Origin of the sequence: Streptomyces sp. NPDC006879 (assembly GCF_042869595.1) — a bacterium.
In the GTDB taxonomy this organism is placed as follows: domain Bacteria; phylum Actinomycetota; class Actinomycetes; order Streptomycetales; family Streptomycetaceae; genus Streptomyces.
Genome location: NZ_JBIAGC010000010.1, coordinates 1 through 54,599, shown reverse-complemented (window position 1 = coordinate 54,599; position 54,599 = coordinate 1). Strand labels below are relative to the sequence as shown.

The following is a 54,599-nucleotide window of genomic DNA, read 5'->3' as shown; positions in this document are numbered from 1 at the left end:
CCTGGCGCTGCTGGGCAAACAACTGGGTGTGCGCCCCCGGGGTTGGCGGGTGGCGGCCGGGGCGTACGGCGAGGAGGGCTCGTACCGTTCAGCGGCGGACATCACCGGCCCCGAATCACTGGCGAAGGTCCGCGCGTACAAACAGCAGGCGAAAGCGGCGAAGAAGGCGGAGCGGAAGTGAACCGGGCCCCGGAGCTCCGCGCGATTCCCGGGGACTTCGGCCGGATCGGCCGCGCACTGGGAGACTCGCACCCATGAAGACCGAACTCACCGACACCACCTCCAGCCGGGTCAACTCCGCTCTGGTCGCCGCCCGAAGGGCGATCGGCAGCCCCACCACGGGCATGGTCCTCACCCTCCTGGTCGTCACCGACGAGGAGAACGCCTATGACGCGGTACGGGCGGCTTCCGAGGCTTCCCGACAGCATCCGTGCCGCATCATCGCCGTCATCAAACGCTCCGCGCACCGGCCCCGCCGGCTGCGTGAGACCCGGCTGGACGCCGAACTGAGGGTGGGTTCGGACGCCGGAGCCGGAGAGATCGTGCTGCTGCGCCTGCACGGTGACCTGGCCGGGGAGGCGGGGCCCGTGGTACTGCCCCTCCTGCTTCCCGATGCGCCGGTGGTCGCCTGGTGGCCGGCCGACGCACCCGTGGACACGGCCCGCGACGAGCTGGGTGCGCTGGCGCAGCGCCGCATCACCGATGCGTACGCGGTCGCCGATCCACTGGGTGCGCTGGCCACCCGGGCGGCGGCTTACGCACCGGGTGACACCGACCTCGCCTGGACCCGGTTGACGCCCTGGCGCTCGCTGTTGGCCGCGGCGCTCGACCAGCGGCCTGTGCCGGTGACCGGGGCGGTGGTGGAGTCGGAGGTGGAGAACCCCAGCGCCGAGCTCCTCGCCCGCTGGCTGGAGCACCGCCTGGACACCCCGGTGCGCAGGGTGGTCACCGAGGGTCCGGTCATCACGCGCGTCCGGTTGGTGACGGCGGAGGGCGAGATACGGGTGGACCGCCCCGAGGGCGCTCTGGCCACGCTCGCGGTGCCCGGGCGGCCGGACCGCCGGGTCGCTTTGAAGATCCGCACCACCGCTGAGCTGATCGCGGAGGAGCTGCGTCGCCTGGATGCGGACGAGACGTACGCGCACGCCCTGCGCCAGCCGGTGTCACAGCACTGAGGGCTCCCGTGGACCGCGGCTCCGGTGGCGGATCGTCACCGCCGGTGGCTGCCTCCGCGAGCCGGGGTCCACGCAGGCGCGTCAACCGGATGGAACCTCACGACGGGTCTCCGAGGGGCCTCTTCATGGCCCGCGTGGGTGAGTTCACCCCTACCCCTATCCCGTATTGAAGCTATTTGTCGCGCTTACGCCCTCTGGTCATGGCTGCGCCCGCAGCCCCTTGCCCGGTAGGCTTTCCGTGTGATCTTCAAGCGCATCGGAAACGGGCGGCCGTACCCCGACCACGGCCGGGAAAGCACCCGGCAGTGGGCGGACGTCGCGCCACGCCCGGTCCGCCTCGACCAGCTCGTGACCACCAAGGGACAGCTGGACCTAGAGACGCTGCTCGCCGAGGACTCCACCTTCTACGGCGACCTCTTCGCCCACGTCGTGAAGTGGCAGGGCGATCTCTACCTGGAGGACGGGCTGCACCGTGCGGTCCGTGCCGCGCTCCAACAGCGCCAGGTGCTGCACGCGCGCGTGCTCGAACTCGGCTGATCGGCCGCACGGACGCGTATTTGCCCCCTTTCGGGTCGCACCCCCGCCCGCAATAGATCATTTAGTAGGCATCTTGACCGGGCCGGACTACGCTGCCTTCCATGAGCATGCTCACTCCCCCCGGCATGGGCGGAAAGTACCGCGTCACGGGGAACACCTATCCCCGGATGCGCCGGCGTGGGCGCCGCAGGATCGTCCTTGCCGCGCTCACCGGCGCCCTCGTCCTCGGTCTGCTGGGCTGGGGGACCCTGCAGCTCATCGACGTCTTCCTCGGTGATTCCGGGAAAGCCAAGGCAGCTGCCGCAAAGCGCGAGTGCGCCCCCGACAAGACCTCGGGCGTCGCGAGCGCCGTACCGGCCGTCGCGCTGCCCAAGCCGGGTCAGATCACCGTCAACGTCTACAACGCCACACCACGCAGCGGACTGGCCAAGTCCGTGAGCGAGGAACTCAAGAAGCGTGGCTTCACGGTCGGCAAGGTGGGCAACGCGCCGCCGGCCCTGGACAAGAAAGTCCCCGGCACCGGCATACTGCTCGGCTCCCCCAAGACCGACAAGGCCGTCTACTCCGTGCTCGGCGCCCAGCTGGCCGGCGAGAAGCTCCAGACCGACACCCGGGCCACCGCGGACGTGGACCTGATCCTCGGCACCGCCTTCAAGGAGCTCTCGCCCAAGGTCGAGGTCGACACCGCCCTGGCCGCGCTGGCCCAGCCGGTGGCCGCCCCGGCCCCCAAGTGCTGACCTCACGGATCAGCGCGGACGACGGGACGGTTCCCAGGCCACAACAGGGGCGCCGGTCCCGAGGCTACTCGGCGGCGCCGTACATGCGGTCGCCCGCGTCGCCCAGGCCGGGCACGATGTAGCCCTGCTCGTTGAGACGCTCGTCGACCGCGGCCGTCACGACGGTCACCGGGGTGCCCGCCAGTTCGCGCTCCATGACCTCCACGCCCTCCGGCGCCGCCAGCAGGACCACGGCGGTGACGTCGTCCGCACCGCGCCTGATCAGTTCCTGGATCGCCGCGACCAAAGTGCCGCCGGTGGCGAGCATCGGGTCCACCACGTACACCTGACGGCCGGAGAGGTCCTCCGGCATCCGGGTGGCGTACGTGGAGGCCTCCAGGGTCTCCTCGTTGCGGACCATGCCCAAGAAGCCCACCTCGGCCGTCGGCAGCAGCCGGACCATGCCGTCGAGCATGCCCAGGCCGGCCCGCAGGATCGGGACCACCAGCGGGCGCGGGTGGGAGAGCTTGACCCCGGTGGTCGGACCCACCGGGGTCTCGATGTCGGCCTGCTCGGTGCGCACGTCCCGGGTGGCCTCGTAGGCGAGCAGCGTGACCAGCTCGTCCGCAAGTCGACGGAAGGTGGGGGAATCGGTGCGCCTGTCGCGCAGAGTGGTGAGTTTGTGCGCCACCAGCGGGTGGTCGACGACCTGCAAACGCACAACATCCTCCAGGGGGCTTCATCAGGGTTACGGCCTGCGGAAACGGCCGCAAGACGCGACCTGCACCCAAGAGGCTACGCGCTGATCTCACCCGTCAGCATCCATAGGGGCCAGGCCGCGCCCGGCGGCGGCCGGGCGGCCAGCCGGCGGGCGTACGCCCGCGCAACCCGGGACTAGCATCAGAAGCCCCCCACGGGGGAAGGTGGTCGTGGGAGGGCTCCCCGCGACGCGCGGGGGGACACGGAAGAGCCCGGGGTGATGGTGGCCCATGCCCGACACGCACGAGGAACCAGCCGAGCGGAGCGAAGCGGAGGATCAGCAGCCGCAGGAGACCGACGCCCAGCGCCGACAGCGCCGCGCCCGGTTCCTGCGGGAACTGCACGAGGCCCGCGAACTGCGCGCCAGGGTGCAGCCGCGCCGGGCCCGGGCCGCTCGCATGCGACAGCAAATGCGGATGCGCACCTTCCGCTGGTGAGCCGCTCCGCACGCCTCCCCCGGCACTGACCCCGCCTCCAACACCCCCTCCGCCCGCCGACGGGGCGCCTGCGGTGACCGCCCGACCGCCCCTCGTCAGCCGCGGGACGCGACTGCCCACCTTTGGCCTTCTCCTGTGCCCACCACCGGCTCTACCGTGGGAGCGCACCGCGGCACGGCACGACGCAAGCGCGGAAGACCTCTCGCAACGTCGTCGTTTCTGCCACGATGCCGACTGGGCGGGGCTAGGTGCGGCGACGACCGTTCCTCCCTCCCCAACCTCCGGCCGGGGGGACCCCCAACCGGCACGCCTATGACCAGTGGGAGAGTCACGGTGTACATCGCCGCACTGCTCGCGCGCACCGAAGACGGGTGGGAAGCGAGCGACACGGAGCTCGACGACGTCGAGACGCTGTCAGATCTGACCGAACTGGCCCGTGAGGCCTCGACCGACGAGGACACGGTCCTCGTCTACATCGAGCAGGAGGACGCCTGGTTCGGCGTCGTCCGGGTGGACGGCGAGGAGGATCCTCGTATCTACCTCTCCGACGCCCAGGCCGCTGCCCGCAGCTCGTACGGCGAGATCCTGCTCACCGACGAACTGCTCGGCCGCGATCCCGAAGACGAGGACGAACTGGACGACCTGGACCTGGACGGCACCGAGGACGGTGAGCCGACCGGGTACGACACGGAGGAAGAGGAGGCGGATACGGACGCCGAGACCATCCCCGCGGGCCCGATCGGCGACCGCCAGATCCTCGCGGATCTGGGCATGCCCGAAGGAGAACTCAGCTCCCTCGACACGGACGCCTTGAGCTCCATCGCAGACGCCTTGGGCGTCTCCGACATGCTGGAGGCCGTCCGCTAGTGGCGAGCGAGCACCACCCCACACCACCGTTGCCCGCCACGGCGGACCAACCGGACCCGGTGCGGGACCCCTGGCAGGCGCCCATGCGCCTCGCCCTGGAGGAAGCCGCACGGGCGGCGGCGGCCGGCGACGTGCCGGTCGGCGCCGTCGTGCTGGCCGAGGACGGCACGTTGCTGGCCACCGGCCACAACGAGCGCGAACAGAAGGGTGATCCGACCGCCCACGCGGAGGTCCTCGCGCTGCGCCGGGCGGCGCAGGTCCACGGAGAGTGGCGGCTCTCCGGCTGCACGCTGGTCGTCACCCTGGAGCCCTGCGTGATGTGCGCGGGCGCCCTGGTGCAGTCCCGGGTGGCGCGCCTGGTCTACGGCGCCCGGGACGAGAAGGCCGGGGCCGTGGGCTCACTGTGGGACCTGGTGCGCGACCGCAGGCTCAACCACCGGCCCGAGGTGATCCAGGGCGTCCTTCAGCAGGAGTGCGCCGCCCAGCTCACCGCGTTCTTCCGGAACCGCTGAGGTGGCCCCCCGGCGCCCCTCGCAGCGGTGGCCGGGGGCGGATTTCGAAGCAGGGCCCCCCTTGGGCTAAGCTCTCTCTCGGTAGCGTGTCCGAGCGGCCTAAGGAGCACGCCTCGAAAGCGTGTGAGGGGGCAACTCCTCCGTGGGTTCAAATCCCACCGCTACCGCTGGTAGACGGAAGGGCGATCCCATCACGGGGTCGCCCTTCCGCGTTCCGTGCTGCGGGACGGGCGGACGGTGCCGTCCGCGCCACGACCGGGACCCGGTTCGGACGAATCGACCCCCCGCCGCGTTTCCGAGTGAAGCACTCGGACGTTGTCACGGCATGACCAAGACCAAGCGCTTCCTCACCGCCGTCGCACTGGCCGCCGGCGCCGCCGGGATCGGTGCCGGCTCCGCCGCCGCCCTCCCCGCGCTGCCGTTGCCCGAGCTTCCCGCAGCCGCACCCGATATGCCGGCCGCCGCCCAGCCCGAGCTGAACGAGCTGGCTCCGACCATCCTGCGCGGGGCCAGCGAGGCCAATCAGCTGATGGACGCGATCCCGCAGCTGACGGCACCCGTGCAGCCGGTGATCGACATCGCCAGCGGACTGGAGTAGGACCTTCGCGCAGATGGCGAGGGGTCGGTATGCACCGAAGGCCCCGACCGGGGGTCGGGGCCTTCGGTGCACGCGGGACAGGGGAAACGGGATCGGGGGAGACACTCCGTTTCCCCGCTCCGGACGGAATCCTCCGGTCCGGGCCACGGTCAGGGGGGAAGCCCGTAGCCAGGACCCCGCACTGAGGCCCAGTCCCAGCGCCCACCGGATTCCTGCCAGATCCGGCGGGCTCGTGCCTCCATCCTGGCCCCTCATGACGCGCTCCCGGCCCGGCAAAGGGCCCGGTTCCGCAGGTCCTTGGTCCATAAAGGCCTGGTGAGTGCGGAAAGTCGACCGGATAGACTCACCCGACTTTGCTGGAGACCGGTTGGGGAGGCCGATCGATGGTGGAAACCAAGAAGATCGCACTGTGGATCGTCACCATCTTCGTGCTGTACACGATCATCACCCAGCCGGCGAAGGCGGCCGATTTCGTGCAGATCGGCTTCCAGGGGATATCCGACGCAGCCCGCGGCATCGGACAGTTCATGACCGAACTGGTGCGCTGATCGCACATGGACGCCGGCCTCCCACCCCGCGGTGGGAGGCCTTTCGCATACCCCGTTTGCTGGGGCATTTTCTCCCAACTTGCCCACAACACGGCGATATATGGTGCTTGCGCCAAGTGCACATGTCTTGTGATGCTATGACCGCTTTTGACGGAAGAGTGGACAGAGTTGACCAGCGAAGGGGTGGCGTAAACCGTGCCGGCCAGTACTGCGCCTCAGGTGCCGCCCCAACCGGACGAGCCCCAGGCCCCGCCCGCCCGACCAGCGGGCCGTGGCGCCGACACCCGGGCGCTCACCCAGATGCTCTTCGGAGAGCTCAAGCAGCTTCCCCCGGGCAGCCCGGAGCGCCACCGGGTGCGCGGCGCGCTCATCGAGGCGAACCTCCCCCTGGTCCGGTACGCGGCGGCCCGGTTCCGCAGCCGCAACGAACCCATGGAGGACGTGGTCCAGGTCGGCACCATCGGCCTGATCAACGCCATCGACCGTTTCGACCCCGACCGCGGGGTGCAGTTCCCGACCTTCGCGATGCCCACCGTCGTGGGCGAGATCAAGCGCTACTTCCGCGACAACGTCCGCACCGTGCACGTACCCCGGCGCCTCCACGAGCTCTGGGTGCAGGTCAACGGAGCCACGGAGGACCTCACCACCCTCCACGGCCGTACGCCCAGCACCGCCGAGATCGCCGAGCGGTTGCGCATCAGCGAGGAGGAGGTGCTGGCCTGCATCGAGGCCGGCCGCTCCTACCACGCCACCTCCCTGGAAGCCGCCCAGGAGGGCGACGGCATGCCGGGCCTGGTCGACCGGCTGGGGTACGAGGACCCCGAGCTCGCCGGAGTGGAGCACCGCGACCTGGTGCGCCACCTCCTGGTCCAGCTACCCGAACGCGAACAGCGGATCCTCCTGCTGCGCTACTACAACAATCTGACGCAGTCCCAGATCAGTGCCGAGCTGGGGGTGTCCCAGATGCACGTGTCCCGGCTGCTGGCCCGGAGCTTCGCGCGACTGCGTTCCGCAAACCGGATCGATGCATAGCTGGAACGAGTGGTAGTCGCTTTTCAGTTTTCCCGACAGAAGCGGCCGATACCCCCTCACTCCTGCGCAGATATGTCGACTTGGCGCTACAGCGCGTTGACGACTTGTGACATTCTGCTGGAACCGCGTTTGCCGCAGCCCTGCCTCCGGTATTCAGGTGGAGGCTGCGTTCCTCCGACGGGAGCGCCCGACGCGACCGTCCGCGACCTCAAGGGGGTGGCATGTCCGCAGAACAGGGCAGCGCAAAGGTGCTTGCACCGCCGCCGACCGTGCCCGACGCACCAGCGTCGGCTACACCGACGACCGTGCTCGAACGCCCGGAAGCCATCGACACCCGGACCCTCTCCCGCTCCCTGTTCCTGAGGCTCGCCGCTCTGGACCGCGAGGAACCGGACAGCGTGGAGCGCGCCTACGTGCGTGACACCCTGATCGAGTTGAACCTGCCTTTGGTGCGCTACGCGGCGGCCCGGTTCCGCAGTCGTAACGAGCCCATGGAAGACATCGTGCAGGTCGGCACCATCGGCCTGATCAAGGCGATCGACCGGTTCGACTGTGAACGCGGGGTGGAATTCCCGACCTTCGCGATGCCCACCGTCGTGGGCGAGATCAAACGGTTCTTCCGGGACACCTCCTGGTCGGTGCGGGTACCCCGGCGCCTTCAGGAGCTACGTCTGGCACTCACCAAGGCCAGCGACGAGCTGGCCCAGAAGCTGGACCGCTCGCCCACGGTCCCCGAACTGGCTGCCGCGCTCGGGGTCTCCGAGGAGGACGTGGTCGACGGCCTCGCCGTGGGCAACGCCTACACGGCCTCCTCGCTGGACTCGCCCTCCTTGGAGGACGACGGTGGGGAGGGCTCGCTCGCCGACCGACTCGGCTACGAGGACGCCGCGCTGGAGGGCGTCGAATACCGGGAGTCGCTCAAGCCGCTGCTCGCCAAACTCCCGCCCCGGGAGCGGCAGATCATCATGCTGCGGTTCTTCGCCAACATGACCCAGTCGCAGATCGGCGAAGAGGTCGGCATCTCACAGATGCACGTCTCGCGACTGCTGACGCGCACGCTGGCGCAACTGCGCGAGGGGTTGATCGGCGACTGATCGTCCGCCGGTTCCCGATCCGAACGGCGGCAGGGGTGCACCGGCCACGAGGTGGTGAAACCGGCGCGGCCCGCTCCGGGCTGCGGTGACCCGAGGTCAGCGCAGCCCGGCGCGGGCACGAGCGGTCACCACGGGCACGCGGCCCGGATCCCGCACCGGTCGGCCCGGACTCGCGGCGAGCACGGCGGCACTTCGCACACCGATCCGCGACCGGCGAAGAGGGCGGGTGCCCGCGCGGTTCCGGTACCGCGGGGTTCAGCCGAGCGCGAGCCAGGCCACGCCGCCAAGGACGACCAGTACGGCCACGACGCCGAGGATCAGGCCGACCCGCGGGCCCGAGGAGGCCGGCGCGGCGGCCTGCGGCCTACGGGTTTCGCCCTCGTCCACGAAGGCACGGAACATCTGGGTGCTGCCCGCCGGGTCGTAGTTGCCCTCGGGGCCCTGAGAGTTGTGTGCAGCCATGGCCGGACCCTAGCGAACTGTGCCTACCCGGCCCAAGCCCGGGAGGCGCCCGGGTTCACATCAGGCCGGGTCGAGGGCGGCTGGGACGATATGAGCCTTTCCCAAGGTTTTACCGCACCAACGGACGGTTTCGTTGCTTGTGTAAACCATTCACTTCTATGGTGGTTGCCTTAAGCAATCAAGGTGAGAGGAGTGCGCCATGGGGGCGACCACGTCCACGGCCACCGGTGTGCCAGAAAGCCGGGCCGAGACCGGCGCGCCCATGACCCACCCACAGATCATGAAGGCCCTGTCCGGTCTGATGCTCGGCATGTTCGTGGCGATCCTGTCGTCCACGATCGTCTCCAACGCCCTGCCGCAGATCATCACCGACCTCGGCGGCACCCAGTCCTCGTACACCTGGGTGGTCACCTCCGCCCTGCTGTCGATGACCGCCGCCACCCCCCTGTGGGGCAAGCTGGCCGACCTCTTCAGCAAGAAGCTGCTGGTCCAGATATCCCTGGTGATCTACGTCCTGGGCTCCGTGGTCGCGGGCCTCTCCCAGAACACCGGCACCCTGATCGCCTGCCGCGTGGTCCAGGGCATCGGAGTGGGCGGCCTCTCGGCCCTCGCCCAGATCGTCATGGCCGCGATGATCTCCCCGCGCGAGCGCGGACGCTACAGCGGCTACCTCGGCGCCGTCTTCGCGGTGGCCACCGTCGGCGGCCCGCTGCTCGGCGGGGTCATCACCGACACCGAGTGGCTGGGATGGCGCTGGTGCTTCTACGTGGGAGTGCCCTTCGCCGTGATCGCCCTGATCGTGCTCCAGAAGACACTGCGCCTACCCGTGGTCAAACGGGACGTCAAGGTGGACTGGACCGGCGCCTTCCTGATCAGCGCGGCGGTCTCGCTGCTCCTCATCTGGGTCACCCAGGCCGGCCACTCCTACGACTGGCTGTCCTGGCAGACGTACACCATGACGGCCGGCGCGGTCCTGCTCGGCGTGCTCTTCGTGGTCGCGGAGTCCAAGGCCAGCGACCCGATCATCCCGCTGCGGATGTTCCGGAACAGGACCATCACGCTGGCCTCCGGCGCCTCGCTCTTCGTCGGCGTGGCCATGTTCTCCAGCACCGTGTTCTTCAGCCAGTACTTCCAACTGGCCCGCGGCGAGACCCCGACCATGTCCGGCCTGCTCACCATCCCGATGATCGGCGGCCTGTTCGTCTCCTCCACACTGTCCGGCCAGATCATCACCAAGACCGGCCGCTGGAAGGCCTGGCTGGTCATCGGCGGCGTCCTGCTGACAGCGGGTCTCGGACTGCTCGGCACCATGCGCCACGACACCGAGTACGGGCGGATCGCGATCTTCATGGCGCTCACCGGACTCGGCCTCGGCATGATGATGCAGAACCTGGTCCTCGCCACGCAGAACCAGGTCGCCCCGCAGGACCTGGGCGTCGCCAGCTCCGTCGTGACCTTCTTCCGCTCTCTCGGCGGCGCCGTCGGCGTCTCCGCCCTCGGCGCGCTGATGGCCAACCAGGTCACCGGATACGTGGAGGACGGCCTCGTAGAACTCGGTCCCAAGGCCGCCGCGCTCGGCCACGGCGGCACGGGAGGCGGGGGCATCCCCGATCTGGACAAGCTCCCCGCCCCCTTGCGAACCGTCATCGAAAGCGCCTACGGGCACGGTGTGGCCGACGTGTTCAGCGTCGTGGCGCCCACCGCCCTGCTCGCCCTGCTGCTCATCCTGTTCATCAAGGAAGTCCCCTTGAGGTCCAGGGCAATGGCCGCGCAGCCGGAGCAGGAAGTGGTCGCCGCGGACCGCTGAGGCCCGGTCTTCCCTTTCACGTGGCAGGACCGGGGCGGGGACGCTTCGCCTCGATGCCTGCGACGAGGACGTCCACCGCGAAGGCGAACTCCGCCTCCGGAGCGCCTTCCCGGGCGCCACAAGGGTGCGCACACCCCTGGAGGAACTGGGTCACCGCCAGCCGGGCCCCGGCGCGCCCTTCGGGGGCCAGCCCCGTGGCGGCCAACAGTCTGCACAGGCTCTGGTCGAAGGCCGTGGCGTGCGGGCCGATGTTGGGGTACTCACGGGCCAGCACGGCCAGCCATGGATGCCGGACCAGCAGGCGTCGGTACCCGAGGGCGAGGGCCCGCAGCGCGTTCGACCACTCTCGCCGCCCCTCGGTCGTGAACTCCTTCGAGGATGGTGGGAGTTCACCGATCGCCGCGTCCAGGGCGAGCTCCAGGAGGTCGTGCTTGGTGTCCACGTACCAGTACAACGACATCGCCGTGACGCCGAGTTCACCGGCGAGACGGCGCATCGAGAAGCGGGACAGCCCGTCGGAGTCCAACAGCCGGACCGCGGCGGCGGTGATGCTGCCCCGGCACAGAGCGGGCTCGCGGCCCGACCGGCGTCTGGAGACACCGGGGTGAACGGTCCGCCACACGCTGGTACGAGCCGGCCCATCGGCCTTCGCGGGATCGGCCGCAGTCGCCATCAGGCACCCTCCATCGTCCGGCGGGCGGACCGGTTTGCCCGGTCCGCCCGTCTTCCTGACACCAGAGTGCCCCATCCGCGGTGCCGTCCGCGGGGCGGATCAGCTCTTCGGTGCGGTCAGGTCGTAGAGGGTGGTTCCACCCACCGTGACCTGGGTGAAGTTCTCCGTCACCCAGGTGGTGATGGAGGTACTGGTGTTGCCCTCGGGGCTCCCTCCGGGCCGCCCTCCTCGGTCTCCGCCCGCGACGAAGTAGTGGATCTTGCCCTGCTGCACGTACTCCTGGAACTGCGCCAGCGTCGGCGAGGGATCGCTCCCGTTGAATCCACCGATGGCCATCACCGGCTGTTGGGTGGCGAGTTGGTAGCTCGCGGCATTCTGCGCCCCGATCGCGGCAGCCACCCAGGTGTACGAGTCCGCGTCCTTCTCCAGCGCCGCTTCGGTTGCCGCGTCGACGGAGGCGCCCCGGATCAGTCCGCCCATGCCGGCGCCGCCGCGCCCGGCACCGGCGCCCTCGCCGTCTTGCCCTCCAGGCCCCTTCAGCGCACCCTGACCGAGCGCCTGGCCCTTGCCCCGGCCCTGACCCGCGCCCTGGCCGCCCTGGCCGCCCTGGCCAGGCGGCATGCCCAACCCCTGACCCGCGCCCTGGCCTTGCCCCGCGCCCTGACCAGGCGGCATGCCCAACCCCTGACCCGCGCCCTGGCCTTGCCCCGCGCCCTGACCAGGCGGCATGCCCAACCCCTGACCCGCGCCCTGGCTCTGACCCTGGCCGGGGAAGCCGCCGGGCGGCAGCGTGCCGTTGCCACCCGGACCTCGTCCCGGGCCGCCGCCCGGGCCGCCCCGGGCACCCTCGACCGCCGGCCCGGCAGTCACGATCGACCCGGTGTGACCGGTGTTGAGGGTCGTCAACGTGTACGCCAGCGGACCCACCAGACCCGCTGCCAGCGCCAGCCCCGCCGCCCCCAGGGCCAGCCGACGGCCACCCAGCCGGCTGCCCGCCAACAGGCCGACAGCCGCGCCCAGTCCGGCCGCGAGCACCACCCAACGCAGCGCGGGCAGGTAGTCGGGGGACCTGGAGAGCAGCACGTACGACCACAGACCGCTCACCGCTGCCGTGCCTGCGAGGGCGGCAGCCGCCACCGGCGTGTGCCGCTCCTCCCACAACACGCTCACGCCCATGCCGACCAGCGCCGCGATGTAGGGGGCGAGGGCGACCGTGTAGTACTCGTGGAAGATCCCCTGCATCAGGCTGAACACCAGGCCGGTGGTCAGTAGCGCGCCGCCCCAGGCCAGGAACGCGGCCCGGGCGGTGTCGGTCCGCGGCGCCCGCCAAGTGATCACGAGGCCGGCCAGCAGGAGCAGCAGGGCCGCGGGCAGCAGCCAGGAGATCTGACCGCCGATGTTCCCGGAGAAGAGCCGGTCCAGGCCGGTCTCACCCCAGCCCCCGCCACGGCCCCCACCACCTCCGCCGACGCTGCCGGTCTCCTCACCGTTGATCCGGCCCAGGCCGTTGTAGCCCAGGGTCAGTTCCAGGAAGGAGTTGTTCTGCGAGCCACCGATGTACGGCCGGGAGTCAGCCGGCCACCACTCCACGACGGCCACCCACCAGCCACCCGTGACGACCAACGCAAATGCGGCGCCCAGCAGTTGCCACAACCTTCGCAGTGGCCGGGTGGGGGCGCACACCGCGTAGACCAGGGCCAGCGGCGGCAGGATCACGAAGGCTTGCAGGGTCTTGGTGAGGAAGGCCAGGCCGACGGCCGCCCCAGCCGCGAGCAACCAGCCGGTGCGGGCCCGCTCCAGGGAACGCAGCAGGCAGTACACGGCGACGGTCATCAACAGAGCGAGCAACGCGTCGGGGTTGTTGAAGCGGAACATCAGCGCGGCCACCGGGGTGAGCGCGAACACCACTCCGGCGATCAACGCGGCGGCAGCGCTGAACCTGCGTCGAACAGCCGCGTAGAGCACCGCGGCGGTGGCAACGCCCATCAGCACCTGTGGCAGCAGGATCTGCCAGGAACCGAGTCCGAACAGGCGCACGGACAGTGCCATCGGCCACAGGGAGGCCGGAGGCTTGTCGACCGTGATGGCGTTCGCGGCGTCCAGCGAGCCGAAGAAGAAGGCCTTCCAGCTCTCGCTGCCGGCTTGGACGGCTGCGGAGTAGAAGGAGTTGGCGTACCCGGAGGCGCCGAGGTTCCAGCAGTAGAGCAGCGCGGTGGTGAGCAGCAGGGCGACGAAGGCGGGGCGCTCCCAGCGCGGCCGGCCGCCGGTGGGCTCGGCGGGTGCCCGACCGTGCCGGAAAGTGCCCGAGGGCGGTTCGGCCGGTGCCGCGGGGTTGGCTGGTGTGGCCGTGGTCATCGGGCCTCCTTGAAAGTGACGGTGGTCCGGCGCTCGGGGAAGACCCAGGCCCGGTAGAGCAGGAACCGCAGGACGGTGGCGGCGAGGTTGGCGACGATCAGCACGGCGAGCTCGGTGCCGTGTCCGGGGTCGTCGGTGGCGGCGTCGAGAGCGACCAGCGAGCCGCTGGTCAACACAAGGCCGATGGCGAAGACCACAAGCCCCTGCGCCTGGTGGCGCAGGGCCCGGTCCCGACCGCGGACGCCGAAGGTGAGCCTGCGGTTGGCGGCCGTGTTGGCGATCGCGGACAGCAGGAGGGCGGCGCCGTTGGCCGTCTGGGCGCCCAGACCGGTACGGAAGAGGGAGTACAGCGCGAGGTAGACGAGGGTGCTGAGGGCGCCGATCGCGCAGAAGCCCAGGAGTTGGCGGGCCAGGCCACCGGGGACGCCGTGCAGCGACCGGTCGCGGGGGTCGTCGCCGAAGGGCCGGGCGAGCCGGTCCAGCGGCAGCGCACCACCGGCCAGGGCCCGGCCCACCCGCCACATGCCCTTGAGGTCCTCGGTGGCGGTCCGGACCACATGGACGGAGGAGTTCGGGTCGTCGACCCAGTCCACCGGCACCTCGTGGATGCGTAGCCCGGCGCGTTCGGCCAGGACCAGCAGTTCCGTGTCGAAGAACCAGCCCGAGTCCTCGACCAGCGGCAGCAACGACACCGCCACCTCGCGCCGGATCGCCTTGAATCCGCACTGCGCATCACTGAAACGGGTGGCCAGGGAGCCGCGCAGCAGGAGGTTGTAGGCGCGGGAGATGAACTCCCGCTTGGGGCCGCGCACCACCCGCGAGGAGCGGGCCAGCCGGGTTCCGATGGCGAGGTCGGAGTGTCCGGAGATCAGTGGGGCGACGAGCGGCAGCAGGGCGTTGAGGTCGGTGGACAGGTCCACGTCCATGTAGGCGAGGACGGGCGCCTCAGAACGGGACCACACGGTGCGCAGGGCGCGCCCGCGGCCCTTCTCCGCAAGGCGGACCACCCGCACCGTCGGGTTCTCGGCGACGAGTTCCGCCGCCACCTCGGGGGTGCGGTCGGTGCTCGCGTTGTCGGCGACGGTGATCCGGAACGGGTACGGGAAGGTGCGGGTGAGGTGCTCGTGCAGGCGGTGCACACAGGGTCCGAGGTCGCGTTCCTCGTTGTAGACGGGAACGACCACGTCCAGGACCGGGGTGGTGGGTGGCGGTGCGGGCCACTGTTGGAGCTGCGGCCCGGGCCCCTCCCGGACCGGGAAGACCGGGAGGTGCTCACGGGGCGGAAGTGCGCCGGGGAGAGCACCGGCGGGAGTGTCGGTTCGCATGCCCCGACACTCCCGGGCCGTGCTGTCATACCCGTGTGCTGAAGCTGTGCTGCACCTGTGAGTTGGGGGCCCTCGGGTCGGCGGACGCCGCGCTCTCGATCGCTGCGCCGACGGCCGGCGCCTTCGATTCCGGTTTCACCAGCGGCCCGTGTGCGGGCAGCCGGACCCGGAACACCGTGCGCCCGGGATCGCTCTGTACGGCCACCTCACCGCCATGGGCGGTGACCACGGCCTGCACGATGGCCAGCCCCAGGCCGGTGGAACCGGCGTGCCGCGACCGGGAGGCGTCACCGCGGGCGAAGCGTTCGAAGACGTGGGGCAGCAGCCCGGGTGGGATGCCAGGGCCGTTGTCCTCGATCTCCAGGAGGGTGCTGGGCCGGTTGCTGGTGGTCTGCGGCCCGCCCGGTTCGGTGGCGCGGACGCGTGCGGTGACGGTGGTCCCCGGTGGGGTGTGGGTGCGCGCGTTCGCCAGGAGGTTGACGAGGATCTGTTGGATCCGGGGCGCATCGGCCCAGATCACCGCCTCGGCGGCTTCCTCCGAGGGAAGCTCCAGGCGCCAGCGGTGATCGGGGCCGGCGGCCCGGGCATCGCTGAGGGCGTCGACGACCAAAGGCAACAGATCAGTGCTCTGGTACGAGAGCGGGCGCCCCGAATCCAGCCGGGCCAGCAACAGGAGGTCTTCCACCAGACCCGTCATCCGCGCAGCCTCGGACTCGATGCGGCCCAGGGCGTGCTGCGTATCGGGGCCGATCTCCTCGCGCCCCCGCCGGGTCAGCTCCGCGTACCCGCGGATCGAGGCCAACGGGGTACGCAGTTCGTGACTGGCATCGGCCACGAACTGTCGGACCCGCGTCTCGCTCTCCTGGCGTGCCGACAGCGCCGAACCGACGTGTCCCAGCATCCTGTTGAGCGCGGCGCCGACCTGACCGACCTCCGTGCGCGGGTCCGCCTCGGCCTCCGGAACCCGCTCGTGCAGAGCCACCACGCCGCGGTGCAGGGGCAGTTCCGAAACCCGGGTGGCGGTGGCCGCGACCCTCCGCAACGGCCTCAGGGCCACCCCGACCAGCGCCTGCCCGGCCAGACCAGCCGCGATCACACCGGCGGCGGTCACACACACCTCGACCACGATCAGGGTGCCGACCGTTCCCTGAACCCCCGACAGCGGAAAGCCCACCACCAGCGAGCCGTTGGGAGCCTCCAGCACCCGGAAGTCACCGAGCCCGGGCACCTCCACGGAAACCGGCCGCGGCGCGGCAGCGTCCCGCTGCCCCCCGGAGTCCACCGCGTCCGCCAGGGCGGCTGCCTGCTCGGTGGTCAGTGCCACCCGGTCCCGGTCCACGCTGCGCGCCCCCGCGACCGCCTGCCCGTCCGAGGACAGCCGCACCCCGACGGTCCCCAGCGGGTTGCCGGGCCCGTTGACGAAGTGCAGCGGATCGGGATCGCGGGCCGGGCCACGCCGGGTGAGCTCCACCGCGGTGACCAACTGCTCGTCCAACTGCCCCACCAGGTGGGAACGGAGGGCGAGGGTGGTGACCGTACCGATGGCCGCCCCCACGACCGCGATCAGCAGCACCGCGGACACCACCAGCCGGGTGCGCAGTGACCACGGGCGACGGCCAAACGCCCGCCGCGCCCGACCACCGGGCGCGGGCCGGGCGGCGGAACGCCGTCGGAGACCCCACGGGAGCACTCGCGACCACCGCGGGCTCCGCGGCGGGGAGGAACGCACTACTCGCCCGGTTTGATCAGATAGCCGGCCCCACGTCTGGTGTGGATCATCGCGGAACGTCCGCGGTCCACCTTGCGGCGAAGATAGGAGATGTAGAGCTCCACCACGTTGGCCTGTCCGCCGAAGTCGTAGGACCACACCCGGTCGAGGATCTGTGCCTTGCTCAGCACCCGGCGCGGGTTGCGCATCAGATAGCGCAGCAGCTCGAACTCCGTGGCGGTCAGGTGGATCTCCTCACCACCCCGGGTCACCTCATGGCTGTCCTCGTCGAGCGTGAGGTCACCGACCACCAGGGTGGATCCGCCCCGAGCGGCGGCAGCCGCCCCGGAACGACGGATGAGGCCCCGCAGCCTGGCCACGACCTCCTCCAGGCTGAACGGCTTCGTCACGTAGTCGTCGCCACCCGCCGTCAGTCCGGCGATCCGGTCCTCCACCGCGTCCTTCGCGGTCAGGAACAGCACCGGAACATGCGGGTGTGTGCGCCGCAGCCGCCCCAGGACGCTCAGCCCGTCCATGTCGGGAAGCATCACGTCCAAGATCACTGCATCCGGCTCGAAGTCCCGGGCCGTGCGGATCGCGCTTTCGCCGTCCGCGGCACTGCGCACCTCCCAGCCCTCATAGCGCAGTGCCATGGAAAGCAGCTCGGACAGCGAGGCCTCGTCATCCACGACGAGGACCCTGACCGGTCCGCCGTCGGGCCGTAGGAGCTCGCCGCGGGCCCGCGTGCCGGTGGTGGTGATGAGGGTCGTCATGGCGTCGAGCCTGGCGCCGCTCGCTGAGAGCCCCCTTGCCCGTTCCTGTGAATTCGCTGAGAAACCACAGTGGCGCCCGGCGGCAGACCCCCTCCAAGCCCCGGTCAGACCTCCGGCAGTGCGAACAGCCGGGCACCGTTGTCGTGGAGGACCGCCCGGAGCCAGTCGTCCCCGAGCCCCAGTCCTTCGAGCGCGGCGACCTGGTGCTCGTAGGGGTACGGGATGTTCGGGAAGTCACTCCCCAGCAGAACGCGGTCCCCCAGCGCCGCCAGCCGCGACCGTTGCGCCACCGGGAACGCGCTCAAGCGCTCCGCGAACTCCGTGAACACCATGGTGGTGTCCAACCTGACCTGCGGATACCGCTCCGCGAGGTCCATGAAATCGGCGTACTCCGGCATCCCCATGTGCGCCACCACCAGCGCCAACCGCGGATGCCGGGCGAGCAGCCGCCCTACGGGCTCTGGGCCCGTGTACTTGCCGGGCACCGGACCCGAACCGCAGTGGATCACCACCGGAACACCGGCTTCGGCCAGCAGCCCCCACACGGCCTCCAGCCGCTCGTCGTTCGGGTCGTACCCACCGACCTGCAGGTGTGCCTTGAAGACCCGCGCACCTGCCTCCACCGCCTCACGCACGTACCGCGTCACGCCCCGCTCCGGATAGAACGTCGCCGTACGCAGGCAGCCAGGGGTCCGGGCCGCGAAATCCGCCGCCCAGGCGTTCAGCCACGCCGCCATCTCCGGCTTGTGCGGATAGATCATCGAAGTGAAGGCACGGACCCCGAAGCCCCGCAACAGCTCCACCCGGTGCCGCTCCTCGTGGCGGTAGGTGATGGGCCACTCCACGCCGGTCAGCGGGCCGACCGCGTCGAAGTAGTCCCACACCTTCGCCATCACCCGCTCGGGCATGAAGTGAGTGTGCACGTCAACCAGCCCGGGCAGCCCGAGGCGCTGCCACCGCGACCGCACGCCGTCCACGGCGCCGCCACCGGACGGGATCATGACCGCCACCGGCCGCGCCCCGATCCGGTCCGGGCTGTCTGCGAGGACGGGCACGCGACGCCGTACCGCCCCCATGCCCCGCTGCTGCTGCCGGAGGCCCCGGAGACCTGCACGGCCCCGCCCGGCGTCGTCGTGTTCATGACCCCACCCTCAACCGGCCGCGGGTCCGATGTCCACACCCCCCGGACCCGAACCCGCCCACCACTGCTCCCAGACAGCCGGGCCACGGCTCAGAACAAACCCCCCTGCCGCCCCTGCGACTGCTCGATCCCCTTCACAGGCACGGCCCCGCCGGGCTCCCCGGCACCCGCGGCCACCAACACCCAGCCCGCCAACAGCCGGACGTCCACCACCAGACCGTCCGCAAGATGCAGATCCGGCCCGGCCGCAGCCGCCAGGCTGCCCACCACCACCGTCCCCGGCAACAGGTGGGTCACCACGCGGGCCGGCCGGGGCACCCGCCGGAGCCCGAACACCACTGACTGGTCGAGCACTTCACACGGCAGCGGCTCCAAAGACTCCGGCCAGGAACCCAACTCCCTCGCCGAACGGTACAACCGCGCCACCTCCGCGGCCCTTTCAGCCAGCGGCGGCAAACTCCCGCGCAGGGCGCGCTTGCGCGCGTACGAGATGCGATCCGGCACCGACAGCGCGGCGCGCACCACCTCCTCAGTGCGCCGGGCAGCCATCAACGGACCACGCCCCAACCAGGTGAAGGCGACCGCACCTTGCTCCAACAGCCGAGCCACCCCGCGCTCCTCAGCGGTGATCCCCACCTTGACCACACCCGGACCGAACCAGGCGAGGTAGACCCGGTAAGGCCGCGGATCATCCAGGCGGGTATCCGCGGCCACCGAGAAGGACCGGTCGAGCCGGTTGCACTCGGGGCACTGTGCGTTCCCGGAACGCGGCTCCACCAACTCGGCCCGCGGGCAAGGGGTACGCCGTCCGGCGCGGCGCACCCCGAGGCAGCGCCGGTCACCTCTGGCCGCGAAGCCGAGCTCCTGCCCGTAGCGCAGCGAACTCCACCGCTCCCCCACCTCTTCGCTGAACCACCCGAGCCGGGCGCCGCCCGTCGACCAGCGCAGTCCGGTACACCGCCACATCCGCTTCCCCACTCCTGCGCCACCCACCGCCCGCGCTGCCGTCCCGCTCCAAAGGGACACGCCCCGCCAGGCCGACGAGGAAGGCGCGTACAGCACCACCCGACCACCTCGGAGACCACGACGAACACCAGGAGCAAAACCCGGGGCTCAAGCGGTTCACCGGACCGCCCTGGCCCGAACTGACCTGCGTCGACTCCTCCTGGCCGAACTCCTCGCCCGCACCACGGCACTCAAGGAGAACGATCCCAGACCACCAGGGGGTGGGAGGCCGTCTTGTGGCGGAGCGCTCCGGCTGTTGCCATGTCTGGCGGAACGACGGACATATGCCGGAAGGACGTGGCGTGGAGGAAGTGCGGGTGACCGCCTGGCGGAAGTACGGCCATCACCGGCTGTACCTGAACCTGGCCAACGGCGACCTGGTGGCCTGGGTCGACCAACGCAGCGGCCACCTGGAGGTACTGCGGGAGGACTTACGCCCCGCCGTCCTCGAAGCGCTGGCCCGCTACCGCCCCGATGGCAGCCCGCCGCCCCTGCCGCCACTCACCGAAGGTGACGATCTCGCGCAGCAGGCCCCCGGAGCGGCCCTGCGCGCGAAACTCACCGGCCAGAGCTGGGCGGACCGGCTGACCCACTGGCTCCTGCGGCGCCCCTCCGAATGGGACCCCTGGCGCAAGGGGCTCGCCGGCGAGCGCGCGGTGGGACGGGAACTGCGCAGGTTCACCGCCCAGGGCTGGCAGGTCCTGCACTCCATACCGCTGCCGCCGCGCTACGACATCGACCACCTGCTCATCGGACCGGGCGGCGTCTTCACGATCAACACCAAGTACGTGCGCGGCAGTTCCGTCTGGGTCGGTGACGAAGCCGCGAAGATCCGTGGCGGCGAACCACGCCCCTATCCCCGCCGCGCCCGCGCCGAGGCCACCCGCGCCGCTCGTACCCTCAGCGCGCACTGCGGCTTCCGGGTGACCGTCCAGCCCGTCCTCGTCTTCGTCGGCGCCACGAACCTCAACAAGGAACCCACCCTCCTCGACGTCCGCGTCTACCGCGAACGGGAACTCGCCGCCCTCGCCGCGGCCGACGGCGCCCTGTCCGCCGACCGGATACGCCGCATCCACGACATCGCCCGCCACCGCCAGGCCTGGCGCGAGTCCTGACCCGCTCCCCCGACCACACCCGACTCCTGGGCCCGCCTCGAATCCACCCGCACCCCTGCAGTTCACTCCTCGCCGCTCTCAAGGTCCACCCAAAGGTGGCACAGCGAATCCTTCGTCCCTCTCAGATCGTGACGACGATGAAGGTGTACGCCGAAGCCAGCGGGGAAGCTGTACGGCCCGACAACGCAAGAGGCCCGGACTCTCGTCCGGGCCTCTCACCTGCTGTGCACTCGGCAGGATTCGAACCTGCAACCTTCTGATCCGTAGTCAGATGCTCTATCCGTTAAGCTACGAGTGCTTGTGCTTTCCGGGCTTTTCGGCCCCGTCGGCGTTGCGAGAACAACATTACATGACCTGCGCCGGGACGCGAAATCCGTTGCCTGCACCCGCTCTGAGCTGGGCAAACACCCCCGCGGGGCAGTGCGCCAGAGGGTCCTGGAAACACTGAAGCCCCGGTCCAGTGGACCGGGGCTTCAGTGATCACTAAGCGGAGGCGGAGGGATTTGAACCCTCGATGGGCTTTAAAACCCAAACCGCATTAGCAGTGCGGCGCCATAGACCGGACTAGGCGACGCCTCCAGCACACCCTCGCGTACGGGGGTGCGTGCAGATGATGACACAGGGCGGTGGCCCCTCACCAATTGCACCCCCACGGTACTAGGCGCAGGGCGGCCAGGGCAAAGCCTTGGGGGCGCGATGGCGGGCAGGTGCCCTCGGGCGGGGGATCGGGCGCATCCCCGGCGGGGCCGTCGGCGTTGAGCGTGCATACGAAGGATCGGCACGAAGAATCGGCACGGAAAGGCCGGAGCCCCCATGCTGCACCGGATCGCACTCGCTGCTCTCGTCTCCGCGGTGGTGTTGCCCGCGCCGATGGCCCACGCCGTCGGCCCGCTGCCACCACTGCCGCTCGGGCTGCTCGCGCCCGACCATCTCAAGGTGACCGTGGACAAGACCGGCAACCCGTACGCCAACGGCACCTACGAGCTGGAGTGCGGGCCTGCCGGTGGGACGCACCCGGAGGCCGAGCGGGCCTGTGAACACCTGCGGGACCTGTCGCGGGCGCGCATCGACCCCTTCGCGCCCACCGGGCGCCGGCAGATGTGCACCCGCCAGTACGGCGGCCCCGCCACGGCGCACGTCACCGGGACCTGGCACGGTCGACGCATCGATGCGCACTTCAGCCGGCGCAACGGTTGCGAGATCGAACGCTGGGACAGGATGGAACCGGTGCTTCCAAGTGCACGCTCTTGACCTGGAACTCCCCTGCACAGGTCCGTTTCCTCCTTACTTCTCCCCCGGATCCGCCGTCCTGTGCCGAGCCGCAGCCCGTAGACTCCTCCCGTGACATGCCGGTAGTCAGGGAGGAAGCGTCCACGTGAGCAGCAGGCCATCCCGAGGCGCTGCTCGCCTCGCAGCGATACTCGACGCACTTCCCGACGCGCTGCTGCTCGTCAATGCGAACGGCACGGTGGTGAACGCCAACTCGATCGCGTTGGATGCTTTCGAGTCGCCCGGTACCGGGCTGGTGGGGCGAGGGCTGCTGGATCTTCTGCCCGAGTTCGACTCGAAGCTGATCCCCGGCTCGATGCGCCGGCCCGGCGACCAGGCGCACGGGCGGACCAAGCCGACCCGGATGACCGCCCGCCGGACCGACGGCTCGGAGTTCCCGGTTGAGGTCACCAGCGCCAACCTGGACGGCCGGGACGCCTACTCTGACCCCCAGCCGTACACCGGGGACGAGCTGTTGATGCTCGTCGTAAGGGACCTTTCGGGCACGGTGGACACCGAGGCGGAACTGGCCCGTTCGCAGCGGCAGACCGAGATGATCCTGCGGGCGGCAGCCGAGGGCGTGATCGGGACCGACACCGAGGGCCGGGTGGTCCTCGTCAATCCCGCAGCCGCCCAGATCCTGGGGTACCGAGCGACCGACCTCGGCAACCGCGAACTACACGGCCTGGTCCAGCATTCACGGGCCGACGGTTCTCCCTTCCCGTACGCGGAGTCCGCGCTCGCCGACACCCTGCGCTCCGGGCGCAAGCACCGGGTTCGTGGGCAGGTGCTGTGGAACAAGGCCGGTCAGCCGGTGGCGGTGGATCTGACGACTTCTCCCGTGCGCGACGGGGAGCAGTTGGTCGGGGCGGTCATGACCTTCACGGACCGGCGCCGCTACGACGCGCTGGCGGCGCGGCACGCGCAGCTGCTGGCCGTGCTCGGCGACTCCCTGCGCGGGCCGTTGGAGGAGTTGCGGGGCGAGCTGGCGACGCTGGCTGCCGACGACGCCGGGCAGTTGTGGCCCGAGGCCAACCAGCTGCTGCACCATCTCGCGGCCGGGTACTCGCGGATGAGCACCCTGGTCGACAACGTCTTGAACTTCCAGCTGCTGGACTCCGGGGCGGAGAAGCTCGACAAGTCCAAGACGCTGTTGGACGCGGTCGTGACCGCCGGCGTCGAGGGTGCCGTAGAGCTGATCGGTCCGGGTCGGGCCCAGTTCGCGGTGCATGCGCCGACCATCGAGGCGGAGGTCGACGGCGACCGGCTGGCGACGGCCCTCGCGCATCTGATCGCTGACGTCGCCGGCGTCGACTCCACCGGCAACGCGCCGGTGTCGGTCGGTGGCGGCGGTTATATGGACTCGACGATCGTGGTGGCTGCCGCGCAGCGCGGGGACGTGGTGCGCATCGAGGTGCGTGGCCCTTACGAGGGTGGCAACCCGGTGCACGGGCCGATCGTGCGCGGCATCGTCGCGGCGCACGCCGGGGTACTCCAGACCCATTCGGTGCCCGGGATGAGTGGGCACGCCTTCGTGCTGGAACTGCCCCTGGGTTCGGGCGCCGGGATGGTGGAGCCGAAGGACGGCGGAGCGCAGGAGAAGAAGAAGGACACCGAGCAGCCGGCCGTCCCGGGTGCGGCGAAGGCCTCCGGCGCTCCCGTCGCGCCCGGCAACGGGCGACGGGGGCGGCGTGGCGTGGATGCGTTCCTCGACGACGCGGAGGAGGGCGCTCCGGCTGCGGAGGCGCCCTCGGGGCGGCGTCGGGCCCGTCGGGCGGACGGCGCCAGCGAGGCGCTGGCGCTGCCGGCAGCCGGTGCGAGCACGGTGACCGGGCGGGCCTCGCTGGGCCCGGCACCGGCGTCGGGCCTCTCGCCGGCCGTCGGTATGGTGCCGGCGCTCCCCCAAGCTCCCGTGCAACCCCAAGCTCCCGTGCAACCCCAGGTCGCCGGCCTGCCCGAGGGGCTGAGCCCGGCAGCGGCCGTCGCGCCGGCGCCCGCCGGCGCGCGCCCGGTGCAGGCGCCGCACGCACTGGAGACGGCCCAGCCCGCCGGGACCGGGCGGCGCCGGGGTCCGGACGGAGCCGAGCCGGGGACCGCGGAACCCGCACCGGCGCCAGGGGCACCGGGCGCTGGCGCAGCGGGCGAGGCGGCGCAGCAGCAGCAGCAGCCCGGGCTCGGTGAGACCGTGCCCCCGCAGGGTGCGCCCGTCGGCACCGGTCGTCGCCGTGCGCTGGCCACCCAGAGCTCCTCCACGCCCGGCCCCGCCGGTCCCGATGCGGCTGCCCCGGAGCAGCCGGCCGTCCCGCTGGTCGAAGCCGAGCCGGGCGGGCGCCGGGCCCGCAGGCCGTTGGGCAGTCCCGCCGAGCCCGCCGCGGCGCAACCGGAGGCGGCGCAGGCTCCGGTCGGGCCGTTCGCGCTGCCGCCCGCTGCTGCTGACCGGGCGGCCCCGGCCGCCGGTGTCGTACCCGCGGCCCCGGTCGAGGCACACGCTGCCCTGACACAGGACCCGATGGCCGATCACACGCCGCCGCAGCCGCATCCGCTTCCGCAGCCCACGGGCCGGCGTCGCGCTCTGCCGGCCACGCCGGCCTGGCCGGTGCCCGCTGCGCGGACCGCGCCGGAGTCGACACCCGGAGCAGCCGGGCAGGTTGCCGTGCCCTCGGCGCGGCAACCGGAGGCGGCGGTCGGCTCGGAGGGGGCCGCGCAGATAAGCGTGCGCACCCTCGGTCAAGGAGTCCCCTTCGGCCAGCAGGTGGCGGAGAAGACGGTGACTGCGGCGGAGCCGGCCGCTTCCGGGTCGGGGCGGCGAAGGCGTCTGACCGAACGCGCCGAGGAGGAGCAGCCGGTGGGCCGGGCCTTCGCGATAGGAGCCCCGGACCAGGCGACCGGTGAAGGTCCGGAACCGCTCGACGGGCCCGGTGGCGCCGTCGAGGTCTCGGCCGCGCCCGCGCCGCAGCCAGTGGACGACGAGCTCCCACCGGAGCCCTTGGACAACCCACGGCGGCTGTTGGTGTGGCCCGCTCCCGACGGCGCGACCGAGCAGGCGCTGAGCGACCGCGGGTACCGGCCTGTGATCGTGCGTTCCCGGGAGGAGGTGGACGCGCAGATCGCCGCGTACCCGGCGGCGTTGTTCGTGGACCCGCTGACCGGGCCCATCACCCGTACCGCCTTGCAGTCGCTGCGGCAGGCGGCGGTGGCGGCCGAGGTACCGGTGCTGGTGACCGCGGGGCTCGGGCAGGCGACCAGGGAGGCCGCGTACGGCGCCGATCCGGCGGTGCTGCTGAAGGCCTTGGCGCCGCGCGACAGTGAGCAGCATCCGCCTCGGGTGCTGGTCATCGAGGAGAGCGAGGAGATCGCGCAGGCCTTGACGGCGACGTTGGAGCGGCGCGGCATGCAGGTGGCGTGCGCCGGTGCGGATACGGACGCGGTGGAGCTCGCCACCGAGATCCGACCGAACCTGGTGGTGATGGACCTGATGCAGGTGCGTCGTCGTCGGGCCGGGATCGTGGACTGGCTGCATGCGAACGGGCAGCTGAGCCGCACCCCGCTCGTCGTCTACACGTCCGCCGCCATCGACCGTACGGACCTGACGCGGCTCGGTTCGGGTGAGAACGTGCTGTTCCTGGCCGAGCGGTCCACGAGTGCGGAGGTGCAGGGCCGGATCGTCGATCTGTTGGCGAAGATCGGGACGAATTGACCACGGTGGCGGGAGGTCGCGGCGAGACCGTGCCCGCCGACAACGGCGAGGTCACCTTGTTGATCGCGCGCCGGGTGGAGCCGGGTTTCGATGCCTCCTTCGAGACCTGGGCCGCGGGCATCCTGGAGGCGGCCTCGGCCTTTCCGGGGCATCTGGGGTACGGGTTCTTCCGCCCGGTGGCCGAGGGAGCGCCATGGTTCCTGGTGCACCGCTTCCGGGACGAGGAGTCCTTGCGGCGCTGGCAGGAATCGCCGGAGCGGGCCGCCTGGTTCGCGAACTGCGCGGGCCATCACCACAGTGAGATAGCGCGGCGGGAACTCACCGGGATGGAGACCTGGTTCGCGAAGCCGGGCTCTTCTCGGCCCGCACCGCCACGCTGGAAGATGGCGGTCAGTTCCGGGTTGGCGATCTTCCCGATCTCCCTGCTGGGCAATGGGCTGCTCGGGCCGCTTCTGGCGGATCTACCGTTGGTGGTACGGACCGCCGCGACTGCGGCCCTCTTCTCCGTCCTGATGACCTATGTGGCGATGCCGCAGGTCAGCCGGCTGCTCAGGCGCTGGCTGACCCGGGGCAGCTGACAGCCCCTGGCTGTCGCCAGGGGCTCGGCCGTGCTCAGTCGAGCTTGGTCACTTCCAGCTCACCCAGCCGGTGCTGCTCACGGATCTTCTTCTTCACGATGATGGTTGCCTTCGCAGAGCTGGAACGGGACATGATCGTGGAGCGCACCCGCGCCGGTCTGGACGCGGCCAAGGCTCAGGGCCGTACCGGTGGCAGGCCGAGGGCCATGACCGCCGACATGATCGCTGCGGCCAAGGCCCGCCGCGCGGATGGTGAGTCCTACGGTGCGATCGCCAAGGCCCTCGGCATCGGGCAGGCCACCGTTTACCGCCACCTCTCCGAGTAGGCGCAGCAGCTCCCCGACCACGCCCCCGCGCCCCTTGGGCCGGGGGCTTCGCCTTGCCCCCCTCAGCCTCAGGAACCCCCTCCCATATGAAAGTGCGGAAAGCAGCAGTCTGACGGGGTCGGGTGAAATGAGTCCGCGCAGCGCCCGCGCGGACTGGACACGTTCTCGGGTGGCAGGATTTCGCGGCACCCACAGCCCGCAACGTGCGGGTATCGAGAGCCCACAGAACGCTCCACACCCGGTGGACAACGGCAAACCGCTCTCAGGGTCGGGGATGGCATGAAGGAGCCCCATCCTGGAGGTGGGGCCAGGGGGGCTGTGGGCCCGTGGGGAGGGTGCCGGGCCCGCCCGCCGTTGGAGGGGTTCAGCGGGGGGCGTGTCAGGCTTGGTAGAGGGTGGGCCGTTCGGCTACCTGGTCCGGGGTGAGCCCTTCCACGGTCAGGTTCCCCGTCCATAGCTGGTCACGGTTGGCGTACGTCGCATCGAACCGGACCCGCTTCCCGCCTGGCTCCAACTTCCACCCCTGCTCTTGGAACTGCGCGATACGGTCGCTCCCGCACACGAAGGCCCGGGTGGCTTGCGTGAGCACCCACTGGGCTAGCTCGGTCTCGCCTGCCGTGGGCCGTCCGCAGGTGCGGGCCATCTGCCACAGGCGCCCCCACTCCACCCCGGGAGTGAGCGGGCCGACGATGGCGACGTCTCCGAGTCTCCGCGCGCCAAGGTGGTGCGTGGCATACCCGAAGACCACGCCGAACATGGCGAATACGGTGACTCTGCTGCTCCCGGTCAGACCCTCATCAGATGGCATGGGCGGCACCTTTGCTCAGGGGAGGACCCGGGTACCTGAGACGTGCCCGGGTCCTCCTTCGTTCGAGCGGATCACGACATGATCCGTGTGTCGGGAGCGAGTTGGCGGGTCAGCAGCCGTCGCCGTCGCCGCAACAGGCCGGCTGGTTGCACTCGGCTGCGGTGCCCCACAGCCCGGACGTCGACGTCGAACCCGGCAGCCCTGACACGGTCGGCCACGGACACCATCAGTCCGCGCGTCCGCACCTTCGCGTTCGGGGCGTGGTGGACGAAGTAGCCGAACTGCTCCTGACACCAGGCGGCGTACTCCTGCGTGTGGAGCATGAACGAGTGCCATCCGGGGTCCACCCGCTCACCGGGCGCCATGTCGTACGCCTTCTGGCTGCCAAGGACGTACACGAACGCGATGGCCTGATCCATGACGCGGTCGGCCACGACCCGCTCAAGCCCGTATTCGTCCGCGCAGAACGCGGCGAGGCGCTCGAACAGCTCGACGCTGACAAGGTCCCGCCCGTGCCGTAAGGCGACGAGGCTCTCAACCATGGTCGTCATCGTGTGACTCCTCCTGTCGTTGGGCGTCTCGTTGCCCGCCCTCGCGGGGGCGGGGTCTGTGTCAGGCCGTGGTGACCCGATGAACAAGGGCGATGTCCCAGAACCCGCGAAGAAAGCGGCTGTGGCCCGCGTTCAGGCCCGTGTGCGTCATGCACTGCCTGTCGACCTCGGCTACGTCGGGGCCGGGCGTAGCAGACCAACCGCATCCCGGATGCAGGCAGCTCGCAGCCACATTGGGGACCGTTTCGGGGTCTCTGATGATCCGATGTTCGGTGTATCGGAGGACTGAGCGCGTCATCGGCGCGACCCGTCCGCGTTCACGCACCGGGTGTGCCAGTAGGCAACTTTCGGCGGGCCGTCCTTCTGGCCGAGCATTCCCCGCCGGGCGAGCTGGTTAAGGGGAATGGGCATCGTGCACGACGGGCACGTCTCGCGCTTGTTCGTGTAGGTCGCGTACTCGAACGTGTCCGTTCTGGTCGCCATCTCGCACCCCTCGCCACTCCGGGAATCGACAACCAATGGTGTCGGGGTGCGGGGCCAGGTTCTAGCCGGTTTCCTGTTCCTGCAAGAACTCGTCTCGGATGCTCTCGACCATGGATCGCATGACGTCGCCCGTTAGCGCCAGGCGCTCAAAACCTTCGAACTTCCTCAGGTATTGGTCCACGTCCCTTGGCTCGCTGGTGGTGATCTCGGCGTGCGGGATCTCGACAATCACTAGCCGGGCGTCAAACATGACGAACGAGCATGTCGGAAGTTCATGCTTCGCTCCCGACTGCGGCACTACCCCAATGGCAATGTTTGGCATTCTCGACATGGTGACGACTTTGTCTAGTTGCGCGGCCATCATTGGCGGCCGAACCAGGGCCCACCTGAGTACCGACTCAGTGATCAGGAAGTGGAAATTGCGCCGCCTGTCATACAGGACTTCCTGTCGGCGCATCCGAGCGCCGATCATCTTCTCTAGCGCATCTTCGGTCAGATCTGAATTCTGCTGAATCGCACGGACGTACTCCGGCGACTGCAGAAGCCCTGGAATGCAGGAGGGCTGGAAGACTCGCAGAAGGCTTGTCTGGCCCTCTATAGCCCGGATCTCTTCCTGATGCTTGTGCAGGCCGGTACGGCGGTAGATTCGCCACGCGGTAGCCTCCGTGGCCACCACGCGCGCAGCTTCGGTCAGCTGAGCTTTCACTTCTTCCGGTACACCCAAGGCTGAAAGGATGCGCTCTACGTCGATGACGCTTGCTGCGAGATGCCCATTCTCGATCTTACTCAGCTTACTCGGAGACATGGCAGCACTGCGGGCAACCGCCTTGGCCTCTTTCCCGCTGGCCTTTCGCAGCTCCCGCAGTGCTCTGCCGAGGTCTGTGCTGTTCACTCGTTCCCGTACCGCTCCCACCATTCAGCGAACGGCACAGCGAGACTCAGCGCCAGGTCGCGGCGGGCCATCCATTCCGCAGGATCGGAGTGGGATTCAGCTCCCAGGAACTTTCCGCCTTCTCCGTAGTTCATCGAGACCACAGAGGACTCATCGAACATCCAGAAGTCCGGAACCCCTTCCAGCGGGTTCGGTTGATCTGTGGTGTCCAGGATGAAGAACTCTTCTCCGGCCTTTGCGTTCTTGCGATAGCCCCAGCCGAGTTCGAATCGCAGATAGTCGGTCATGGGGCGTGCGAGGACGTGGACCCGATACATGCGCTTTCCGGCCTCAATATTGGCGCGCACCTCTTCGGACCACTCCTGGTTATAGTCGTCCGGCTGAGGCTCGCCGGCCAGAAATGCGCGGATCATCTCCGGGTCAGATGATCCGCTGTAGTCGTCCAAGGTCTCCAGCCGGAAGGCCTCCCGGCGGAAATCAGTGAACAGTTTCTCGAATTCAGCGGGCGAGATGCTCACGCGCGTACCTCTCCATGACCTCGGCGGGGATGCGGACCACGGACTCACCGGCGGGGATTTCGACACCCACCACGGCCCCCGCGTTCTCTACGTCGTATCCCTGCACCAACAGGTCACCGGTCTCCTCGACCCGGTACAAGGTCGCACACGTCCCCTTCTCGCACTCCCCAACCAGCCGTGTCACTGCCATGCCGTCCCCCTGCTGTGAGGTCTTCGGTTGTCCCGTTCGATGCTCCCGACCCGGTGACCGCAGGGTCAAGGGATCACAGTTGAGAGAACAGGAAACTGGCGCCGCCGATCAGCCTCGCTGGCTCGGCGCGTGGCCCCGGGGCCCGCTGCGGGCCGAGGGGGGGCAGGTACGTCAAGAGCCCCCCGGCGGGGGGCCAGGGGGCTCTCTGGGGCGCCAGCGGCGCCAGTTGGGCAGTGCGGCCAGGTCAGTTGAGCTTGGTCACGTCGAGCTGACCCAACCTGTGTGCTTCACGGATCTTCTTCTTGTCGAACTTGCCGACGCTCGTCTTGGGCACCGCGGGCACGATCGCCCAGCGCTCCGGCAGCTGCCATTTGGCGATTGACTGGCCCAGGAAGGCGCGCAGGGTGTCGTAGTCGGCCGCGGCTCCTTCCCTGAGGACGACGGTGGCCAGCGGGCGTTCGCCCCACTTCTCGTCGGGGACGGCGACGACGGCGGCTTCGGCTACTTCGGGGTGGGCCATGAGGGCGTTCTCCAGCTCGACGCTGGAGATCCATTCGCCACCCGACTTGATCACGTCCTTCGCCCGGTCGGTGAGAGTCAGGAAGCCATCGGGGCTGATCACACCGACGTCACCGGTCTTGAGCCAACCGTCCTCGCTGAACTTATCGGCGGGGCGGAGCGGTTCGGCGCCGGCGCCGCCGTAGTAGGCGGCGGCGATCCAGGGGCCGCGGACCTCCAGTTCGCCGGCCGACTCGCCGTCCCAGGGCAGACGGTCGCCACCGGGGCCGATCAGTCGGGCTTCGACGCTCGCCGGGAGGCGTCCCTGCGTGATGCGGTAGGGCCACTCCTCTTCGGCGGTGAGTCCGGCCGGGGGGTGCGCCATGGTGCCCAGCGGGGAGGTTTCCGTCATACCCCAGGCGTGGCAGAGCCGGACGCCGATCTTGTCGTAGGCCTCCATCAGGGCGGGTGGGCAGGCGGAGCCTCCGATGGTGACCTGGCGCATGGAGGAGATGTCTCGTGGGTGAGCGCTCAGTTCGGCGAGCAGGCCCTGCCAGATGGTGGGGACGGCGGCGGCGTAGGTGGGCCTCTCCCGTTCGATCATTTCGGCGAGCGGGCCGGATTGGAGGAAGCGGTCGGGCATCAGCATGTTGATGCCGGTCATGAAGACGCCGTGCGGCAGGCCCCAGGCGTTGACGTGGAACTGGGGCACCACGATCAGCGCCGTGTCGGCGTCGGTGAGCCCCATCGACTCGGCCATGTTCACCTGCATGGCGTGCAGGTAGATCGAACGGTGCGAGTACACGACGCCCTTGGGGTCCCCGGTCGTGCCGGAGGTGTAGCACATGGCGGCGGCCTGCCGCTCGTCCAGCTCCGGCCAGTCGTAGGAGGTGGGGCGCCCGGCCAGCAGTTCCTCGTAGTCGTGGACCTGCACGTCGAGTTCGGCCAGTGGGGAGCGGTCGCCGGGGCCACAGACCACCACGTGTTCGACGGTGGGCAGGTGCGGCAGGATCGGTGCGAGGAGCGGTAGCAGGGTGCCGTTGACGAGGATCACGCGGTCCTCGGCGTGGTTGACGATCCAGATCAGCTGCTCGACCGGGAGGCGCAGGTTGAGGGTGTGGAGGACCGCACCCATCGATGGGATCGCGAAGTATGCCTCGACATGTTCTGAGTTGTTCCACATGAGTGTCGCAACCCGGTCGGAGTCCTGGACCCCGAGGGCCTCGCTCAGCGCGTGCGCCAACTGGTTGGCCCTGGCACCGATCTCGGCGAAGGTACGTCGGTGCGGTTCGGAGTCGCCGGTCCAGGTGGTCACCTGGGACCGCCCGTGGATCGTCATCCCGTGGTGAAGGATCCGGGTGACGGTCAGTGGTACGTCCTGCATGGTGCTCAGCACGGCGTCCTCCCGTGGGCGCTACGCGGCAGTGGATGGAACAAGTGCTGCCGATTCTGCGCACATACCACGCGGTATGTCACTACCCGGGAGTACAAAGTGGTGGGGACGCCGATGCGCCGACACGCTCAGGACCACCACTGGTCCCGGCCGCCACGGCACACACCGGACTGCGATCGGCTCGGCGAGTGCGGCCGGACGGCGAGAGCCGGTCCCGTCAGTGCACGGCAAACAGACCGGGGTCCTCCCGGAGCTTGCCGAGCGCACGGGATACCGCGCTCTTGACCGTACCCACGGACACCCCGAGCAGTTCGGCGGTCTGCGCCTCACTGAGGTCCTCGTAGTAGCGGAGCACCACCATCGCGCGCTGCCGGTCGGGCAGCCGCATCACCGCACGCCACATGGCGTCGCGCAGCACCTGTGTCTCCGCGGGGTCCGGCAGGGGCACGCCGTCGCCCTCAGGGAGCTCCTCGCAGGCGAACTCGTCGACCTTGCGCTTGCGCCACTGGGAGGTCCGCGTGTTGAGCAGGGCGCGGCGCACGTAACCGTCGAGCGCCCGGTGGTCCTCGATGCGCTCCCAGGCGACGTACGTCTTGGTGAGCGCGGTCTGCAGCAGGTCCTCGGCGTCGCACGGGTTGGCGGTCAGGGAACGCGCGGTCCGCATCAGCGCGGGCTGACGGGCCCGGACGTAGCTGGAGAACGAGGGGTAGAAGCCGGGAAGGGTCGCGGCCCGGGAGGCGCTGGAGCAGACGGGCGTGGTCATAGGTCCACGCTAGGAGCGGGCACCCGCCCTCTGGATCGCCCGGAGGTCCTGAAGGGATGTCCGCCTCAAGTTGTAGGGGTGGGGCGAGCCCCACCTCCTGAAGGTGGAGGAGGGCCGCCCTAAGGTAGGGGTGTACCCGGGGGTGCCCGGGTAGGGCGGGAACCCCCGGGTCCGCCCGAGCGCGAGGCCGAGAGCGTCAGTCGTCCCGGCTCAGCAGAAGGCCGGAGGTGGGTACGCCGGTGCCGGCCGTCACCAGGAGCCGGCCGGCCCCTTCGACCTGGTTCACGGCATCACCGCGCAGCTGCCGCACCCCTTCGGCGATTCCGTTCATCCCGTGCAGGTAGGCCTCGCCGAGCTGCCCGCCGTGAGTGTTGAGCGGCAGGACGTCCTGGGCCACGAAGTCCGCCGCCTCCCCGGGCCCGCAGAAGCCGAACTCTTCCAACTGCATCAGCACGAAGGGCGTGAAGTGGTCGTAGAGGATCGCCACGTCGATGTCGGCGGGTCCGAGCCCGCTGGTCCGCCACAGCTGGCGGGCGACCACGGCGGTCTCCGGCAGCCCCGTCAGGTCGTCCCGGTAGAAGCTGGTCATTCCTTCCTGCCGGCGCCCGGCGCCCTGCGCCGCCGCCGTGATGACCGCCGGTGGGCGCCGCAGGTCTCGGGCTCGCTCCACGGTGGTGACCACCAGGGCCTGACCGCCGTCGGTCTCCTGGCAGCAGTCGAGCAGCCGCAGCGGCTCCACGATCCATCGGGAGGCGGCGTGGTCGGCCAGGGTGATCGGGCGACCGTGGAAGTAGGCCTCCGGGTTGGAGGCGGCGTGCCGGCGCCCGGTGACGGCCACCTGTCCGAAGGCCTCGGGGGTGAGGCCGTACACGTGGAGGTAGCGCCGGGCAGCCATGGCCACCCAGGAAGCCGGCGTGAGCAGCCCCCAGGGCAGGGACCATCCGAGGGCGGCTCCTTCGGCCGAAGGCTCACGGTGTTGGACGCCGGAGCCGAAGCGGCGCCCCGAACGCTCGTTGAAGGCGCGGTAGCAGACCACGACCTCCGCGACGCCCGACGCGACGGCCAGCGCCGCCTGCTGCACTGTGGCGCAGGCGGCTCCGCCGCCGTAGTGGACCCGGGAGAAGAAGGACAGCTCGCCGATCCCGGCAGCCTGCGCCACCGTGATCTCCGGGTTGCCGTCCATCGTGAAGGTGACCATCCCGTCCACGTCGGCTGGTGCAAGTCCGGCGTCGTCGAGTGCGGCCCGCACTGCCTCCACCGCCAACCGGAGCTCGCTGCGCCCGGAGTCCTTGGAGAACTCGGTGGCACCGATGCCGACGAGGGCGGCCCTCGACCCCAGGCGGTCCGGCCGGTGGACGCTCACAGCCCCGCCTCCGGGACGGATCCGGCGCTCGGGGCCGGCCCGTCGGCGGACGGGGCTCGTTGCACGTCGGGAAGCGGGGCGAGGTCGGGAGCTCCGCCCGCCAGCGTCACCGACACGGTGCCGGTGACGTGGCGCCCGAGCCGGTTCGCGCCGAGGACCTCGATCTCCACGACGCCTTCGCGGTAGCGGGTGACCGTGCCCGTCAGGGTCATCGTGTCGCCCGGATAGTTGGGCACGCCGAGCCGGATCGCGATCCCGCGCAGCACGGCCGTGGGCCCCAACCGTTCGGTGACGTAACGGCCGACCAGCCCGTTGGTGGTCAGGATGTTCATGAAGATGTCCGGGGCACCCTTGGCGCGGGCCAGCTCGGCATCGTGGTGCACGTCCTGGTAGTCCCGGGAGGCGATGGCCCCCGCGACGATCAGGGTGCGGGTGATCGGTACCCGCAGTGGAGCCAGTTCGTCGCCCACCTTCATCCCGCCACCTTCCCGTCCATGTCCGCCCCGGTGATCAATTCACCCAGTTCCGCGAGGAGTTCGCTGGCGCAGCCCAGGTACCCGGCGAGCTGCCGGCCCCAGAGGAAGTGCCGGTGCACGGGGTGCTCCAGGTCCGCCCCGGCACCGCCGTGCAGGTGCTGACCGGTGAGTACGACGCGCAGACCGGCCTCCGCGGCCCACCAGGCGGCGGTCAACGCCGCGGTCCGCGCGTCCAGACCGGCGTCGATCCGCCAGGCCGCCTCGTAGGTGGTGACCCGGATGGCCTCCGTGTCCATGTGGGCATCGGCGGCCCGCAACCGAACCGCCTGGTTGGCTGCGAGGGGCTTGCCGAACTGCTCGCGGGTGGCGGTGTGCGAGACGGCCCGGGCGAGCGACCCCGCGCAGACCCCTGCCGCAAGCCCCGCGAACGCCGTCCGCGCCGCCTGCAGGACCTGCTCGTACGCCGACGACCCCGGCCCTCCCACCGGTTCCGCTCGGGCGCCGTCCAGGCGGAGCCGGCCGGCCGACCACGGCGCAGTGGTCTGCACCGCACGCACCTGCACTCCGGGCGCCCCGGTCGCCACCAGCCACAGGCGGCGGTCCGCGTCGGGCACCAGCACGTGGGTGGCCCCACGCAACCAGGGCACCAGCGGGAGCACTCCGCACAGCCCGCCGTCCGGCGCACGGGTCGCCCGGATCTCGCCGCGGGCCGGGAAGGCGCCGGTGGCCACGGCCGTTCCGGTCCGCAGCGCGGGAAGCAGCCGGGCGCGCTGGTCGGCGCTGCCGTGCTCGCCCAGGGCCCACAGCCCGTAGACGCAGGAGGCCGCCAGGGGCACCTGGGCGGTGGTGCGGCCCTGCTCCTCCAGCAGGAGGACGAGTCCCACCAGTCCGCTCTCCTCAGCCGCGGCCGGCAGACCGGCGCTGCACAGCGCCTTCCACAGTTCGTTGTCGCAGCCGGTGCCGGTGGCGGCCAGGCGTTCAGGGGTGGCCAGGTCGGCGAGGATGCGGGAGGCCAGGGCTGCGGCCTCCGACTGCTCCTCGGTGGGGGTGAAGTCCATGTCAGGACCCGTTCGCATCGGCCGGTCCGGCAGCCGCTGGGGACAGGGCCCGGAAGACGGGCAGTTCGAGTTCCTCGTCCACGCGCAGGAACTCCAGCCGCACCGGCATCCCGACGTGGACCTCCTCGTGCGCGACCCCGATGATGTTGCTGATCATCCTCACTCCTTCGACGAGTTCGACGAGGCCGACGGTGTAAGGGGGGTCGAAGGCCGGGAACGGTGGATGGTGCATGACCACGTACGAGAAGACCGTCCCGCTGCCGACGGCCTCGACGGGCTCCCACCCGAGATCACCGCAGGCATTGCATCCGGGCAGCCAGGGAAACCTCAACTCCTGGCAGCCGGTGCAGCGTTGGATCAGCAGCCGGTGAGCTGCCACACCCTCCCAGAAGCCCGCGTTGTCACGGTTGACGACGGGGCGGGGACGACGCGCGGCGGCCGGCTTCGACGGCTCCGCAGGACGGGGCGCGGGCTCGTACTTGAGGATGCGGAAGCGATGGGTGCCAGCGAGTTCTCCCTCGACGCGCACCTCGGTACGGGTGGTCACGAAGTGACCGGATCCCAACGCGGTGGCCTTTCTCGGGGACACCGCCTCGATGACCGACTCGAAGTCGATCCGGTCTCCCGGGCGCAGGGGTCGTAGGTATTCCTGCTGGCAGTCGGTGGCGACGACGGAGGTACATCCGGCGGAGTCGAGGAGAGCCAGGAGTTCCTCGTAGGGGCCGGTGCGCGCGGTGTGACCGGACAGGCCGCCCATGGTCCATGCCTGCAGCATCGCGGGCGGGGCCACGGCCCGCGGACCTGCGTAGGCGGGGTGGGTGTCACCCATCGCCTCGCACCAGTGTCGGATCATGGCAGCGTCAACGGGGTCCTTGCCGGCGCCCGAGGTGGCCGGCAGGCCCTCGAAGGACTTCAACAGCACGTGGAACTCCGCCTCCGGCGCGCCCGCCCTGGCGGGGCGCGGAGCGCCGTCGAGCCCCTGCGGCCCTCCGGCGTCCGAACCGCCGACGGCCCCGGTCACCGCCTGCGTCCCTTCATGCCCAGCCGTGTCCCGGCGAGGATCTCCCGCTGGATCTCGCTGACGCCGCCACCGAAGGTGTTGATCTGCGCAGCCCGGTTCATCCGCTCCAGCGATCCGTCGTCGTAGCAGCCCGCTGCCTGCCGACCGCAGGTGCCGACGGGCCCGCGCAGCAGGGCTCGCTCGCCCACCACCTCCTGGCAGATCCGGTAGACCTCGACGGTGGATTCGGTACCGAAGAACTTGACCCCGCTGGCGTCGCCCGGTGCCAGGGTGTTCGAGCCGACGTCCTGGACCAGGCGCCAGTTCAACAGGCGCAGGGCCGCGAGCCGGGCGGACGCTTCGGCCAACCTGGAACGGACCCAGGGGTGGTCGGCGGGACGGCGGCCGGTGACCGGGTCGCAGGCCCGGGTGTGTTCCAGGGCGTCTTGGAAGGCGTCTTCGGCCTGCATGCCGAGGGCGGCCAGGGCGACCCGTTCGTGGTTGAGCTGGTTGGTGATCAGCCCCCAGCCGCCGTGCTCGGGGCCCACGAGATGGTCGGCGGGCACCCGCAGCGCGTCGTAGTAGGTGGCTGTGGTGGTCAGTCCGCCGACCGTCTCGATCGGGGTCCAGGAGAAGCCGGGGGAGTCGGTGGGAACCAGGATGATCGAGATGCCCTGGTGTTTCGGCGCTTCGGGGTCGGTGCGGCAGGCGAGCCAGATCCAGTCGGCGTGCTGGGCGTTGGAGGTGAATATCTTCTGCCCGTCGACCACCCAGTGGTCGCCTTCGCGCACGGCCCGGGTCCGCAGGGCCGCCAGGTCGGTGCCGGCCTCCGGCTCGCTGTACCCGATGGCGAAGACGATCTCGCCGCTGAGGATGCGCGGCAGGAAGTGGGCCTTCTGGTGCGGGCTGCCGTACTTGATGAGGGTCGGCCCGACGGTATTGAGAGTGACCATCGACACCGGGGCCCCGGCCCGCTGGGCTTCGTCGAAGAAGATGAACTGCTCGTCCGGGCCGCGCCCTTGCCCCCCGTACTCGGTCGGCCAGCCAAGACCCAGCAGCCCGTCGGCACCGATCTGGCGCAACAGCGCACGCACTGCGTCGCGGTCGGTGGCATCCGGTGGCCCGCTCGGCATCAACGTCGCGAAGTAGTCGTGCAGTTCGGCTCGTAGCTGCACATGTCGCGCGCTCGGGGCGAGGTGCACGCGGCGACCTCCCGTCACTGCTGAGGGCCTTTGGGGCTCCGGACCAATAGATCTGACTATCCGTCAGAACTTTGCGGGGCGTCAAGGTGGCGACGAGGGACAGGACGAAGAGGCCTGCACGACGGGACCCCAGCCAGCCCCGTCACACAGACCTCTCCTGCGGACGACTACCCGCCCACCCACCCCCACCCACAGGCGACCCCTCCCCGGGGCCGCCCGATGACTACGACCACCAGGGGAAGAAGTTCACCGCCACGTTGTTGTTGGACTGGTCGATGGCCGTGAAGGCGGAACCGTTCACCTGCGCCGTGTTGTTCTGGTTCGAAGCGCCGGAACCGCTCGCCACCTGCTGCGAGGTGGACGAGTTGCCCAGGTTCGCACCACCGACGCCGCTCCCGATGATGCTCGCCACGGTCGCGTTGGACCCGTTGTCTGCGCCGGCGCCGGTGTCGGCCTGGGCCACTCCGGTGAAGAGGGCGGCGGCGAGCGGGAGGGCCGCGAAGGTGGCGATGACGCGAGCGGTGCGGATGCTTGCCATGGTGTTTCCTCCGTGAAGCGGTGGTTCAGAAGTCGGTTCGCTACCAAGGCAGTTGGCCAACCACCAGGGCGTTCACCGGCTGTTGCGGTGTTGCTGACGACGTCGCGAGACCAGAGTTGCCCACCGATTCCCCGGCGAACCACCCCGGAGGCCCTGATTCCCTCTCAAGCATGAGCAACATCAGATAAACCCCCCCCATGACCAATAGAGCCCTCGCCCCCCACCCCGTAGCCGGTTCCGGCCACCACACTCCGCTCACCGCAAGAGATGAAGCGTTTCTCCACTTTTTCTGCCAATCCCCTGCAGAACGGACTACCCCCTTCCCCCCGATTCGAACATCTGTACGAAAATGAACCCATGGCCATCCGCCCTCGCCATATCCACTCTCTGGCCCTCGCCCACGCACTGTCCGCGGCCGAACACGGACTGTCGGTCATCCCCCTGACCCGCACCAAACACCCGGCCATCCCCTCGCCCCACCACCCGTCGGCCCCCACCTGCCGCGGCGCCTGCGGTCGCCCCGGCCACGGAGTCCACGACGCCACCAACGACCCCCGCGCCGTGCGCGCCCTCTTCGCCGCCGCTCCATGGGCCACTGGCTACGGCGTGGCCTGCGGACTCGCGCCCTACCACCTGATCGGCCTCGACCTGGACGTACGCCCGGACGGGTCGGACTCCGCTGCCCCACACAGCCGCAGCGCGCTGCGCCACCTGGCGCTGCGCCACTTGTTCACCCTCCCCGAGACGGTCAGTGTGCATACGCCCAGTGGCGGCCTCCACCTCTGGTTCGCCGGCACCGCGGAGGCGGTGGTCGCGAACTCGGCCAGCCGCCTCGCCCCCGGCATCGACGTCCGCGGCGCCGGCGGCTACCTGGTCGGGCCGGGCTCACTGGGAACGCGCGGCACCTACCGACTGACCCCCGAGAGCACCGGGCTGCCACCCGCGCCCTGCCCCGAAGCGCTGCTCCAACTGCTCGCACCCGCCGCCCCGAAACCCCGAACCAGCGCCGGTCACCGTGGGTCAGCCGGACGCGCCCTGGTGCAGTTCGTGCTCGCCGCCCACCCGGGCCAACGCAACACCAGGCTGTTCTGGGCCGCCTGCCGGGCCTACGAGAGCGGCTTGGGCGAGGTCTTGGCCACCCCGCTCGCCCGCGCCGCGGCCCGTACCGGGCTCAGTGAGCGGGAGGCGGGCAGGACCATAGCTTCGGCGGCCCGGCGCTACCGTGCTCAGGCCACGAGGCCGTAACCGGCGTCGGCAGGCACGGCCAGCCGGGCGCCGACCGCCGCGGTACGACGCACCGCCGGCGAGGAGCCGTGCGCTTCTGCGCGGATGCGCTGCTTGATCGTCGGAGGAAGAGCCCGCACCCGACCGGGCCGCCAGGAGTGCCAGGACACCGCGGCCGGCTCCGCCGAGGGAAGGGTCGCCACCTGCCCGGCCGCAACCGGGCGAGCGGAGGCGGCAGTGCGGACAGGGGTGCCCGAAGGCAGGACGGCCCGGTTCCCACCGAACCCGAGCACGCGCACGATCGCCGCGAGAGCGGCGATGAACGCGGTCCACACCGACACGACCTTGCTGACCGTCATGACGACCCTCATTCCCGACTGGCGGATCTACATACATTCAGCATCATGGGCCCGCAACTCGGGCATATCCATCACCACCGCCGACGCACGCGCAGATCGTCAGATGAACACCACCCAGGTGGAGCACCCTCCCCGAGGACCGCCCCCAAGACGCCGAGAGCCCCCCGAAGACCCCGCACCAGGGCGCCAGGACCGCCCCGGACGTCCGGACCGCCGATACCCCGACGCTCGACACCCCGCACGCCGGGCCTGCGCCGGCCGGGCCCGCCGGGTGAGCGGGCCCTCAACCAGCGGCCAACAGCGGCATGATCTCCCGTGCCAGCCACCGTCCAGCAGCGCCCGGCCGCGAGGCGAGATAGTCGGCCACGGACGGCGCGTCCCACGCCCCCGACTCCACCATCCCGCCCGCCAACATCCGCAGGTAAGGGGCGGAGGGACTGTTCCACGCCACCTCGTCCATCGACCACGGGGCCGTGAAGGTGAGCAGCGGAACCCCCTCAAGGGCACCCGCGCAGACCAGCGTCTCGTAGCGCCCGGGCCCACAGGCGGTCCGGCCATACCGCAGGACCGGAGCCAGATCGATGTCCCGACCGGGCTCCCGGTACATCTCCTGCGCCGCGATGTCCGAGAACTGCTGAGCCGTCACCAGGTGCGCGCGGGCCCGCAGGCGACCGGCGGCGCGGGGATCGTAGAAACCCCGACCGCCGCTCCACACCACGGATTCAGTGGCGAAGTACAGGCACCCGACCAACTCCACCGGCACCGAGCGCGCAGGAGCCCGGGGGTCGCGGCAGCCCGGATAGCTGCGGACTGAGCCCGGTGGCGTCCCACCCGCGAGGTAGCAGGCCAACCGCCCCAGGTGCATGTTGGATCCGTAGGAGACGTACCAGACGTGCCCGGGGAACGTGCCGTCCCATTCGAGGGCCTGCGGGGTGCGCACAAGGTCCATGACATCCCCCCTACCCAGCGCCGGCCCCGTGCCCGCACCCGCTTCGGGACGAGCTCAGCGGAGCTCGCTGAACCGTTGGGTCTGGCGGGTCCGTCCAGCGGCGATGATCGTGTCATCGGCCCGCACCACCGTCTCCGCGGTCGCGTACGTGAAGCCCTCGCCCGGGCGCTTGATCGCGACGACGGTGACTCCGTAACGCGACCGAACCGCGCTATCGGCAAGGCGCCTGCCGACCACGGCCGCCGGCGGAGTCGTCTTGACCATGGCGAAGTCGTCCTCGAACTCGATGTAGTCGAGCATCCGGCCACGCACCAGATGGGCGACCCGCTGACCCATGTCGTGCTCGGGATAGACCACGTGCTGCACACCGAGTTGGGTGAGGATACGGCCGTGGGGCTCGCTGATCGCCTTGGCCCACACGTTCTGGATGCCGAAGGACACCAACAGGGAGGCCGTGAGGATGCTGGCCTCCAGATCGCTCCCGATCGCCACGACCGCACGGTCGAACTCATGCACGGCCAACTGTCGCAGAACGCTCTCCTTGGTGGAATCCGCGCGCACCACGTGCGTCAGCGAACCCGCCAACTGCTGCACCACCTCGGGATCCTCGTCGATGCCGAGAACCTCGGTGTCCTCCTCGACGAGTTCCAGGGCCAGGGCACGCCCGAAACGGCCCAGCCCGATCACGACGACGGAGTCGCCGCCAGCGATGCGACGGCTCTTGGGGCTGCGGTTCCTAGCCAATGACGGGTCGCTCCTCGGGAAGGTCGTACATGCGGACGCGCTGGCGCAGTGCGAGCGCGGAGGCCACCGTGATGGGACCCAGCCGGCCGATGAACATCAGCGCGATCAACAGGATCCGTTCGGTTCCCGGCAGATCGGCGGTGATGCCAGTGGACAAACCCACCGTGGCGAAGGCCGAAACGACTTCGAACAACGTTCGGTCCAGATCGAAGTCGGTGAACACCATGAAGGCCACCGTGGAGCCGACCACGGCCGCCACCGAGAGCAGGACCACCGTCAACGCCTGCCGCTGGACCTCGCCCGGTAGTCGCCGGTGGAAGATGTTCACCGCGCCCTCACCGCGGACTTCGGCGTAGAGGACGAAGAACAACACGGCGAAGGTGGTCACCTTGATTCCACCCGCCGTACCCGCGCTCGCCCCGCCGACGAACATCAACACGTCCATGCCGAGCCACGAGGCCGGGTTCATCTGACCGATGTCGATGCTGTTGAACCCGGCGGTCCGTGGCATCACCCCCTGGAAGAAGCCGGCCAACAGCTTCCCCGGCACGTCCAGGGCTCCCAGGGTCGCCGGGTTGGCCCACTCGACGGCGGTGACGAAGGCGCTCCCGCCCAGCAGGAAGATCCCGCTCGCCCACACCACGATCTTGGTGTGCAGCGACCAGGCAGCCGGCCTCCGCCACCGGCGCCGCAGCTCGAAGAGCACCGGGAAGCCCAGGCCACCCGCGACCACCGCGGCGGCGATCGGCAGGCAGACCCACGGGTCCCCGACGAAACCCACGAGGCTGTCCGGGTACAGGGCGAACCCGGCGTTGTTGAACGCCGAAACGGCGTGGAACACGCCCTGCCACAGCGCCCGCGGCACCGACATGCCGTACCCCTGGCCGAACCTCAGGGCGAGCGCCAGCGCCGTGATCGCCTCCAGCAACAGGCTGACCTTGACCACCCCCAGGACCACCGAGCGAACGTCCCCCAGACCCGGTGTCTTCGTCTCGGCAGCCGCGGTCAGACGAGCCCGCAGCCCCATCCGCCGAGAGATCAACAGACCGAGCATGGAGGCGAAGGTCATGATCCCCAGGCCGCCGAGCTGGATCAGTCCCAGGATCACCACCTGTCCGAAGGGCGTCCAGAAGGTGGCGGTGTCCACGACCACCAACCCGGTCACACAGACCGCGGACACCGACGTGAACAAGGCGTCCAACAGCCCCGCCCCACCCGACCCCGCCTTGGCCACCGGAAGCATCAGCAGCCCGGTGCCGACCGCTATCGCACCCGCGAACCCCACCACGACTACCTGGGCCGGGTGCCGCAGTTGCGGCCGGGAACGGATCACCACAGTGGGCCCGCAGCACCGTGGAGAGACATTTCGATCATTCGCACGGAATGACGATAACCATCCGGACGGCCAGAGAAAGCCCCCCATACGCGATCTTTACGCCTCGGTCGCCGGCCCGTGCACCGTGCCCCGCCAGGGAGTTTGCCACCGACGACGTACACGGGCACCCCACACCACCCCTCCGGGCCCGTCCGCCTCCCGCCACCGCGCGGGGCAGACCCGCTAGGGGCCAGCCGTACCGTCCCCCGCGGTCGGGCCGAGGAGCAGCAGGGCGATGTCGTCCCGGTCGTAACCGGTGCGCTTGACCCCCCGCACCAGGTGATCAGCAAGCTCTTCGAGCGGCCGAGCCGGGGCACGGGCCAGTTCGTCCGCGAGCTCGCAGATCGACTGGTCGAGGTCGACGCCCGGGGCCTCCACGAGTCCGTCGGTGTAGAGGGCGAGGACACAGCCGGGCGGTAGCGTCACCTCCACGCTCACGTACTCGGCAGCCGCCTCGATACCCAGCAACAGGCCAGGAGGAACGTCGACGACCTCGACGCGACCGTCAGGGCGCCGCAACAGGGGTGGGGGGTGCCCGGCCGAAGCCAACAGCGCGCGTTGCGCCCGCACGTCGATGTGCACGTACAGGCAACTGGTGAACAACCCCGGATCTAGCTCGGTGAGCAGACGATTGGTACGGGCCAGGAGCTCGGCGGGATGCGCCCCGGCCGACGCGTGGGCGTGGACCGCGGTACGGACCTGCCCCATCAGGGCGGCGGCAGTGACGTTGTGGCCCTGGACATCGCCGATCACGGCCGCGGCACCCGCGGAGCCGAGGCGGATGAGGTCGTAGAAGTCGCCACCGATGTCGACGCCCCGGGTCGCCGGGAGGTAGCGGGCGGCCACATCGAGCCCCGGCAGATCAGGCAGGGTGTGGGGGAGCAAGCTGGCCTGAAGTCCGCGGGCGAGACGGTCCGTGACGTCGAACAGGCGGGCACGGTCCAGAGCCTGCGCCACCAGTCCGGCCAGCGCGGTGAGGGTGACGCGGTCCTCGGGAGCGAACGCGCGCGGTGCACCGAAAGCCAACATGCAACAGCCGACGGTGCGATCCGAGGCGATCAACGGCAGAACGGCCCACGCGGCCGTTCCCGCCGGCCGAGGCGCCCCCGGACACACCCGCTCCAGCTCGTCGGGGGAACCGATGAACCGGGCGGCCCGCGCCGTGACGGCCTCCTGGACAGGCAGCGGCACCGTCTCGCTTCCGGCATCGAACCCCACCCCGCGATCCGCCGTGGACCCGCGCCCCCCCACGGCCACGAGGCGCTCGCCCTCCGCCAGGTAGAGGGCGAGCGCCTGCGCGTCGAAGACGGGCATGATGTGGTCGGCTACCAGGTCCACCACGTCGCGCACGCTGACGGCCTCGGTGAGCGTGGCCGCCAACCCCATCAACTGGTAGAGCACGCCCGCCCGGCTGGACGCGAGGGGCAACGAACGGCGAGAAGGGCTCGTGCCTCCTGGATCCGGATGGGGCGGGCCGCCTTCCAACGGGCTGATCCTCACACTGAGTCCGGCGACGCCGGGATAGAGCTGGAAGGACAGCCACTGGTCCGGCGGGCGCCGCGCCGTGAACGACATGGACCGACGGCTGACCACGGCGGCCCGGTAACGGTCCTCCAGATCAGGGTCGTCCAGCCAGGGCAACGCCTCCCAAGGACGGCTTCCGAGCAGCTCGGAAACGCTCCTGCCCAACAGCTGCGCCGCCAGCTCGGTAACGAAGACAACCCGACCGTCCAGGTCCAGGGCACAGCAGCCCTCCGGTAGGGCGTCGATGAAGTCCAGCGCGGCCCGCGCCTCGGACGGATCCCACCGGCGCACCGGTGACCGGTCCAGCACGCGCGTTTCCGGTCCGGCCAGGAGCGGCCGTCCACCGTACGCGGCCTGCCTCAGCAAAGCCCCTGCCCTCCGACAGAACTCATCGATCACCTCCCGTTCCCGGGCCGCCAACCGTGACGGGTGCGCCCCGGACCACAGCATCACGACCACGCCCCAACAGCTCGTCCCACTCATCACCGGAGCCGCGACCTGAGCGAAGTCGTACGGCAGGGCGAGTGCGCTGCGGGGGAAACGGCGCGCGGTCTCGCTGCCACTGCCCAACCAGATCAGCCGCTGCTCGCGCACCGCCGCGGCGGACGGAACCGGAGACGCCACCGGCACCCGTGTCCACGCCCCGGCCATATCGGGAGGGAAGCCCGTCACCACGGCCAGGCGGAGCACCTGTGCCCGGGCATCCAGCAGGTAGAGGCCGCCGGCGTACGCGCCCGTCTCGGCCACCGCCCGCACCAGCGGCTCATCCAGCGCAGCCAGACCGGGCCCCGCTGCCGACATGCCGGAGGCTTGCTCCCACATACCTCAATCTTCGCCGCAACCAGGGGACGGAGCCACAGAAGCGCCCCGCGGCCACACTGTGACGCACGGCCGGACAACGGCCCACCACACCGCGGGCAACCGCTCGGCGTCAGCTCGCGTCGCCAGGCGATCACCAACGGACGGACCACGCTCGCGTCTTGAGCGGCCCACATGGCCGATCGTGCTGCCCTGCTCAGCCACGGTCCTCCGCTCAAAGCACCCGTTCGACGCCCGACCCGTACCGACTCCGCCGGCGTGAGGACGCTGGGCACCCTGCGCGGTGACCGAGCACCTCGGCGATGTCGACCCGGTCTCGGCTGCCCCCGCGCACCCGTACCACTGGCCGGGTACAGGTACGGGGGGAGCCCCCCGGTCGTCCACCAGGGGCCGGCCCTCGACCGCAAGCGGCGGTCCCTCACCTGCCGCGCTGACCGACACCACCCGTCTCCGTCGGCCGGGCGGCGGGCGCGGGAGTCGGGACGGCCGTGGCCGTCAGCTACAGCCGATCGTGCCGATGGTCCCTGCGGTACCTCCCATCGTGCTCACCGACGACCCGGTGCCCACCGTGGAACTCAGCGAGTGCGCGTGAGGAAGCACCTCGATCTCGGGCTTCTCCTGTTCGAGGCGCAGGTCAAGCTCGTTCATGTCCGTACTCCTTCATATGGGCTGTCTCCAGGTGGAGGCGCACGGTGCGGAAGGACATCCCACGGCCGAGCGGAACCTCCGGTACGTGTGACAGCCAAGCCCAGGTAGCGTGGCGGGTCATCACCCAATGGGGATGAAAGCCGCAAGGTCCCCCGATCACCCGGGCCCTGAACGAGGGCGGCCCGCTGGTGCAGGTGCAGGGCAGGCTCTGCCCCTGCCCGGAAATCGAACGAGTTGCCCGCCGGCGAGCCAGCCCCCGTGCCGAAGGGGCGCCCTGGTCCGGACACCCCTTCTCATCAGCTAATCCTCCGACCTGCTCGTTCCCAGCACTCAGGAGCCTTCGCCGCTCCCGGCGGCCGGCACCTGGTCCACCGGGCTCAGGTCACTGATCCGACCGGCCGATCGCCCGCACTACTGCTGAGGTGGACTGTCCTGGTCCCGACCCAGTTGATCCTTGAGCTTCTCCTGGGCGGTGTCGACATGGCTGCTGTACTTGCCCTGGGTCTTGTCGTCGACGAAGTCGCCAGCCTTGTCGATGCCCTGTCCAGCCTGTTCCTCGTGCCCCTTCAGCATCTGCTTGAGCTTGTCCATCATGGACATCGCGGCCTCCTTGCCGTCGCTTCAGCCCCTCCTACAGAGTCGCGGCCCCTCACACAGACCGCATCCGCTGCGCCCTCACCTGCGGGATCGACCACCGCGAAATCGTCAACGGCAACGCGCTCGTCGGCGTGCGGAAGCTGTCGCGCTCGGCGCCTGAGGCGAACCCAGCGGCTTCCGGGCGGGCGACCGGGGCGAGCCACTGGAGGCACCTGGTGGGCAACCAGTCCTGCGACTCGCCAGAGGCCATCGCGTTCACGATCGACGCCGGGCCGCGCCGAGTGCCTTGCCTGACCCGCCGGCCACTCCAGGTAGGCCAGAACTGGCAGCGAGTTGGAGGGAATTCGCCGGATCGCCGGGCATGACGATCATCTGCCACCGACGCCACCGCTTGCCGCACCCACCTGGACGCCGAAGGCATTGTCACGGCAGTACGTCCGCCCGCCGCGATCGACCACCCCACACCAGAAACGCACTTGGAACGCGGCGAGGCCAATGCACCGATCGCGACGTTCGAGAGCGGCGTCCTGGCTGAGCGTTTTGACAGAATCGCACGATGACCGGCCACCGCGACACTGCCACCGAACCCCGGCGGCCCTTTGATGAACCAGTCCAGCTCGACCTGGCCGAGCCCGACACCTTGCGGCACCTGTGGGACCTCCAGCGGGCCGCCTACGCGGTCGAAGCCCGACTCATCGGTTTCGACGGCATCCCAGCCCTGCACGAGTCCCTCAAGCAGTTGCGCGCGTGTGATGAGTCTTTCCTCGGGGTTTGCGACGAGTCGGAGCAGTCGGTTGGATTCGTTTGCCGAACGGCGCTCTGGACATCTGCCGCCTCGTGGTCCATCCCGCCGCGCATCGCCGCGGCGTCGCAACAGCACTTCTCGACGCTCTGGACTCGATCGAGCCTGCGAAACTGACCGTCGTCTCCACCGGAACCGCGAATCTGCCCGCAGTCGCGCTCTATCACCGTCGCGGATTCGTATCTGTCGGCGAGCGCCAGGTCGCGCCCGGCGTCACGGTCACGCTGCTGGAGCGCAGAACGCATCAGCACCCCAGCGAGTCCACAACTCTTGACGATTGCTCCTGAAGCGAGCGTACGCGGCTGACCGACTCGGGACCGTCCGACGACGTGACCCTCCCCTGCCCGTTCGGTCGCAAAGCAACGGGGAGACGCGGCTGCTGGCCGACAGCGCTCAGAGAACGGCCCCTGACCGAGTTACCTGGTCAGGGGCCCCTCGCCTGCGGTGGGTGTGGGATTTGAACCCACGGTCACTCGTGCCACGGCGGTGTTCAAGAGAGTGCTGCGGGAAGCGTCTACCTCGTGGATGACCTGCACGTTTCCCGCCCTCGGGGCCCCTCGCCGCCGATGGCGGTCCACACCTGGTCCACTACGACCGAAGCACCCTTAAACGTTGAGGTGTGGTCAGCTCAGTGACTTCTCGATGGCCTCGAAGATGTCCGCGTCGGTCTCCTGCTGCCAGGACGGGAGGTCCGGCCAGTCTGCGACGTACCCGGGCTTCGGGTCTTCAAAGTGCTTGAACATCTGGGCGGTCCAGCACGTCGCGACGAAGCGGCTCTTCTGCTCGCGGGTCAGCCGGGCCGTGGAGCCGCCGCTGATCTCGATGAACTGGCGGACCTGCTCGTGCACCGCGCCCGCGGCCTCGCGCTCCCACTGAGGCGTGTCCGCCCACGGGGTCACGTAGCCGGCCTTCGGCTCGCCGGGGAAGTGCTGGTGCACTCCCGCGATCCAGGCTTCCCGGAACAGTCGTGCGCCTTCGGTCTGCGACATGCCAACCCCTCTCGTCACGGCGTCCTCAGTGTGGCGATCTCCGCCCCCAGCTCCGCTACGCGGTGGTCCCGGCTCAGGGGTCCGAACTCGTCGCACAGGCTTTGGAGTCTACGGGCGACATACCCGGACGAGGATGCGTGGGCCAGGGCCAGAGCCTCACGGGCGTACGTCACCACCTGCTCCGGGTCACGGCGCTTCGCCCCGACTATGGCCAAGTCGGCAAGGACGGCGCCTCTGCGGCGGTACGAGTATCCGGGAGCCAGCGAGTTTTGGTCCAGCGCCCGCCTGAGAGCGTCCTCCGCCAGGTCGAGGCGGCCAAGCTGTACGTTCCGAGCTCCCCGCTCCTCCGCCAGCCGTGTGCCGTCGAAACGGAGCCACCCGCCGTTCGTGCTGCCCTCCGACAGGCTCTGAACCTCCTCGGCCTGGCAGAGGGCTCGCTCGCATCCCGCCAGGTCGCCGAGGCCGGCGTACACCTCCGCCTGCACCGATGCGACCCACTGCCGGGTGGACAGGCTCCTGTCCCCTCGGGCCGCAACGCGTTGGGCCGTGCCGAGGATCTCGGCCGCCTGCTCGTACCGCTGGTCGGACATGTCCACGTAGGCGTGCCGTACGAGGGCACAGGCCCACAGGTCGTAAGCCCCTGCCTCCTTGCTCACGGATGCCGCGAGCGCGTACGAGGCCGCCGAGTCGGTGTACCGGTTGGCGTCGTACGCGACTTCCCCCGCGAGCTGGAACAGGTCGGCTGCGGCAGTGAGGAGCGGGCGCGAATTTCCCCGGCTGCCCCCGGCAAGGGCCTCGTTCAGCGTCGCCAGTTGATCGCGGACGATCGGATAGACAGATCCCTTGGACCGCGCGAGTTGGTAGACCTGCCACAGGTGGCTGTTCATCCGGGCGAAGTCTGCGGGGCTGCCCCTGCGCACGCCATCGGCCAGAGCCTCCGCCTCGTCGAACGGTAAGGCGGTCAGCGCACCGCTGACGCTGAGGATGCGGAGGAATTCGCGGCGGATCATCTCGTCGGGGTCTCCCGCGCTCGGGGGGTCACTGGACTTCTGCCCTGCGACTCCCTGGCTTCCGTCTCTTGGCGGTCTCAGGAGGTCGTCCAGCTCGTGGAGGTTGACTTCAAGGGCGGCGGCCAAGCCTGGTCGCTGGGGCGGCTGCGGTGCGATCTTGCCGCTCTCCCAGCGTCCGACCGTTGTGCGGTCCACGCCAAGTAACTCGGCCAATTTCTCCTGACTGTAACCCAGGGTCCTGCGCCGTTCCGCCAGTCCCATGACGACCCCTTCCCGTGGCTACCGGCCCCTCGGCTCGCATGCACGGATCTGCGTCAAGCCTGCCGCATGGATGCCGTGGAGGCTCCCGACTCGGCGCTGTTTCCTGGGTGTTGTCGCGAACGACGTGGGCACGGGACTACGGAAGGGTGCGGACATGGCAACGGCCGACAGCGGTCAGGGTGACGGATTCGGCGGGGCCTCCTGCTCACCGGATACCGAGTCCGAGAGCCGTATCCGGATGACCCTCCGCGTGTCCCGGGACTCCGGACGCTCGTGGTCGCGGACGACGTGTGTCCGGGACGGCGACCCGGTGGTGATCCTGTCCTCCCCCGGACGCTTCCCGCCCTGCGAGTGCCCCCGCTGCGGCGGCTCGTCGGCTCCCCCGGCCCGGACCCTCCGTACGGTCCCCGCCATTCCGGGCCGGTTCCGGTGAGCGGATTAGGCAGGTGGGCGCTCCGCAGGTTCGGGCGGTACGCCGGGCCGCTGTACCTCGCCATGGTGATCGGCTCGGTGTGCCTGTACGCCGTCGGCATCTACGCCACGTCGTAGCGCGCCGACCCCCAGTCTTCCCACCGGACACCCGGTGGGAGTTCCCCGAGTAGAGAGGGAAGTTCGATGGTGGAAGAGAACACCGGCTCCGTGGCCCCCGAAGGGGGTGGCCTGCTCGTCGCGAAGCGGAAGATCGTCGCCGCGCGGACCCGCGCTGAGCAGGAGTCCGACGTCAGCAGCGGCCGTTCCGACGGCAACGACTGACGGGGCCGCCCACGATGCTTGATGCAGCCTCGTGGGCGGGGCGTCTGGGCGGGGACACGTTCCTCGCCCAGACGTACCACCGCTCCTACGCACACTTCCCCGGCGCCGCCGACGTGGCGGGCCTGTTCACCTGGGACGACCTCAACCACATCATTGCCACGCAGCGTCTCGAACCGCCCCGGCTCCGTCTGTCCGCCGACGGCGAGATGGTCCCGCTGCACCGCTACGCGGTCCCCACGACCAACCGTCGCGCGGTGACCTGGTCCCGCATCCAGCCGGCCGAGCTGCACGCCCAGCTCAAGGACGGCGCCTCGATGGTCCTGGACGCGGTCGAGGAGATCCACCCCGCCGTGCGGGAGGCGGCCGAGGGGCTGGAACGGTTCCTGGGCACCTCCGTGCAGGCGAACGCGTACGCGTCGTGGACCGAGCGAGAGGGCTTCGGCCTCCACTGGGACGACCACGACGTCGTGGTGGTGCAACTGCAGGGCTCCAAACGGTGGCGCCTGTACGGGGCCACCCGCCAGGCCCCTACTTTCCGGGACGTCGAATCGCCTGAGCAGCCCGAGGGCGACCCGGTGGCGGACATCGTGCTCGCAGCCGGTGACGTGCTCTACCTGCCGCGCGGCTGGTGGCACGCGGTCACCGCGGACCAAGGCACGGAATCCCTCCACCTGACCTTCGGGATGGTCCCCCACACCGGCGCCGATCTCATGCTCTGGGTCGTGGACCAGCTCCGGGCCACCCTGCCCCTGCGCACGGACGTCCCCCGCTTCGCCGCCCTGCCGGAACAGTCGGACTTCCTCGCCGCTGTACGCCGCGAAGTGCTCGATTTCCTGGCTGACCCCCGGCTGATCGAGCGCTGGGCGGAGTCCGGCGACACGACCGACCTCGGGCATGCTGTCCCGTCGCTGCCCTACGTGGACGGGCTCCCTTCCATGCCGGAGATCACCGTGCGGCTCACCGCCCCACGGGCACGTGTGACGGTGAACGACGGGCACAGCACGGTCACGTTCTCGGCGGCCGGGACGGCCTGGGACTTCGCGGAGTCCGCAGGGCCGGTCCTTCGCACGCTGCTGCTCGGCCGGCCGACGACGCTGGGGGACCTTGCCTCAGCCGCCGGCCTGGAGGTCAAGGACGTGGCCGACCTGATCTGGGTCCTCATCGAGGGCCAGGCCGTCGCCGTCGTGGGGGCGGGGCTGTGACGGCGTCCCTGGCCCTGGGCACCTACCGGGTCCGAGACGTGGTGGAAACAGCACGCATGGCGGTGCAGGCCGGGACCCCCTGGATCGACACCGCGCCGAACTACGCCGACGGCCAGGCCCTCCGTGACCTCGGCAGGGTCCTGCGGGAAGCCCCCAGCCCTCCGCTCGTCGCCACCAAGACGGGCTTCTTCACCCGCAGTCAGGGGCGTGCCGCCCTCAGCAGGGGCCTGCTCACCGAACAGGACGCCTCCGCCGGCCACTGCCTCGACCCCTCGTTCGTCGGCCATCAGGTGGAAGAAGCGCTCGCCCTCCTCGGCCGCGTGGACCTGATGTTCGTACACAACCCGGAACGGGCCGGTCACGCAGGAGACCGGTCAGTGATGCACTGGCGGCTCCGCGAGGCGTTCACCGCCTTGGAAGAGCAGGTGCACGAGGGCCACATCCCCGGCTACGGGGTGGCCACCTGGTCGGGCCTGCGTGAGGGGGCGTTCAGCGTGCCTGAGCTGCTGTCGCTGGCCCGGGAGGCGGCAGGGTCATCCGATCACCACCTGATCGCGGTACAGATGCCCGTCAGCCTGATCGATGACGCCCCGATCACGCAGGCCCTGAACGGCGGCGGGCCGCTGGTGCAGGCGAAGGACGCCGGGCTGATCACGTTCGGCTCCGCTCCGCTGCACGGCGGCGAACTGCTGGATGCGATGACACCCGAACTGGTGGATCTGATCCGCCCCGGGCTCTCTGCCGGCGCCGCTGGCATCCTGGCCGCCGCGTCCTGCCCCGCCCTGGACTTCGTGCTGACGTCCACCACGAATCGTGATCACTGGGACGATGCGGTGAAGGCACTCGCTTCGCCCCTCACCCCCGAACAGCTCAGGAGAGTGACCGATGAACTCGCCACCGGATGAGGACATCCGAGCACTCATGGAGGCCGCGCACGAGCGGGCGGCCAAAGCCCTGGGCCTCACCTGTACGGGCCTCCCGGTGTGGGGCTTCGCCGGATTCACGCTGGGCCGCAGCGCGGGCGACTACTGGCTTCGAGTCAGCCGCGGCCATCTGAAGAACGCGGGGCGCACCCCAGGGCAAGGGTCCGTGGGCGCGTCCCTCCTCGTGCCGCGCGACGTGCCACGCCCGGCGCTGCACGGCGTCCACGACTGGGTGGACGGCGTGTGGTCGTTTCAGTCAGAGGTCCTGGACCGCGTGCGCCACCCGGTGGTCTCGCCCTCCCGCGCGGACCTGGTGCGGGACCCCGCTCTTCCGGAGCAGTGGTGGGGCCTGCTGAGGCGCTCCCTCGACCGTCTGGCGCAGGTGGAGGGGGTCAAGGAGACCGTCCGGGACTCCTGGATCGAGCGGGCCTTCCCCCAGTTCCTCGGCATTCCCGCCCCCGGCAAGATCGAGCGGGTCACCGGTCATGGTGACCTGCACTGGGGCAACATCACCGGCCAGCCCCTGATCTTCCTGGACTGGGAACGCTGGGGCCGTGTCCCCGTTGGCTACGACCCCGGGCTTCTGCACGCTCACAGCCTCCTCGTCCCCGCCGTTGCCGAGCGCATCCGGACGGACTTCGCCCAAGTCCTCGACACCCCCGCCGGCCGCATCGGAGAGCTGGCGGCGATCGCCGAACTCCTCCAAGCTGTCGCCCGCGGCTTCTACCCCGAGCTTGCCCCGCGTCTCCTCGACCGGGCCGAGGAACTGACCGGGGTCCGCCCACCGGTCTCGGCCCCCGCCGAGGTCAATGCCTGACCCCGCCCCCTCCCCGGGCCCCGGCGCACCCCTCCCGCGCCGGGGCCCACGTATGTTCGCCGTCGCCCCGTCGTGAAGGGTTGGGTCCTGATCGGTGCAGGTGACCACGCGGTCGGCCGGAGCGGCTTTGGCCGGTGTCCTGTTCGGGTTGAGGTCGGGCCCTTCCGCCTCGTCCTCGACCAGGACGGCGAACTCGTGGCCCGCATCGACACCGAGGAAGCACCCGAAGCCATCGTGGCGGCCATCGACTGGATCGGCCGCAAGTCCGTGGACATCGCGGCCCTGAACACACCGACGGTCGTGCGGTCCGCCCTGGACGCGCTGGCCCGCAAGATGGACGGGACCGCTGCGGCGGACAACACGGTGAACCGCAAGGTGCCCGTGTTCAGCAACTGCCTGCGCTACGCCGTCGAGCTGGACCGCCTGCCCTCCCTGCCCCTGACCAAGGTGGACTGGACGGCACCCGAGACGGACGACGAGATCGACTTCCGGTACGTCCCCGGCCCGGCGCCCCGGCCCGCAAGCTCATCGACGCCGTGGGCGAGCAGGGAGGCCGCGGGCGCCACCTCAAGGCGTTCTTCGGGTGCCTCTACTACGCGGCCACCCGCCCCGGCGAAGCCGTGAGCCTGCGCGAATCGGACTTCACCCTGCCCGAGGAAGGCTGGGGCCAAGTCATCCTGTCGTCCAGCTCCCCGCGCGTCGGATCCGGCTGGACTGACTCGGGGGAGTCCTACGACTCCCGGGGCCTCAAGAAGCGCGCGCGGAAGGCCACCCGCGAGGTACCGATCCCGCCCGTCCTGGTCCGTCTGATCCGCGACCACCTCGCGGAGTTCGGCACGGCCGAGGACGGCCGACTCTTCCGCGCGGCCCGTGGCGGCGGCCTCCTGAGCAAGGAGTACGGCGACATCTGGAAGGCCTCTCGCCGAGCAGTCCTCACCAAGCAGGAAGCCAAGACGCCACTGGCCGAGGTCCCGTACGGACTCCGCGCCGCGTGCGTCTCGCTCTGGTTGGAGTCCGGCGTCTCCCCGGCCGAGGTCGCCCGCCGCGCCGGCCACAGCATCGCCGTGCTCTTCCGCTTCTACGCCAAGGCAATCCGTCGCAACCAGCAACATGCGAACCAGCAGATCGAGCAGGCTTTGGAAGAAACCGACGACCGATAGCCGTTGTGCAGCGTAGATCAGTGCGCACTCATGCCTGGCTCTGCTCTCAGCGCACGGTGGGAGTGTCTTCGGTAACTTCCACGGCCTCAGTAATGATTCCGTCATTGAGCCTTTTCCATCATCGCTCTGAGCTGGCCAGATGCAGGGCGAGGATGGCCTGGACGAGTGCGGTGATGCGGGTAGTCGAGCATCGGATCTTGC

General features: G+C 70.2%; 58 protein-coding genes, 3 tRNA genes and 2 pseudogenes (1 of these 63 running past the window's edge). 27 read left to right on the top strand and 36 right to left on the bottom strand.

The window, feature by feature from the left end; genetic code table 11:
• The 4 genes from ACFYMC_RS10800 to ACFYMC_RS10785 form a co-directional block, all read left to right on the top strand.
• On the top strand, positions 1-181 hold the end of the coding sequence (locus ACFYMC_RS10800; protein ID WP_388522007.1) for an HhH-GPD-type base excision DNA repair protein. Its footprint begins 404 nt before the window's first position; the window shows 181 of its 585 coding nt (coding positions 405-585); its start codon lies off the left edge, out of view; the stop codon is at positions 179-181.
• 73 nt (positions 182-254) lie between these two features.
• Positions 255-1,175: a glucose-6-phosphate dehydrogenase assembly protein OpcA gene (gene opcA, locus ACFYMC_RS10795; RefSeq protein ID WP_388522004.1), complete on the top strand. Its 921-nt coding sequence runs from the start codon at positions 255-257 to the stop codon at positions 1,173-1,175.
• 240 nt (positions 1,176-1,415) lie between these two features.
• Positions 1,416-1,712, top strand: coding sequence for a type II toxin-antitoxin system VapB family antitoxin (locus ACFYMC_RS10790; protein ID WP_003955420.1), 297 nt, complete (start codon positions 1,416-1,418; stop codon positions 1,710-1,712).
• 125 nt (positions 1,713-1,837) lie between these two features.
• Positions 1,838-2,449, top strand: a complete 612-nt coding sequence (locus ACFYMC_RS10785; RefSeq protein ID WP_388522296.1) for a LytR C-terminal domain-containing protein — start codon at positions 1,838-1,840, stop codon at positions 2,447-2,449.
• A gap of 64 nt (positions 2,450-2,513) precedes the next feature.
• On the opposite strand, the gene upp is transcribed toward ACFYMC_RS10785, so the two are convergent.
• A complete protein-coding gene (upp, locus tag ACFYMC_RS10780; protein WP_388522001.1) occupies positions 2,514-3,149 on the bottom strand; it encodes a uracil phosphoribosyltransferase in 636 nt (211 codons plus the stop codon).
• 268 nt (positions 3,150-3,417) lie between these two features.
• Between upp and ACFYMC_RS10775 the strand changes: the two genes are divergently transcribed.
• The 8 genes from ACFYMC_RS10775 to ACFYMC_RS10740 all read left to right on the top strand — a co-directional run bounded on the left by ACFYMC_RS10775 (position 3,418) and on the right by ACFYMC_RS10740 (position 8,275).
• Positions 3,418-3,624 (top strand): hypothetical protein, encoded by a 207-nt coding sequence (locus tag ACFYMC_RS10775; RefSeq protein WP_388521999.1) that lies wholly within the window; start codon positions 3,418-3,420, stop codon positions 3,622-3,624.
• A 312-nt stretch (positions 3,625-3,936) separates the two neighbouring features.
• Positions 3,937-4,491, top strand: a complete 555-nt coding sequence (locus ACFYMC_RS10770; RefSeq protein WP_388521996.1) for a hypothetical protein — start codon at positions 3,937-3,939, stop codon at positions 4,489-4,491.
• A gap of 83 nt (positions 4,492-4,574) precedes the next feature.
• On the top strand, positions 4,575-5,003 hold the full coding sequence (tadA, locus tag ACFYMC_RS10765; RefSeq protein ID WP_388522294.1) for a tRNA adenosine(34) deaminase TadA: 429 nt from the start codon (positions 4,575-4,577) through the stop codon (positions 5,001-5,003).
• An 80-nt stretch (positions 5,004-5,083) separates the two neighbouring features.
• A tRNA-Ser gene (locus tag ACFYMC_RS10760) sits at positions 5,084-5,170 on the top strand.
• A gap of 158 nt (positions 5,171-5,328) precedes the next feature.
• Entirely contained in the window at positions 5,329-5,601 is a 273-nt protein-coding gene (locus ACFYMC_RS10755; protein WP_388521993.1) for a hypothetical protein, read from the top strand.
• Positions 5,602-5,984: 383 nt separating this feature from the next.
• Complete coding sequence (locus tag ACFYMC_RS10750; protein WP_388521990.1) at positions 5,985-6,149, top strand: hypothetical protein; 165 nt, start codon at positions 5,985-5,987, stop codon at positions 6,147-6,149.
• Positions 6,150-6,344: 195 nt separating this feature from the next.
• Positions 6,345-7,181 carry an RNA polymerase sigma factor SigF gene (locus ACFYMC_RS10745; RefSeq protein WP_388521988.1) on the top strand — a complete coding sequence of 279 codons (837 nt, stop codon included), beginning with the start codon at positions 6,345-6,347 and terminating at the stop codon, positions 7,179-7,181.
• Between the two features lie 221 nt (positions 7,182-7,402).
• The gene (locus tag ACFYMC_RS10740; protein ID WP_388521985.1) at positions 7,403-8,275 is read left to right on the top strand and encodes an RNA polymerase sigma factor SigF; all 873 of its coding nucleotides are present in this window, start codon (positions 7,403-7,405) and stop codon (positions 8,273-8,275) included.
• A 255-nt stretch (positions 8,276-8,530) separates the two neighbouring features.
• Here ACFYMC_RS10740 and ACFYMC_RS10735 read toward each other — a convergent pair whose 3' ends face one another.
• Positions 8,531-8,737 (bottom strand): hypothetical protein, encoded by a 207-nt coding sequence (locus tag ACFYMC_RS10735; RefSeq protein ID WP_388521982.1) that lies wholly within the window; start codon positions 8,735-8,737, stop codon positions 8,531-8,533.
• Between the two features lie 199 nt (positions 8,738-8,936).
• On the opposite strand from ACFYMC_RS10735, the gene ACFYMC_RS10730 reads away from it, so the two are divergent.
• Entirely contained in the window at positions 8,937-10,544 is a 1,608-nt protein-coding gene (locus ACFYMC_RS10730; protein WP_388521979.1) for an MDR family MFS transporter, read from the top strand.
• 16 nt (positions 10,545-10,560) lie between these two features.
• Here the strand turns inward: ACFYMC_RS10730 and ACFYMC_RS10725 are convergent, their stop codons facing one another.
• From ACFYMC_RS10725 to ACFYMC_RS10695, 7 genes are all read right to left on the bottom strand, one after another.
• Positions 10,561-11,217, bottom strand: coding sequence for a TetR/AcrR family transcriptional regulator (locus tag ACFYMC_RS10725; RefSeq protein WP_388521976.1), 657 nt, complete (start codon positions 11,215-11,217; stop codon positions 10,561-10,563).
• A gap of 99 nt (positions 11,218-11,316) precedes the next feature.
• On the bottom strand, positions 11,317-13,572 hold the full coding sequence (locus ACFYMC_RS10720; protein WP_388521973.1) for an ArnT family glycosyltransferase: 2,256 nt from the start codon (positions 13,570-13,572) through the stop codon (positions 11,317-11,319).
• Positions 13,569-14,897, bottom strand: coding sequence for a glycosyltransferase (locus ACFYMC_RS10715; RefSeq protein WP_388521970.1), 1,329 nt, complete (start codon positions 14,895-14,897; stop codon positions 13,569-13,571). The genes ACFYMC_RS10720 and ACFYMC_RS10715 overlap by 4 nt, the downstream gene beginning before the upstream one ends.
• A gap of 25 nt (positions 14,898-14,922) precedes the next feature.
• Positions 14,923-16,479 (bottom strand): sensor histidine kinase, encoded by a 1,557-nt coding sequence (locus ACFYMC_RS10710; RefSeq protein ID WP_388521967.1) that lies wholly within the window; start codon positions 16,477-16,479, stop codon positions 14,923-14,925.
• 146 nt (positions 16,480-16,625) lie between these two features.
• Positions 16,626-17,378 (bottom strand): response regulator transcription factor, encoded by a 753-nt coding sequence (locus tag ACFYMC_RS10705; protein WP_388521964.1) that lies wholly within the window; start codon positions 17,376-17,378, stop codon positions 16,626-16,628.
• A gap of 104 nt (positions 17,379-17,482) precedes the next feature.
• Positions 17,483-18,379, bottom strand: a complete 897-nt coding sequence (locus tag ACFYMC_RS10700) for an amidohydrolase family protein (RefSeq protein ID WP_388522291.1) — start codon at positions 18,377-18,379, stop codon at positions 17,483-17,485.
• Between the two features lie 230 nt (positions 18,380-18,609).
• Complete coding sequence (locus ACFYMC_RS10695) at positions 18,610-19,485, bottom strand: DUF2797 domain-containing protein (RefSeq protein ID WP_388521962.1); 876 nt, start codon at positions 19,483-19,485, stop codon at positions 18,610-18,612.
• Positions 19,486-19,826: 341 nt separating this feature from the next.
• On the opposite strand from ACFYMC_RS10695, the gene ACFYMC_RS10690 reads away from it, so the two are divergent.
• Positions 19,827-20,639, top strand: a complete 813-nt coding sequence (locus ACFYMC_RS10690) for a nuclease-related domain-containing protein (protein ID WP_388521959.1) — start codon at positions 19,827-19,829, stop codon at positions 20,637-20,639.
• A 225-nt stretch (positions 20,640-20,864) separates the two neighbouring features.
• On the opposite strand, the gene ACFYMC_RS10685 is transcribed toward ACFYMC_RS10690, so the two are convergent.
• A tRNA-Arg gene (locus tag ACFYMC_RS10685) sits at positions 20,865-20,937 on the bottom strand.
• A gap of 190 nt (positions 20,938-21,127) precedes the next feature.
• A tRNA-Ser gene (locus ACFYMC_RS10680) sits at positions 21,128-21,218 on the bottom strand.
• Between the two features lie 234 nt (positions 21,219-21,452).
• Between ACFYMC_RS10680 and ACFYMC_RS10675 the strand changes: the two genes are divergently transcribed.
• The 4 genes from ACFYMC_RS10675 to ACFYMC_RS10660 all read left to right on the top strand — a co-directional run bounded on the left by ACFYMC_RS10675 (position 21,453) and on the right by ACFYMC_RS10660 (position 26,509).
• Entirely contained in the window at positions 21,453-21,890 is a 438-nt protein-coding gene (locus tag ACFYMC_RS10675) for an SSI family serine proteinase inhibitor (RefSeq protein WP_388521956.1), read from the top strand.
• A 124-nt stretch (positions 21,891-22,014) separates the two neighbouring features.
• Entirely contained in the window at positions 22,015-25,605 is a 3,591-nt protein-coding gene (locus ACFYMC_RS10670; RefSeq protein ID WP_388521954.1) for a PAS domain-containing protein, read from the top strand.
• Between the two features lie 5 nt (positions 25,606-25,610).
• Positions 25,611-26,183: an antibiotic biosynthesis monooxygenase gene (locus tag ACFYMC_RS10665; protein ID WP_388522289.1), complete on the top strand. Its 573-nt coding sequence runs from the start codon at positions 25,611-25,613 to the stop codon at positions 26,181-26,183.
• Between the two features lie 131 nt (positions 26,184-26,314).
• Positions 26,315-26,509 carry a helix-turn-helix domain-containing protein gene (locus ACFYMC_RS10660; RefSeq protein WP_388521951.1) on the top strand — a complete coding sequence of 65 codons (195 nt, stop codon included), beginning with the start codon at positions 26,315-26,317 and terminating at the stop codon, positions 26,507-26,509.
• 379 nt (positions 26,510-26,888) lie between these two features.
• Here ACFYMC_RS10660 and ACFYMC_RS10655 read toward each other — a convergent pair whose 3' ends face one another.
• The 14 genes and pseudogenes from ACFYMC_RS10655 to ACFYMC_RS10590 all read right to left on the bottom strand — a co-directional run bounded on the left by ACFYMC_RS10655 (position 26,889) and on the right by ACFYMC_RS10590 (position 38,242).
• A complete protein-coding gene (locus ACFYMC_RS10655; protein ID WP_388521948.1) occupies positions 26,889-27,317 on the bottom strand; it encodes a hypothetical protein in 429 nt (142 codons plus the stop codon).
• 71 nt (positions 27,318-27,388) lie between these two features.
• Positions 27,389-27,868 (bottom strand): hypothetical protein, encoded by a 480-nt coding sequence (locus ACFYMC_RS10650; RefSeq protein ID WP_388521946.1) that lies wholly within the window; start codon positions 27,866-27,868, stop codon positions 27,389-27,391.
• 294 nt (positions 27,869-28,162) lie between these two features.
• Entirely contained in the window at positions 28,163-28,351 is a 189-nt protein-coding gene (locus ACFYMC_RS10645) for a hypothetical protein (RefSeq protein ID WP_388521943.1), read from the bottom strand.
• A 61-nt stretch (positions 28,352-28,412) separates the two neighbouring features.
• Positions 28,413-29,243: a helix-turn-helix domain-containing protein gene (locus ACFYMC_RS10640; RefSeq protein WP_388521941.1), complete on the bottom strand. Its 831-nt coding sequence runs from the start codon at positions 29,241-29,243 to the stop codon at positions 28,413-28,415.
• A complete protein-coding gene (locus ACFYMC_RS10635; RefSeq protein WP_388521938.1) occupies positions 29,240-29,761 on the bottom strand; it encodes a DUF6879 family protein in 522 nt (173 codons plus the stop codon). The genes ACFYMC_RS10640 and ACFYMC_RS10635 overlap by 4 nt, the downstream gene beginning before the upstream one ends.
• Positions 29,742-29,951, bottom strand: coding sequence for a hypothetical protein (locus ACFYMC_RS10630; protein WP_388521935.1), 210 nt, complete (start codon positions 29,949-29,951; stop codon positions 29,742-29,744). The genes ACFYMC_RS10635 and ACFYMC_RS10630 overlap by 20 nt, the downstream gene beginning before the upstream one ends.
• A gap of 244 nt (positions 29,952-30,195) precedes the next feature.
• Positions 30,196-31,845, bottom strand: a complete 1,650-nt coding sequence (locus ACFYMC_RS10625; protein ID WP_388521932.1) for a long-chain fatty acid--CoA ligase — start codon at positions 31,843-31,845, stop codon at positions 30,196-30,198.
• 214 nt (positions 31,846-32,059) lie between these two features.
• The gene (locus ACFYMC_RS10620) at positions 32,060-32,605 is read right to left on the bottom strand and encodes a SigE family RNA polymerase sigma factor (protein WP_388521930.1); all 546 of its coding nucleotides are present in this window, start codon (positions 32,603-32,605) and stop codon (positions 32,060-32,062) included.
• Positions 32,606-32,801: 196 nt separating this feature from the next.
• Positions 32,802-33,968, bottom strand: coding sequence for a lipid-transfer protein (locus tag ACFYMC_RS10615; protein ID WP_388521927.1), 1,167 nt, complete (start codon positions 33,966-33,968; stop codon positions 32,802-32,804).
• Between the two features lie 89 nt (positions 33,969-34,057).
• Positions 34,058-34,444: pseudogene (locus tag ACFYMC_RS10610) on the bottom strand (MaoC/PaaZ C-terminal domain-containing protein); the annotation flags it as partial.
• Positions 34,441-35,502: an acyl-CoA dehydrogenase family protein gene (locus tag ACFYMC_RS10605; RefSeq protein WP_388521924.1), complete on the bottom strand. Its 1,062-nt coding sequence runs from the start codon at positions 35,500-35,502 to the stop codon at positions 34,441-34,443. The pseudogene ACFYMC_RS10610 and the gene ACFYMC_RS10605, both read right to left, overlap by 4 nt.
• A 1-nt stretch (position 35,503) precedes the next feature.
• Complete coding sequence (locus ACFYMC_RS10600) at positions 35,504-36,523, bottom strand: bifunctional MaoC family dehydratase N-terminal/OB-fold nucleic acid binding domain-containing protein (protein WP_388521921.1); 1,020 nt, start codon at positions 36,521-36,523, stop codon at positions 35,504-35,506.
• Positions 36,520-37,704, bottom strand: coding sequence for an acyl-CoA dehydrogenase family protein (locus ACFYMC_RS10595; RefSeq protein WP_388521919.1), 1,185 nt, complete (start codon positions 37,702-37,704; stop codon positions 36,520-36,522). The genes ACFYMC_RS10600 and ACFYMC_RS10595 overlap by 4 nt, the downstream gene beginning before the upstream one ends.
• 223 nt (positions 37,705-37,927) lie before the next feature.
• Complete coding sequence (locus tag ACFYMC_RS10590; RefSeq protein WP_388521916.1) at positions 37,928-38,242, bottom strand: hypothetical protein; 315 nt, start codon at positions 38,240-38,242, stop codon at positions 37,928-37,930.
• Between the two features lie 357 nt (positions 38,243-38,599).
• On the opposite strand from ACFYMC_RS10590, the gene ACFYMC_RS10585 reads away from it, so the two are divergent.
• Complete coding sequence (locus ACFYMC_RS10585) at positions 38,600-39,487, top strand: bifunctional DNA primase/polymerase (protein ID WP_388521914.1); 888 nt, start codon at positions 38,600-38,602, stop codon at positions 39,485-39,487.
• Here ACFYMC_RS10585 and ACFYMC_RS10580 read toward each other — a convergent pair.
• The 8 genes from ACFYMC_RS10580 to ACFYMC_RS10545 all read right to left on the bottom strand — a co-directional run bounded on the left by ACFYMC_RS10580 (position 39,469) and on the right by ACFYMC_RS10545 (position 46,731).
• Entirely contained in the window at positions 39,469-39,825 is a 357-nt protein-coding gene (locus ACFYMC_RS10580; protein WP_388521911.1) for a DUF6344 domain-containing protein, read from the bottom strand. The genes ACFYMC_RS10585 and ACFYMC_RS10580 overlap by 19 nt on opposite strands.
• A 283-nt stretch (positions 39,826-40,108) precedes the next feature.
• A complete protein-coding gene (locus ACFYMC_RS10575; protein WP_388521908.1) occupies positions 40,109-40,774 on the bottom strand; it encodes a histone deacetylase in 666 nt (221 codons plus the stop codon).
• A 54-nt stretch (positions 40,775-40,828) separates the two neighbouring features.
• Positions 40,829-41,518 (bottom strand): potassium channel family protein, encoded by a 690-nt coding sequence (locus ACFYMC_RS10570; RefSeq protein WP_388521905.1) that lies wholly within the window; start codon positions 41,516-41,518, stop codon positions 40,829-40,831.
• The gene (locus ACFYMC_RS10565; RefSeq protein WP_388521902.1) at positions 41,511-42,854 is read right to left on the bottom strand and encodes a TrkH family potassium uptake protein; all 1,344 of its coding nucleotides are present in this window, start codon (positions 42,852-42,854) and stop codon (positions 41,511-41,513) included. Before ACFYMC_RS10565 ends, ACFYMC_RS10570 begins: the two co-directional genes overlap by 8 nt.
• Before the next feature lie 222 nt (positions 42,855-43,076).
• Positions 43,077-45,239, bottom strand: coding sequence for a SpoIIE family protein phosphatase (locus ACFYMC_RS10560; RefSeq protein WP_388521900.1), 2,163 nt, complete (start codon positions 45,237-45,239; stop codon positions 43,077-43,079).
• Between the two features lie 492 nt (positions 45,240-45,731).
• The gene (locus tag ACFYMC_RS10555; RefSeq protein ID WP_388521897.1) at positions 45,732-45,884 is read right to left on the bottom strand and encodes a thiocillin family RiPP; all 153 of its coding nucleotides are present in this window, start codon (positions 45,882-45,884) and stop codon (positions 45,732-45,734) included.
• Positions 45,885-46,295: 411 nt separating this feature from the next.
• Positions 46,296-46,484, bottom strand: a complete 189-nt coding sequence (locus ACFYMC_RS10550; RefSeq protein ID WP_388521895.1) for an antitoxin — start codon at positions 46,482-46,484, stop codon at positions 46,296-46,298.
• 49 nt (positions 46,485-46,533) lie between these two features.
• A complete protein-coding gene (locus ACFYMC_RS10545) occupies positions 46,534-46,731 on the bottom strand; it encodes a hypothetical protein (protein WP_388521892.1) in 198 nt (65 codons plus the stop codon).
• A gap of 306 nt (positions 46,732-47,037) precedes the next feature.
• Here ACFYMC_RS10545 and ACFYMC_RS10540 point away from each other — a divergent pair, with 306 nt between their 5' ends.
• Together ACFYMC_RS10540 and ACFYMC_RS10535 are read left to right on the top strand one after the other, a co-directional pair.
• Positions 47,038-47,400, top strand: a complete 363-nt coding sequence (locus ACFYMC_RS10540; RefSeq protein ID WP_388522309.1) for a hypothetical protein — start codon at positions 47,038-47,040, stop codon at positions 47,398-47,400.
• Positions 47,319-47,570 (top strand): GNAT family N-acetyltransferase, encoded by a 252-nt coding sequence (locus ACFYMC_RS10535; protein WP_388522286.1) that lies wholly within the window; start codon positions 47,319-47,321, stop codon positions 47,568-47,570. The genes ACFYMC_RS10540 and ACFYMC_RS10535 overlap by 82 nt, the downstream gene beginning before the upstream one ends.
• Before the next feature lie 336 nt (positions 47,571-47,906).
• On the opposite strand, the gene ACFYMC_RS10530 is transcribed toward ACFYMC_RS10535, so the two are convergent.
• Both ACFYMC_RS10530 and ACFYMC_RS10525 read right to left on the bottom strand, forming a co-directional pair.
• Positions 47,907-48,272: a hypothetical protein gene (locus ACFYMC_RS10530; RefSeq protein ID WP_388521890.1), complete on the bottom strand. Its 366-nt coding sequence runs from the start codon at positions 48,270-48,272 to the stop codon at positions 47,907-47,909.
• Between the two features lie 14 nt (positions 48,273-48,286).
• On the bottom strand, positions 48,287-49,543 hold the full coding sequence (locus ACFYMC_RS10525) for a helix-turn-helix transcriptional regulator (RefSeq protein ID WP_388521887.1): 1,257 nt from the start codon (positions 49,541-49,543) through the stop codon (positions 48,287-48,289).
• 615 nt (positions 49,544-50,158) lie between these two features.
• On the opposite strand from ACFYMC_RS10525, the gene ACFYMC_RS10520 reads away from it, so the two are divergent.
• From ACFYMC_RS10520 to ACFYMC_RS10495, 6 genes are all read left to right on the top strand, one after another.
• Complete coding sequence (locus ACFYMC_RS10520) at positions 50,159-50,296, top strand: hypothetical protein (protein ID WP_169435287.1); 138 nt, start codon at positions 50,159-50,161, stop codon at positions 50,294-50,296.
• 14 nt (positions 50,297-50,310) lie between these two features.
• Positions 50,311-51,498: a cupin domain-containing protein gene (locus ACFYMC_RS10515; protein ID WP_388521883.1), complete on the top strand. Its 1,188-nt coding sequence runs from the start codon at positions 50,311-50,313 to the stop codon at positions 51,496-51,498.
• Positions 51,495-52,403 carry an aldo/keto reductase gene (locus tag ACFYMC_RS10510; protein WP_388521881.1) on the top strand — a complete coding sequence of 303 codons (909 nt, stop codon included), beginning with the start codon at positions 51,495-51,497 and terminating at the stop codon, positions 52,401-52,403. The genes ACFYMC_RS10515 and ACFYMC_RS10510 overlap by 4 nt, the downstream gene beginning before the upstream one ends.
• Entirely contained in the window at positions 52,384-53,238 is an 855-nt protein-coding gene (locus ACFYMC_RS10505) for a hypothetical protein (protein ID WP_388521879.1), read from the top strand. Before ACFYMC_RS10510 ends, ACFYMC_RS10505 begins: the two co-directional genes overlap by 20 nt.
• A gap of 72 nt (positions 53,239-53,310) precedes the next feature.
• Positions 53,311-53,862, top strand: a complete 552-nt coding sequence (locus ACFYMC_RS10500) for a hypothetical protein (protein WP_388521876.1) — start codon at positions 53,311-53,313, stop codon at positions 53,860-53,862.
• Positions 53,775-54,398 carry a hypothetical protein gene (locus ACFYMC_RS10495; RefSeq protein ID WP_388521873.1) on the top strand — a complete coding sequence of 208 codons (624 nt, stop codon included), beginning with the start codon at positions 53,775-53,777 and terminating at the stop codon, positions 54,396-54,398. Before ACFYMC_RS10500 ends, ACFYMC_RS10495 begins: the two co-directional genes overlap by 88 nt.
• 118 nt (positions 54,399-54,516) lie before the next feature.
• Here ACFYMC_RS10495 and ACFYMC_RS10490 read toward each other — a convergent pair.
• Positions 54,517-54,599, bottom strand: a pseudogene (locus ACFYMC_RS10490) (IS5/IS1182 family transposase); the annotation flags it as partial.

Coding starts and splice junctions, on each gene's coding strand:
- ACFYMC_RS10740 (WP_388521985.1), top strand. CDS start 7,403: ATGTCCGCAGAACAGGGCAGCGCAAAGGTGCTTGCACCGCCGCCGACC.
- ACFYMC_RS10520 (WP_169435287.1), top strand. CDS start 50,159: ATGGTGGAAGAGAACACCGGCTCCGTGGCCCCCGAAGGGGGTGGCCTG.
- ACFYMC_RS10650 (WP_388521946.1), bottom strand. CDS start 27,868: ATGACGACCATGGTTGAGAGCCTCGTCGCCTTACGGCACGGGCGGGAC.
- ACFYMC_RS10660 (WP_388521951.1), top strand. CDS start 26,315: ATGATCGTGGAGCGCACCCGCGCCGGTCTGGACGCGGCCAAGGCTCAG.
- ACFYMC_RS10505 (WP_388521879.1), top strand. CDS start 52,384: ATGAACTCGCCACCGGATGAGGACATCCGAGCACTCATGGAGGCCGCG.
- opcA (WP_388522004.1), top strand. CDS start 255: ATGAAGACCGAACTCACCGACACCACCTCCAGCCGGGTCAACTCCGCT.
- ACFYMC_RS10645 (WP_388521943.1), bottom strand. CDS start 28,351: ATGGCGACCAGAACGGACACGTTCGAGTACGCGACCTACACGAACAAG.
- ACFYMC_RS10700 (WP_388522291.1), bottom strand. CDS start 18,379: ATGATCCCGTCCGGTGGCGGCGCCGTGGACGGCGTGCGGTCGCGGTGG.
- ACFYMC_RS10580 (WP_388521911.1), bottom strand. CDS start 39,825: ATGACGGTCAGCAAGGTCGTGTCGGTGTGGACCGCGTTCATCGCCGCT.
- ACFYMC_RS10725 (WP_388521976.1), bottom strand. CDS start 11,217: ATGGCGACTGCGGCCGATCCCGCGAAGGCCGATGGGCCGGCTCGTACC.
- ACFYMC_RS10515 (WP_388521883.1), top strand. CDS start 50,311: ATGCTTGATGCAGCCTCGTGGGCGGGGCGTCTGGGCGGGGACACGTTC.
- ACFYMC_RS10550 (WP_388521895.1), bottom strand. CDS start 46,484: ATGTCCATGATGGACAAGCTCAAGCAGATGCTGAAGGGGCACGAGGAA.
- ACFYMC_RS10560 (WP_388521900.1), bottom strand. CDS start 45,239: ATGTGGGAGCAAGCCTCCGGCATGTCGGCAGCGGGGCCCGGTCTGGCT.
- ACFYMC_RS10655 (WP_388521948.1), bottom strand. CDS start 27,317: ATGCCATCTGATGAGGGTCTGACCGGGAGCAGCAGAGTCACCGTATTC.
- ACFYMC_RS10620 (WP_388521930.1), bottom strand. CDS start 32,605: ATGACCACGCCCGTCTGCTCCAGCGCCTCCCGGGCCGCGACCCTTCCC.
- ACFYMC_RS10575 (WP_388521908.1), bottom strand. CDS start 40,774: ATGGACCTTGTGCGCACCCCGCAGGCCCTCGAATGGGACGGCACGTTC.
- tadA (WP_388522294.1), top strand. CDS start 4,575: ATGCGCCTCGCCCTGGAGGAAGCCGCACGGGCGGCGGCGGCCGGCGAC.
- ACFYMC_RS10630 (WP_388521935.1), bottom strand. CDS start 29,951: ATGGCAGTGACACGGCTGGTTGGGGAGTGCGAGAAGGGGACGTGTGCG.
- ACFYMC_RS10545 (WP_388521892.1), bottom strand. CDS start 46,731: ATGGCCTCTGGCGAGTCGCAGGACTGGTTGCCCACCAGGTGCCTCCAG.
- ACFYMC_RS10755 (WP_388521993.1), top strand. CDS start 5,329: ATGACCAAGACCAAGCGCTTCCTCACCGCCGTCGCACTGGCCGCCGGC.
- ACFYMC_RS10675 (WP_388521956.1), top strand. CDS start 21,453: ATGCTGCACCGGATCGCACTCGCTGCTCTCGTCTCCGCGGTGGTGTTG.
- ACFYMC_RS10590 (WP_388521916.1), bottom strand. CDS start 38,242: ATGGCAAGCATCCGCACCGCTCGCGTCATCGCCACCTTCGCGGCCCTC.
- ACFYMC_RS10730 (WP_388521979.1), top strand. CDS start 8,937: ATGGGGGCGACCACGTCCACGGCCACCGGTGTGCCAGAAAGCCGGGCC.
- ACFYMC_RS10540 (WP_388522309.1), top strand. CDS start 47,038: ATGACCGGCCACCGCGACACTGCCACCGAACCCCGGCGGCCCTTTGAT.
- ACFYMC_RS10720 (WP_388521973.1), bottom strand. CDS start 13,572: ATGACCACGGCCACACCAGCCAACCCCGCGGCACCGGCCGAACCGCCC.
- ACFYMC_RS10770 (WP_388521996.1), top strand. CDS start 3,937: ATGACCAGTGGGAGAGTCACGGTGTACATCGCCGCACTGCTCGCGCGC.
- ACFYMC_RS10530 (WP_388521890.1), bottom strand. CDS start 48,272: ATGTCGCAGACCGAAGGCGCACGACTGTTCCGGGAAGCCTGGATCGCG.
- ACFYMC_RS10605 (WP_388521924.1), bottom strand. CDS start 35,502: ATGGACTTCACCCCCACCGAGGAGCAGTCGGAGGCCGCAGCCCTGGCC.
- ACFYMC_RS10735 (WP_388521982.1), bottom strand. CDS start 8,737: ATGGCTGCACACAACTCTCAGGGCCCCGAGGGCAACTACGACCCGGCG.
- ACFYMC_RS10785 (WP_388522296.1), top strand. CDS start 1,838: ATGGGCGGAAAGTACCGCGTCACGGGGAACACCTATCCCCGGATGCGC.
- ACFYMC_RS10695 (WP_388521962.1), bottom strand. CDS start 19,485: ATGTGGCGGTGTACCGGACTGCGCTGGTCGACGGGCGGCGCCCGGCTC.
- ACFYMC_RS10555 (WP_388521897.1), bottom strand. CDS start 45,884: ATGAACGAGCTTGACCTGCGCCTCGAACAGGAGAAGCCCGAGATCGAG.
- ACFYMC_RS10750 (WP_388521990.1), top strand. CDS start 5,985: ATGGTGGAAACCAAGAAGATCGCACTGTGGATCGTCACCATCTTCGTG.
- ACFYMC_RS10715 (WP_388521970.1), bottom strand. CDS start 14,897: ATGCGAACCGACACTCCCGCCGGTGCTCTCCCCGGCGCACTTCCGCCC.
- ACFYMC_RS10585 (WP_388521914.1), top strand. CDS start 38,600: ATGGCCATCCGCCCTCGCCATATCCACTCTCTGGCCCTCGCCCACGCA.
- ACFYMC_RS10775 (WP_388521999.1), top strand. CDS start 3,418: ATGCCCGACACGCACGAGGAACCAGCCGAGCGGAGCGAAGCGGAGGAT.
- ACFYMC_RS10705 (WP_388521964.1), bottom strand. CDS start 17,378: ATGACGACCCTCATCACCACCACCGGCACGCGGGCCCGCGGCGAGCTC.
- ACFYMC_RS10525 (WP_388521887.1), bottom strand. CDS start 49,543: ATGGGACTGGCGGAACGGCGCAGGACCCTGGGTTACAGTCAGGAGAAA.